We start from the raw sequence: 57,406 nt of genomic DNA on the forward strand, positions 1-57,406 counted from the left end.
CGACTGATCAACCGCATTTTCTCGGTGAACTTCATCGAACAGATGGCAGCAGAGGGAGCGATTTACAGTCAGGTGTCCTAGGGTTGTCCTCGCCCTTTTCAGAGGCAGGAGAAAGGAAGCCGTATCTGAAAATGGAGGGGCGCGCGATTTTTGAATTTGCGGTTCGGGATGTGACTAAGACCTTGCAAGACTTGCTTGCTAATCAGGGTTTGTCAGACGAGGATGTCGATTATTATTTGCTTCATCAGGCCAATCGGCGGATTTTGGAAAAAATGGCCAAGAAATTGGGGAGCGACCTAGCTAAATTTCCAGCCAATATGGCAGAATATGGCAACACCAGTGCAGCTAGCATTCCGATTTTACTTTCGGAATGTGTGGAGCAGGGAAAGATTTTTCTTGATGGTAGCCAAACACTTGTTATAAGTGGCTTTGGTGGTGGTCTGACATGGGGAGCAATCCTCTTAAAACTTTAGTTAATCAACTGTTTTACAGTTATTAAAAATTTTTATTATTATTTTCTTAAAGGAGAACAAACATGGCAGTATTTGAAAAAGTACAAGCAATTATCGTAGAAGAACTTGGTAAGGAAGCAGAAGAAGTAACCCTTACAACAACATTTGACGATTTAGATGCAGATTCATTGGATCTTTTCCAAGTGATTTCAGAAATCGAAGATGAATTTGATATTCAAATTGAATCTGAAGAAGGCTTGAATACAGTAGGTGACTTGGTAGCTTACGTGGAAGGGCAAACAAAATAAAAAGGATAAACAATCAAAAATGCTAGTCTCTAGCATTTTTACTAGGAACGATACTTTGATTATCAAAACATTGAACTATCAAAGTATTTTTTAGATATGGGTAGTGGGATGAAAGGAAATGCCCACTTCCTTGTTTAGTTAATTGTTTGATGTTCAAATGATTAGCTAAGCAACTGATGAATTGAAAAGGGGACATGATGCAAACAAAGATTACAGAACTACTGGGTATTGAGTATCCGATTTTCCAAGGTGGTATGGCTTGGGTGGCAGACGGTGACTTAGCAGGAGCAGTCTCAAATGCGGGCGGCCTAGGGATTATCGGTGGCGGAAATGCCCCGAAAGAAGTTGTAAAAGCAAATATCGACAAGGTCAAGGCTCTGACAGATAAACCTTTCGGAGTCAATATCATGCTCTTGTCTCCCTTTGTCGATGATATTGTCGACTTGGTCATTGAAGAGGGTGTGAAAGTGGTGACAACTGGGGCTGGCAATCCTGGGAAATACATGGAACGTTTCCATGCAGCAGGGATTACAGTGATTCCGGTTGTTCCAAGTGTTGCCCTTGCAAAACGAATGGAAAAATTGGGTGTTGATGCGGTCATTGCAGAAGGAATGGAAGCAGGTGGTCACATTGGAAAATTGACAACCATGACCTTGGTTCGGCAGGTCGTAGAAGCTGTTTCGATTCCAGTGATTGCAGCAGGTGGTATCGCAGACGGTAACGGTGCAGCTGCGGCCTTCATGCTAGGAGCAGAGGCTGTTCAGATTGGGACTCGTTTTGTGGTGGCAAAAGAGTCCAATGCGCATCCCAACTTCAAGGCTAAGATTTTAAAAGCGAAAGATATTGATACAACGGTTTCTGCTCAAGTGGTTGGGCATCCTGTGCGGGCGCTTAAAAATAAGCTTTCAACTGCTTATGCTAGTGCGGAAAAAGATTTCCTACGCGGTTTGAAAGACAGCAAAGACATTGAAGAGTTGGGAGCAGGCGCTCTGAAACATGCCGTAGTTGACGGTGATGTGGAGTACGGTTCGGTCATGGCAGGTCAGATTGCTGGCTTGATTACCAAAGAAGAGTCTTGTGCAGAGATTTTACATGATATTTATAACGGAGCAGCTCGTGTTATCAAGGAGCAGGCTGCACGCTGGGTGACAGGTGGAGAATAAGATGACAAAAACAGCCTATTTATTTGCAGGTCAAGGAGCCCAATACCTAGGGATGGGACGGGATTTGTATGACCGGTATGAGATTGTCAGGAAAACCTTTGATGAGGCGACCAGTGTTCTTGGCTATGATGTGCGTGCCTTGATTGATTCAGATGAGGAACGGCTCAATCAAACTCGCTACACGCAGCCTGCTATCTTGACCGTATCGGTTGCCATTTGGCGCTTGTTGCAAGAAAAAGGAGCAAGAGCTGATATGGTGGCGGGACTCTCTCTTGGGGAATACAGCGCCTTGGTGGCGTCAGGCGCCTTGGACTTTAAAGAGGCGGTTGCCTTGGTGGCAAAGCGCGGTGAATACATGGAAACCGCAGCGCCAGCAGGGAGTGGCAAAATGGTCGCTGTCTTGAATGCGGACCTAGAGACAATTGAGAGTGCCTGTCAAGCTGCGTCTAGTTATGGTATTGTAGCGCCTGCCAACTACAATACTCCCAACCAAATCGTGATTGGTGGTGAGGTTAGAGCGGTTGACAAAGCTGTAGAGTTGCTCAAGGAAGCCGGTGTCAAGCGGCTGATTCCGCTCAATGTATCAGGTCCTTTTCATACCGCCTTGTTGCAATCTGCCTCGAAACAATTAGCCCAAGCTCTAGCGGAAGTTTCCTTCCGAGACTTTGAGTTGCCTTTGGTAGGCAATACTCTAGCGCAAGTGATGACCAAGGAGGAAATCGTGCCTCTCTTGACCCGTCAGGTGATGGAGCCAGTCCGCTTTTATGATTCGATTGCTTGCTTACAAGAGGCAGGGATAACAGGCTTTGTAGAGATTGGTCCAGGGACGGTCTTATCAAGCTTTTTGAAAAAAATTGACCGCTCAGCAAGAATCCAGCAGGTAGAAAATCTCGCTACGCTTGAAGCATTCGTAACGAAGGAGTAACAAATGGAAGTAAGTGGAAAAAATGTATTGATTACAGGATCCAGTCGTGGAATTGGACTTGGTATTGCCCGTGAGTTTGCAAGGCAAGGTGCCAATGTCATTTTAAATGGACGAAGCAGTATTTCAGAAGAAATCCTAGAGAGCTTCTCTGGCTATGGTATCAAGGTTTATGTGGTGCTTGGCGATGTTGCCAGGCAAGAAGATGCCAAGCGCATGGTGGCAGAAGCAACAGAACTTGCAGGTTCTGTCGATATTCTAGTTAATAATGCCGGCATTACCAAAGATGGTCTTGCGCTCAAAATGTCAGAAGATGACTTTGAAGCGGTGCTTAAGGTCAATCTGACTGGCACCTTTAACATGACTCAGGCTGTCTTGAAACCCATGACCAAGGCGAAAGCGGGGGCAATCATCAATTTATCCAGCGTTGTAGGCCTGACAGGAAATGCCGGTCAAGCCAACTATGCGGCTTCTAAGGCGGGTGTGATTGGCTTTACCAAATCGATTGCCCGCGAAGTGGCAGGACGAAATGTCCGTGTCAATGCCATCGCCCCAGGCTTTATCGAATCAGACATGACGGCTGTACTGTCTGATAAAATCAAAGATGCCATGCTCGGACAGATTCCGATGAAACGTTTTGGGCTGGCACAGGAAGTGGCTGAAGTCGCGGTTTTCCTAGCTCGCCAAGAGTACCTCACTGGCCAAGTCGTCGCTATCGACGGTGGCTTAACCATGCAATAAAGGAGTAAGACATGACAACAAATCGTGTAGTAGTAACAGGATACGGCTTAACCTCACCGATTGGCAATACGCCTGAAGAATTTTGGAATAGTTTAAAAACTGGAAAAGTTGGGATTGGTCCCATTACCAAGTTTGATACCAGTGACTACAATGTCCACAACGCAGCAGAAGTGACGGATTTCCCCTTTGACAAGTATTTCGTCAAGAAAGATATGAACCGCTACGACCTCTATTCTCTTTATGCCCTGTATGCGGCCCAGGAAGCCGTTACAAATGCGGGTTTGGAAACGGACCGTCTTGACCGTGATCGTTTTGGCGTGGTCTTGTCAACGGGTATCGGTGGTATCAAGGAAATCGAAGAGCAAGTGGAGAAGATGAATACCAAGGGAGCGAAGCGCATTCGCCCAATGGCGCTGCCAAAAGCTCTTCCCAATATGGCTGCTGGCAATATCGCGATGCAAGTAGGAGCAAATGGAATCTGTAAGTGTGTGATTACAGCTTGTGCTTCCTCAAACGATGCTATTGGCGAAGCCTTCCGTGAAATCAAGTTTGGCTTTCAAGATGTCATTTTAGCAGGTGGATCGGAAGCTGCGATTACACCGTTTGCAATCGGTGGTTTCCAAGCCTTAACCGCTCTTTCCACTACCGAAGACCCGCTGAGAGCTTCGATTCCCTTTGATAAGGATCGTAACGGCTTTGTCATGGGAGAAGGTGCGGCCGTTCTGGTCTTAGAGAGCTTGGAGCATGCTGAAAAACGCGGTGCGACCATTCTAGCAGAAATCGTTGGTTACGGAAATACTTGTGATGCCCACCACATGACTTCTCCTCATCCAGAAGGCCTTGGTGCTATTAAGGCGATGAAGCTAGCGATTGGTGAGGCAGGTTTAGAGCCTCAAGATATCGACTATATCAATGCCCACGGAACGTCTACTCCTGCCAATGAAAAGGGGGAAAGCCAAGCGATTGTATCAGTATTTGGAACAAAGACCCCTGTGTCTTCGACCAAGTCTTATACAGGGCACCTTCTCGGTGCGGCTGGTGCGGTTGAGGCGGTTGCAGTGATTGAGGCTATGCGCCATTCTCACGCTCCAAAAACAGCTGGAACTCAGGAATTGTCTGACTATATTGAAGCAGATGTCATTTATGGTCGAGGGCGTGACATGGAGATTCGCCATGCGATTTCAAATACCTTTGGTTTTGGTGGTCACAATGCAGTCATTGCCTTTAAACGTTGGGAGGATTAAGTGAACAATACAGAGATTAAGGACTTGATGAGCCAGTTTGATCAGTCAAGTCTGCGTGAATTTTCGTATACAAGTGATGGTGTTCAGCTAGTCTTTAGTAAAAATGAACACAAGGCTGATACCGCCACTCCAGTTGTAGCACCAGCCACTGTAGCAGAAGCAGTAGCTGCTCCTCAAGTGGAAGCGACACCAGCACTAGTTACAGGGGCTACACCTAATGCTGCTAGTGAAGGGACAGTAGTAGAAAGTCCCCTTGTAGGCGTAGCCTATCTGTCCCCTTCACCAGATAAGCCAGCCTTTGTGGCGGTTGGGGATACGGTTAAACAGGGACAGACCGTGATGATTATCGAGGCTATGAAGGTCATGAATGAAATTCCAGCCCCATGTGACGGTATTGTGGCTGAAGTCTTGGTCGCAAATGAAGATGTGATTGAATTTGGACAAGGATTGGTACGGATTGTATGATTGATATTCAACAAATTAAGGAAGCTCTTCCTCACCGCTACCCCATGCTCTTGGTCGATCGGGTGCTTGAGGTGACAGAAGATGAGATTGTTGCCTTAAAAAATGTGACCATCAACGAGCCTTTCTTTAATGGGCATTTTCCAGACTATCCAGTCATGCCAGGGGTCCTTATCATGGAAGCTCTAGCGCAGACGGCAGGTGTCTTGGAATTGTCCAAGGAAGAAAATAAGGGGAAGCTCGTCTTTTATGCGGGCATGGACAAGGTCAAATTTAAAAAGCAAGTCGTGCCAGGGGACCAGCTCATCATGACCGCACGTTTTGTCAAACGTCGTGGCACGATTGCGGTTGTAGAAGCTAGGGCAGAGGTAGACGGGAAACTTGCTGCTAGTGGTGTTTTGACCTTTGCAATTGGAAGGTAAGAGAAAGGAGGAGAGCATGTTTCGGAAAATACTGATAGCCAATCGTGGCGAGATTGCTGTACGAATTATTCGTGCGGCGCGTGAATTGGGGATTGCAACGGTGGCCGTCTATTCAACGGCTGACAAGGAAGCTCTCCATACCATGCTAGCGGACGAGGCCATTTGTATCGGTCCAGCCCGTTCGCGGGATTCTTATTTGAACATGAATGCGATTATTTCTGCGGCAGTTGTGACAGGGGCAGAGGCCATTCACCCAGGCTTTGGCTTTTTAAGTGAGAACTCCACCTTTGCGACCCTCTGTGCAGAAGTAGGGATTGCTTTTATTGGGCCGTCTGGTAAGGTGATGGACCTGATGGGGGATAAAATCAATGCCCGCACCCAGATGATTCAGGCAGAAGTACCTGTTATTCCAGGCTCTGATGGAGAGGTTTTGACAGCAGAAGAAGCTCTCGTGATTGCGGAGAAAATCGGCTATCCTGTCATGCTCAAGGCTTCAGCTGGTGGTGGCGGAAAAGGGATTCGCAAGGTCGAAAAGGCTGAGGACCTCGTATCTGCCTTTGAATCGGCTTCAAGTGAAGCTAGGGCCGCTTTTGGAAATGGTGCCATGTACCTAGAGCGGGTCATCTATCCGGCTAGGCACATTGAAGTTCAGATTTTAGCCGACCGATATGGTCATGTCGTGCATTTGGGGGAGCGGGATTGCTCGCTTCAGCGTAATAATCAAAAGGTGCTGGAAGAAGCCCCTTCGATTGCTATCGGGCAAACGCTTCGTGAGGAGATTGGTCAGGCGGCAGTGCGTGCAGCCACAGCGGTTGGCTATGAAAATGCAGGCACAATTGAGTTTCTCTTAGACGAAGCAAGTGGTCAATTCTACTTTATGGAAATGAATACCCGTGTACAAGTAGAACACCCCGTGACGGAATTTGTGACAGGTGTGGATATTATCAAGGAACAAATCCGCATCGCAGCAGGTCAAGAACTGAGCGTAGCACAAGAAGAAATCGTGATTCAAGGGCATGCCATTGAATGCCGCATCAATGCTGAAAATCCAGCCTTTAACTTTGCCCCAAGTCCCGGAAAGATTTCAAATCTTTATCTGCCAAGTGGTGGGTGTGGTGTGCGGGTGGATTCAGCAGTTTATCCTGGCTATACCATTCCCCCTTACTATGACAGCATGATTGCCAAGGTCATTGTCCATGGTGCCAACCGTTTTGAAGCCCTGATGAAAATGCAGCGAGCTCTTTATGAGTTGGAAATTGAGGGTCTTGTGACCAATACAGACTTTCAGCTGGACTTGATTGCAGATAAGCGGGTGGTCGCAGGAGATTACGATACGGCCTATCTTATGGAAGAGTTTTTACCACGCTATCAAGGAAGCTTGGAATAGACTTTACCAGTCATCACTAAAAAGGAGGAGTTATGGCTCTATTTGGAAAAAAGGATAAATACATTCGCATCAATCCCAATCGGTCCCTCCTCAACGAGACCGCTCAGAAAAAGCCAGAAGTGCCTGATGCCCTGTTTTCAAAATGTCCAGCCTGTAAGCGTCTAATTTATCAGAAGGAACTGGGGCAGGAGAAGATGTGTCAGCATTGTTCCTATGCCTTTCGGATTGGCGCTTACGAGCGCTTGACATTAACGGTCGATGAGGATTCCTTTGAGGAGTTATTTACAGGCATTGAGACGACCAATCCCCTGGATTTTCCAGATTATCTGGAAAAATTGGATGCTGTCCGTAAAAAGACAGGGTTAGATGAAGCTGTTTTGACAGGAAGGGCGAGCATTTTAGGGCAGGAGGTCGCCCTTGGTATCATGGATGCGTCCTTTATCATGGCTAGCATGGGGACGGTTGTCGGTGAAAAAATTACCCGTCTTTTTGAATACGCCTTGGAGCAAAAGCTTCCTGTCGTCCTTTTTACGGCTTCAGGCGGTGCTAGAATGCAAGAAGGGATTATGAGCCTCATGCAGATGGCGAAAATCTCTGCCGCAGTCAAACGCCATTCCAATGCCGGTCTCTTTTACCTAACGATTTTGACCGATCCGACAACAGGTGGCGTGACCGCTTCCTTTGCCATGGAGGGGGATGTGATTTTGGCTGAACCGCAGGCTTTGATTGGCTTTGCAGGTCGTCGTGTGATTGAAACGACGGTTCGGGAGCAATTGCCTGATGATTTTCAAAAGGCGGAATTTCTGCAAGAACATGGTTTTGTAGATGCCATTGTCAAGCGTCAGGAATTGCGGAATACGATTGGTTTTCTAGTTAGACTGCACGGAGGAAAGAGATGACGGAGATTGCAAAAATCATTCGACAGGCGCGTGATCAGGCGCGGTTGACCAGTCTGGACTATGCGCGTTTGCTCCTAGACGACTTTATGGAATTGCACGGAGACCGCCAGTTTCGCGATGACGGCGCGGTCATCGGTGGAGTTGGTTTTTTGGGTGGAGAGCCTGTCACAGTAGTGGGCATCCAAAAAGGGAAAAGCTTGCAGGATAATCTCAAGCGCAATTTTGGTCAACCACATCCAGAAGGTTATCGAAAGGCACTGCGCTTGATGAAACAGGCCGAAAAGTTTGGGCGCCCCATTCTCACCCTGATTAACACAGCGGGAGCCTACCCAGGAATCGGAGCAGAAGAGCGCGGCCAGGGTGAGGCTATTGCTCGTAATCTTATGGAGATGAGCGATTTAACAGTTCCGATTATTGCCGTTATTATCGGCGAAGGAGGCTCTGGTGGCGCGTTAGCGCTTGCCGTAGCAGACAGGGTCTTTATGCTGGAAAATGCGATTTATGCAGTGCTTAGTCCAGAAGGGTTTGCATCTATTTTATGGAAAGATGCGAGCCGCTCTATGGAAGCAGCCCGTCTCATGAAGATTACCTCTTACGAACTTCTAAACATGGGAGTGGTGGAGAAGGTTATTTCAGAGCAAGGAAGTCAGAAAGAAGTAATCAAACGCTTGAGACAAGACATCCTGACAACCTTTAAGCACCTAGAGTCCCTACCGACGGAGCAGCTACTGGCAGAACGCTACGAACGCTTTCGGAAATATTAAAAGGAGTAAAGACAAACGATTCTTTCGAAATCATGCTTGTCTTTGCTCCTCTTATTTACTTTTTATAGAGTATTATTCCACATTCCACGCAACGCCCTCGTACTTCCATCCGCGGGTTGAGAGGACGGTTTTTTCATTGGCATCTCGTGTATAGAGGTGCTTTTTAATACCTGCGTGGTACAAACGATAAACTGGTGTCTTCCCACTTGATTTGTAGGCTTCACCCTCTTGGTTCCAACCCCGAGTCGCAAGGACCTGGTACTCGTTGGTATCCATGGTATAGAGGTGAACCTTTAGACCTGGGTGATAGAGACGGTAGACAGGAGTTCCAGAGGCATTGTTACTAGTCCATGCTTGCCCCTCTTGGTACCACCCCCGTGTTCCAAGAACACGATACTCATTTTCGTCTATGGTATAGAGATGAACTTTTAAATCTGGTTGATACAGGCGGTAGACAGGGCTACTTGCTGGAATGACTTCAATATCGAACGATTTTGCATGATATATTGCTGGTCTTGTATCAGTCGTAAACCTAACATCATATTTTTTCATATCATCTAGAAATTGAGGATACGAACTACCGACCGAAATCTCTAATCTTGTTTTGCCAACCGTCACTGCTTTCCAATGACCAGTATCATCTATTTCTAAGACATCTCTAGAAGAATTTGGACCAAAAGAATAAAGGTAGGGCTTCTGAAAATCTTTTAGTGGGCCATCTTGTAAGGGGCGAACTTGTCCAGATTGCCCAAGGACGATTTTCCCTTGCGGTACTGTTGCTTCATCTAAATAAAATTCATTATAGTCAATGTAGGTTGTTGCTTCTGCACTTTGAATAACCGCAAAACACATACAGAAAACGGCAAGTAGCGCAGTTAGATAAATAGTCAGTTTTTTCATCATCAAAAAGCTCCTTTATTTTTAGTATAGCAAAATAAAAAGAGGATGTCTATTGTTTATGCAAGCGCTACCAAGGTGTATTCGTATATCCTATGAAAGTCTTGTATTGCAAGGCTTTTCTGGTTGATGAATGAAAATAATCCCTTGCTTGTTGTCGTTTGAGTGGTTATACGGTTGATTTCTTATCTTGAACAAATCAAAATGAGGTTAGACAGAGCCAGCCTCATTTTAAACGATTTAAATAATCTTAGTTAGGTGCAATGACTTCTGCCCCACCCATGTATGGACGAAGGACTTCTGGGATAGTAACAGAGCCGTCTGCGTTTTGGTAGTTTTCAAGGATGGCAGCAACGGTCCGTCCGACAGCAAGTCCTGAGCCGTTCAAGGTGTGAAGGAGTTTGACCTTGCCGTCTGCCTCATCGCGGTAGCGGATTTGGGCACGGCGTGCTTGGAAATCCTCTGTATTAGAGCAGCTAGAGATTTCACGATAGGTGTTTTGTGCTGGAATCCAGACTTCCAAGTCGTAGGTTTTGGCTGCTGAAAAGCCCATGTCTCCTGTGCAAAGAGCAAGAACACGGTAAGGAAGTCCTAGTTTTTGCAGGATGTTTTCGGCATTGGCAGTCATTTTCTCCAATTCTTCGTAAGATTCTTCTGGTTTGGCAAATTTGACCATTTCAACCTTGTGGAATTGGTGGAGACGAATCAAGCCACGGGTATCACGGCCGGCAGAGCCAGCTTCTGAACGGAAAGACGGGCTCATAGCAGTGAAGTAAATTGGCAAGTCTTTACCGTCTACAATCTCATCGCGGTAGTAGTTGGTAAGCGGCACTTCCGCTGTCGGAATGAGGACAAAGTTTGTCCCATCTAACTCAAAGGTATCTTCCTTGAATTTTGGATATTGTCCTGTACCAAACATTGAATCATGGTTGACCATGTAAGGAGTGATAACCTCTTGGTAGCCTTCTGCGATATGCTCATCGAGCATGAAGTTATAGAGGGCACGTTCCAAACGAGCACCGAGGTTTTTATAGAAGAGAAAGCGTGCGCCTGTTACTTTTGCCCCACGTTCCCAGTCAAGAATCCCTAAGTTTTCACCAAGATCCCAGTGAGCTTTTGGCTCAAAGTCAAATTCGCGTGGTGTGCCCCAACGGCGAACTTCCACATTTTCTTCCTCGTCTGCCCCAACAGGTACGCTATCGTGTGGCGTATTTGGCAAGATGACAAGGATTGCCTGTAATTTCTCGTCAATAGCAAGGAGTTCTGCATCAAGTCCTTTAATGGTAGCAGAGAGTTCTTGCATGGCTGCGATCTTGTCGTCTGCGCTTTCCTTGTTGCGCTTGGCTTGAGCGATTTCAGCAGAAACGGTATTACGTTCTGCCTTTAATTCCTCGACCTTGACTAAGACCTCACGGCGTTTGACGTCGAGTTCCTTGATTTGTGCCAAGGTTTCAGTTGCCACACCACGGGTTGCAAGCTTGGCAGCTACACCGTCAAAATCTGCTCGAATACGTTTCATATCTAACATGGTTTTCCTCCTATAAAAAACGCACCCATGGAAGCGTTGGAGTGACGAGAGCCACGGTTCCATCCAACTTCACATGAGTGCACTTATTTCAGTATCAAAATGGTTACACGGTAGAATTTCATACCATTTGCCTATCTGCTCGCAGCGACCGCAGACTTTCTGAAAAACGCCTGATACTACTTATCCGTTGCGACTATTATACTTGATTTTTTACTTTTTGGCAAATAGATTTTTGAAAAAATGCCCGATTGTCTGTAAGAGAGTCGGTAATTTGACGACTTTTTCATTGCCGATATGCTCTCTTGCATGCTTGAGAATGCTGCCAGTATCTTTTGAAGCAAAGAGGAATTTTCCGCTGTCGGTAAAGACTTGGAAGTGTCGGCTGATTGATTTACTAGAAACGTTTGCGCCGATTTGCTGGATATTTTCCCACGGGATTTGGATGTAGTCTTCGACATTAGCGTCAGCGTAAAACTCGAGAGCCTTGTCCCCAACGAGGAACTTTCCGACCTTGCCTCCAATGCCTAGATAAGAAACTCCAGTTGTTTGAAATTCAACGGTTTTATTTTGTGATTGTGCCATAGTGTATCCTTTACTGTTGTTCTCCTTATTATATCATATTCTATCGTCTTTAATACTGGGGAATACGTTTCGTTTTATCTATCTACTTTTTCTGAGAATAGAGCGAACGAAGTGAGCCAAAAGCGAGACTTTCGCAGTAGTTGTATCCTAAGCGACGGTGAAGTCGTTGCTTAGAACGGGATTTTCGGAGATCTAGAATCGAAAATGAGCATTGCTCCAACAGTCCAGTGGACTGTTGGAGGTTGGAAATACAAGCTTGCATCCGCACTATTTCAGAAAGTATCTTACCCACTAATTTTAATGGAATGTAAATTTGAGTTCAGTGACGATGGAATAAAAAGAAGGCCGAAACCTTCTTTTTGTAGAGTATTACATGATACCTGCTACACGAGCAAGAATACCAACGATAAAGAGTCCAATGATGATGGTGATTGGAGAAACTTTTTTCTTAAGCAACCACATACATAGGAAGGTAAGGAGCAAGTTCATAAATCCTGGAATCAAACCATTCAAGTTATCTTGGAAAGTTGTGACCTTAGTAGGAGTTTGCGAAAGGCCTTGACCAACGAATTCAAAGGCTTGGCGAATCCCTTCACTACCAGCTGGCAGTTGATCCCAATGGATGTATGCTTCTTTAGCAAGTGGCACTTCAGATACCTTGAAGGCAAAGTTGATAGATACCCAACGTTGTGCCAAGACAGCGAGGATAAACATACCAAGAATAGAAGCTCCTTTTGTGATGTCTTGGAGGATACCACCAGACATGTCTTTGGTAATTTCAGAACCAGCCTTGTAGCCGATTTCTTGTGTGTACCATAAGAAGGACATACGAATCAAGTTCCATGCGATGAAGAAGAGAAGTGGGCCGATGATGTTTCCTGTAAGAGCAAGAGAGGCACCAAGAGAACCAAGGATTGGACGAACAGTAAACCAAAAGACTGGATCACCAATACCAGCAAGAGGGCCCATCATACCGATTTTCACCCCTTGGATTGCTGCATCGTCAATATCTGCGCCATTTGCACGTTCTTCTTCAAGAGCAAGTGTTACACCAATGATAGGAGCAGCCACGTATGGGTGTGTATTGAAGAATTCCATGTGGCGTTTAAGAGCTGCAGCTTGGTCTTCTTTATTTGTGTATAATTTTTTAAGAGCAGGGACTAAAGAGTAAGCCCAACCCAAGTTTTGCATACGCTCGAAGTTCCAAGAAGCTTGGAGAAATTGTGAACGCCACCATACTTTTTTACGGTCGTTTACGGAAAGTTGTAGTTTTTCTGACATTGTAAATCTCCCTTCTTAGTAGTCTTCTAGGATATCGCCGATTGGGTCGTTAGAGGTAGCACCTCCGCCGCCATTTCCACCTGTTTTTGAAAGGTGGAGGTAGATAAGGGCGATGGCAACACCAAGGGCACCAAAACCGATAAGGGTGATTTGAGTGACAGCAGCAAGTACGAAACCAATGGCAAAGAATGGCCATACTTCGCGGGTTGCCATCATGTTAATAACCATAGCAAAACCAACAGCTACTACCATACCACCACCGACTTGCATACCGCCTTTGAGCCACTCAGGCATGAGGTTAAGCATAGCTTGGACAGACTCAGCAGGAATCGCAAGAAGCAGAGCGGCAGGAATCGCGATACGAAGTCCTTGAAGTGAAAGAGCGATTAAGTGGTAGCGTTCAATTGCAGCGAAGTTTCCTTTTTCAGCAGCAGCATCAGCTCCGTGCACAAGAGCGACAGAAGCGGTACGAACGAGCATTGTAAGGAAAAGACCTGCAATCGCAAGAGGGATAGCAATCCCTTGAGCAACGCTGATAGCTCCTTGTGAGAAGTCGCCACCTTTTACAAGGATGATAGCAGCAGCAATAGAAGCAAGAGCAGCATCAGGAGCGATAGCAGCTCCGATGTTAGACCAGCCGAGGGCGACAAGTTGAAGTGCACCACCAAGTGCAACACCAGCTGCAAGGTTACCTGTTACAAGACCGACAAGGGTACAAGCAACGATTGGTTGGTGAAATTGGAATTGGTCGAGGACACCTTCCATACCAGCAAGGAATGCAACTACGACGACCAAAATCATTGAAAGTAATGACATGATAAATCCTTTCTTTTCATAACGATATAAGATGAGGTTGAAAACGATTGTTTCTCCCTCTATCGTGCCAAATATGATTGAATTGGTTCAGTTCATCTGAATAGGCGTGCTCAATTGTGATAGGCGAACAATTCAAGTTTGCCGATGAATGAAACCGTCAATCAGACCACAATTTCTAATTAGAAATTAGTGGGGCACATTTGCTTTGTTGATTAAGTCAAACAAGTCTTTCTTCGAGTCGTTTGGCACCTTACGAACGTCAAATTCAACGCCTAAATCACGCAATTTTTCAAAGGTTGCGACATCTTCTTTGTCCATAGAAAGTACATTGTTGACCATGGTTTTACCAGTTGAATGCGCCATTGAGCCGACATTCAAGGTCTTGATTGGTACACCGCCTTCGATTGCACGAAGTGCATCTTGAGGTGTTTCAAATAAGATAAGGGCATGGGTATTTCCAAAGCGAGGATCTTTTGCAACATCAATCAATTTCTGGATTGGTACGACATTTGCTTTGACATTTCCTGGTGCAGCTTGTTTGATCAATTCTTTACGAAGTGAATCAGCAGCTACTGAGTCAGAAGCAACGATGATTCGATCTGCTTTTGAATCGGGTGTCCAAGCAGTCGCAACTTGACCATGCAATAGGCGCGTGTCAATACGAGCAAGGTTGATTTTTAATTTCCCATCTCCGATAACTGTTCCTTCAGGGATAGCAGCTTGGGCGACTGCAACTGTTGGTGCAGCAGCTATTTCTTCTACAGGGTTCAATTCTTCTGGAAGGGCTTTGATTCCGTCTTTAGATTCTTTGATGATGTTTGCAGCAACAGCAGCAACGCCTGCATTTGCATCCATCATACGTTCTGTGTAGGCTTGAATTAACATTGGCAAATTCAAACCAGTAATGATAGCGAAGGTACGGTCTGGGTTTTCTCCCATAACACGACTTGCTTGGTTAAATGGGGACCCACTCCATAGGTCAGCAAGAACCAAGATTTCGTCATTCACATCAAAAGTAGCCACAGCATCGTTGAATTTAGCGTATAAATCGTCTGGTCCTTCATTTGGCATAAAGGTTACAACTTGAACTTTTTCTTGTTCGCCAAAAATCATAGAACCAGATTGATGAATACCTGCAGCAAATTCACCATGGCTTGCAATAATGATTCCGATACTCATTATGTTTCCTCCTAAATAATTTTCCAATCATTGAACAGGCTACCTTCAGTATATGTGCCTATCTACAGTTTCTGAATGTTGTAGTCTAAATCAATGACTAAAGTTCTCCATGTTGCTAATTTGAGCCGACATTTCCGAACTGTCTTATTATAAAACGTTTTCAAATCCTCTGTCAAGTAGATATGTGCTGTTTGGAAGTAAATTTTTTCAAGGATTTCTGAAAAATGGTCTATACATTTACAAACAAGTTTGCATGAAAGCTGATAAATAAAGGATTAAAGAGTTCTGAAATAAGAAAAAAGGATGACAGAGAAGTGTGACATCCGATTGACTGTTGACATAAAAAACAACCTCCCTGTCGGAAGTTGTCTTGCTTTTACTCTATAAAAATAGTCTTTGCAGTTCTTTGGCGACACCATCTTCATCATTGGTGTAGTCTGTTAGGCAGTCAGCATAAGGCAGCAGGGTATCGCTGGCATTTTTCATGGCGTAGCCTGTTCCAGCTAGAGACAACATTTGAACATCGTTGTGCTCATCGCCAAAGGCAATTAGGTCCTTGGAGTCCATGCGGTAGTGATCGAGTAGGTAGCTAAGGGCAGAAGCCTTGGTCACGCCCTTGGCACAGGTCTCAAGGATATTAAGCGGACCACCCCAGGTGTTGATTTCTAGTTCATCATTGAAATAACGATTGATATCATCAGCTAGGGCATATTTATCGGCTGCGCGTGTCTGCATCAAAATGGAATGGGGGTCTGATGTAATCCGCTCAGGCTTGATGAGGGTGTCTGGCGTGATTTGCTCGACCCCTAGGAGGGCAGGGCTAAAATTGTCCAGATAATTTTGTGTGATAAAGAACTTATTTTTGTATTCTCCTGCAATAAAGTCTGCTTCAAACTGCTCTTCTTCTTTTAAAAAGTTGATTAAATACTGCTTGTCAATGAGGATATTTTGCTCCCATTCCCAATTTTGGTCTGGAATATGGATGAGGGAGCCATTGAAGTTAATCATGGGAGTGGTGAGCTCCAGCTGTTTATAATAATCGTAGGCCATGCGGTAGGGCCGGCCGGTTGCGATAATCACGGTGTGACCAGCTTCTTGAACCTTGCGGATGGTGTCAATGGTATCGGTGCTTAGTTGGCTCTGCTTGTTTAATAAGGTCCCATCTAAATCGAGGGCAATCATCTTTTTCGTCATACGAGTCCACTCCTTTTCTGTAAACTATTTATACTATTCGTCAAAATGTTCATCATTCTTCATTTTGAAAGAGAATTGGATGGCATTTTCTATAGAATATAAGTATAGCAGAATACGGTAGCTTTCGCAAAGATGGGGCGTTTGTTGCGGTCATCCGACATTTATTATTCGATGGTTAAAACTGTATAGAGGAGATAAAATCAGTAAAATCCGAACATTCATTTTCTAAATTAGGTGCTTATTCAAAAAAGAAAACATTTTCACGAACATTAGGGTTGAAAAGTGAATGTTTTTTGTTTATAATATATTTATCGTTCGTAAATAAAGGAGATTTTTGAAAAATGGACAAGTTTTTTGGTCTAAAAGAACATGGAACGACAGTTTCAACGGAAATCATGGCAGGTTTGACGACTTTCTTCGCCATGTCATACATTTTATTTGTTAATCCAAGTGTATTGAGTGTGGCTGGTATGCCTTCACAGGCGGTATTCTTAGCAACGATTATTGCAAGTACCGTATCAACTCTCATTATGGGGCTCTTTGCTAACGTTCCGTATGCCTTGGCACCAGGAATGGGCTTGAATGCTTTCTTTACCTATACAGTCGTTATCGGACTTGGATTTACGTGGCAGGAAGCCTTGGCAATGGTCTTCCTTTGCGGTCTGTTTAATATTTTTATTACCGTTACAAAGGTGCGTAAGAGTATTATCAAGGCGATTCCAGTTAGCTTGCAACATGCTATCGGTGGTGGTATCGGGGTGTTCGTTGCTTATCTTGGTTTCAAAAATGCTAACCTTATTACTTTCTTGACATCAGGGTCTGATATCATGACAGTCAATGGCGTGGCTCCTGCTGATGCGACAGCGGAGACCTTCTCAAATGGAGTCTTTTCAGTCCTAGCTGGTGGAGGAGTTGTTCCAGCTATTTCAACCTTTACAGATCCAAGTGTTCTCTTAACAATCTTTGGTCTAATTTTGACAGCTATCTTAGTTATTAAAAATGTCCGTGGTGGTATCTTGATTGGGATTGTAGCGACAACGCTTGCGGGTATTCCAGCGGGTGTGGTCGATCTTTCTTCTATCAACTTTGCAGAAAACCATATCGGAAGTGCTTTTGCAGAGTTAGGGACAACCTTCCTTGCATCCTTTGGTGGCATGTCATCACTCTTTAGTAATACAGAGCGTTTGCCGTTGGTCTTGATGACAATCTTTGCTTTCAGCTTGTCTGATACGTTTGATACGCTTGGTACCTTTATCGGTACAGGTCGTAAGACAGGAATCTTTTCTGCAGAAGATGAAGCTGCCCTTGAGAACGGAAAAGGGTTCAACTCAAAAATGGACAAGGCTCTCTTTGCCGATGCTATTGGTACGTCAATCGGTGCGATTTTCGGAACTTCTAATACAACGACTTACGTTGAGTCTGCAGCGGGTATTTCAGCAGGTGGACGGACTGGTTTGACTGCGGTAACGACAGCTATCTTGTTCCTATTGTCTATCCTTATCTTGCCATTTGTCGGCATTGTTCCGGCAGCTGCAACTGCTCCAGCTCTTATCATCGTAGGGGTCATGATGGTATCTTCTTTCCTTGATGTGGATTGGAGCAACTTTGAAGATGCGCTCCCAGCCTTCTTTGCAGCCTTCTTCATGGCACTATGTTTCTCTATCTCGTACGGAATTGCAGCGGCCTTTATCTTCTATTGCTTGGTCAAAGTCTCAACAGGCAAGGCAAAAGATATTCACCCAATTCTTTGGGGGGCAACAGCCTTGTTCATTCTGAACTTTATCATCTTAGCGATTCTCTAACATAGGTACTTTCTAAAAATAGACGGGGTTGAGTCAAAGAAGACTAGCTTCGTCTTTTTATATAATCAGCAAGGTAAGTGACAAATCTAAGAACCTGTATTCATAAGCTCCTGAATAGAGTTGCTGAGCTGTGAATACAGATTCTTAGATTTCAGTTTTTTAGAGTATAGAGTGACAAAGCCTTGCCACTATGGTATAATATAGGGCATGTATAGTCAGAATGAAGAAGAATTGATTGCGCTAGGACAGGCGATTGGCTGTAAGCTACGAGCAGGTGATGTGTTAGTTTTAACGGGTGATTTGGGTGCGGGGAAAACCACCCTGACCAAGGGGATTGCTCAAGGTCTTGAGATTAAGCAGATGATTAAAAGTCCGACCTACACCATTGTTCGTGAGTATGAGGGGCGCTTGCCACTCTACCATTTAGATGTTTATCGGATTGGGGATGACCCTGATTCGATTGACTTGGATGACTTTCTCTATGGAAATGGCGTGACGGTGATTGAATGGGGGGAGCTTCTGGATGCCTCACTTTTAGATGATTTTCTACGGATTGTCATTGAAAAAGTGGAGGATGGTCGTAAGCTAGCCCTTGAGCCGCAAGGCAAACGCAGTCAGGCCCTGGCAGAGGAGATTGGTCATGGCGCAGGTTGAAAAAGAGATTTTCTTTGCAGAAGCAGAAGGCTCACATGCAGCAGCTTTCATTGACTTTATGAACCAGGTGGCAAAAGAGACCGACTTTCTTGTCATGGATGAAACAGGTTTTCAGTTTACAACGGAGCAAATGGCGTCTATTTTTGAACAGAGTTTTGGCAGTTCAAACCAACTTCACCTTCTTGCCTTATATGGGGAAGAGGTGATTGGAGCAGTCACTGTTCGCGCTTCAAAGCAGTACCGAATCAGTCACATTGGCAATGTCTTTATCGCTTTACGAAAAGACTATTGGGGGCACGGTATCGGACGTATTTTACTAGAAGAAGTGATTGAATGGGCAAAAAGCTACGATATCATCAAGCGGCTGGAGTTGACGGTTCAAGTACGCAATGACCGTGCGGTTGCCCTGTATCAAAAAATGGGATTTGATATTGAAGGCACTCAAAAATGGGGTGCAAGAACAGACGAAGGAGAATGGCTTGACCTGTATTACATGGGCAAGTTGATAGACGATAATGAGTATTGGTAAGAAAATTTTTCTCATGATTCTGGCCATTGTGGGCTTAACAGTTGGAGCTGGAGTGCTCTATGCAACAACGGTATTGAATTATTCGACAGATAGTTTTTCGAAGACCTTCAAATCGATTGGGGGACAGGAAGAGGATCATGTGATTGAAGCGACGGAACCTCTTACGGTTCTCTTGATGGGGGTCGATATGGACCAGGCTAGCCGTGGTGGTACTTGGGAAGACGGGCGGAGCGACTCGATGATTTTGGTCACGGTTAATCCCAAAACCCAAAAGACAACCATGGTCAGCTTAACGCGCGATATTATGGTAGAAATTGCAAACGCCGATGGAAGCTCAAGCGGAACTGTTGAAAAGCTCAACCATTCCTACAGTTACGGTCAGGCTCCGATGGCGATTGCAACGGTTGAGAAGATGTTAGACATCAATATCAATCGCTATGTCGAAATCAACATGGACGGGTTAATTGAATTGGTTGATGCGATTGGTGGGATTACTGTGAATAATACCCTCGGTTTTCCGATTTCCATCAGCGAGCGTGAACCGGCCTATACAGCTGTAGTAGAACCTGGAGAGCAACATATTAATGGAAATCAGGCATTAGTTTATTCTCGGATGCGCTACGATGATCCAGAAGGAGATATCGGTCGTCAAAAACGCCAACGTGAAGTGATTCAGGCGATTGTGAAAAAACTGTTGAATCTGAACGGAATTACCCAGTATAAGCCAATTTTAGATGCCATTTCAAACAATATGCGTACGAATGTATCGATTACGCCAAGTACTTTACCAGCCCTTTTAGGTTATAAAGATTCCTTGAAGACAATTGAGAGCCACCAATTGGTCGGTGAGGGTCGGATGATTGATGAGCTCTACTATCAAATTCCAACCAGTGAAGAACTACTGGAAGTTCAAAATATTATTAAAGATTCTCTAGGCTTGCCGATTTCTACGGAATTGAAAACAAATGTCAGAGTTTCAACGACCGCTACCCCTATTTCGGTGATTAATGCCTATACGGATTTACCAGGTATTACTACAGTTGGTGAGGGTGGAGACCAGACAGCAACTACTGGATTTGACACTCCTCAATAACAAAAAGTAAAAACCAAGCCATGAAGCTTGGTTTTTACTTTTCTTGGTATTTTGCCTGTATCTTTTGAATCTCACTCAGATTTCCTGCAATGCTTTGCTGGTAGACCCGCAGTTTGTATTGGAGGTCTTCGGCCATATCCTGAAGTGGCTCCTGATAGGCTTGGAGAAAGGCAAGTTGTTCTTGGATATTCTGGTAACTGTCTTTGATACGGTGGATGATGTCCATCGTTTCAGTCGTTTCATGCGCGATTTTGTCGCGGTTTTTGACTGCTAGATAGGCGATAGTCGCGGTTGTGCCCGCTGCAATAAGGTGTGTTAGTTTCATTTTGCCTCCATGCGTAGTTCATCTGCTAATTGTGCTAGGGCTGGGAAATCAGGTTCGTTGGCATCAAAGGAAATGTGTAGTCCGTCATTTTCATCAAAGCGGGGTAAGAGGTGGACATGGGTGTGAAAAACAGTCTGTCCAGCACTTACTTCCATGTTGCTAATCAGATTGACTCCGCTTGCTCCAAGCTTTTCTTTTAAATGCTGCGCGATTTGTGGTATTTTAGCAAAAAGCGCTGTGCTTGCCTTTTCATCCATTTCTAGGAGATTGCGGAAGTGTTCTTTGGGAACGACAAGGGTATGCCCCTTTGTGACCTGAGTGATGTCTAAAAAAGCAAGAATCTGATCATCTTCGTAGACAATAGATGAGGGAATCTCTCCAGCAACGATACTACAAAAGATACAATCTGACATAAAGCAAACCCCTTTTCCAAAATTCTGTTATAATAAGTATATCAAATTATAGGAAAAAATGTATGTTAGAAGTAAAAAATGTGACGGGGGGCTATGTCAATATCCCTGTTTTAAAAGATATTTCCTTTCAAGTGGCAGATGGTGAGTTAGTCGGCTTGATTGGTTTAAATGGGGCGGGAAAGTCAACTACCGTTAAGGAAATTATTGGACTCTTGTCACCCTATCAAGGACAGATTTTAATTGATGGGGAGAGTCTGCAGGCCAATCCGCAAGCCTACCGCAAAAAAATCGGCTTTATCCCTGAAACACCTAGCCTATATGAAGAATTAACCTTGAAAGAGCATTTGGAAGTGGTGGCTATGGCCTATGACTTGGACTGGGACGAGGCTTTTACTCAGGCTGAAAAGTTGCTTAAAATCTTCCGTTTGGATGAAAAATTAGATTGGTTTCCAGTGCATTTTTCAAAGGGAATGAAGCAAAAAGTGATGATTATTTGTGCCTTTATGGTTAGTCCGAGCCTCCTGATTGTCGATGAGCCCTTTTTGGGACTCGATCCAGTAGCGATTGATGATTTGATTCACTTATTGGAAGAAGAAAAGGCAAAAGGGACGTCTATCTTGATGTCGACCCACGTGCTGGACTCGGCTGAGAAAATGTGCGACCGTTTTGTCATCTTACACCAAGGTGAGGTAAGAGCGGAAGGGGACTTGGCAGAGTTACAGGCAGCATTTGGACGCGAACAGGCGAGCTTGAATGAACTCTATCTTACTCTAACCAAAGAAGGAGAAGGGGCATGAACGGACTGTTTCAGGAGCGTAGACAGGATTTTACCCAGCGCTGTCTCAAATACCTTCGCTACGTCTTAAATGATCACTTTGTCCTCGTTCTAATGGTTTTGCTTGGCTTTCTAGCCCTGCAATACCGCTCACTCTTAGAAGATTTTCCAGAAAATCCTTGGCTTGTCTATCTATTACTAGCCGTTGCAAGTTTTCTCCTTTTTTTTACAGGACGAATTGCGACCTATTTGGAAGCTGCTGACCGCATTTTTCTCTTGCCAAAAGAGGCGCATGTTCTCAGCTTGATTCAGGGAGCACGCCTGCGTGCTATGTTGATTTGGGGAATGGTGCAGGTTTTGGGACAAGTCTTGCTCGTGCCACTTTATCTGAAACTAGGCTGGTCACTTCTTGTTTTTGGAATCTATCTCGTAGTCTTGTCTGTAGGAAAATATGCTTGGCTCGTCTTTCAGACCCGTTTTGTCGTCCAAAGAAAGTTGGATTGGGATAGGGCGGTGCAGTATGAGATCAAGCGCAAGCAGAGTATTTTACAGTTTTATTCCCTCTTTACTCATGTTAAGGGGATTAGTAGTGATGTCAAACGGCGCAAGTATTTAGATATGGTGCTTACCTTTGTCAAGAAAAGACAAGACAGGACGTGGGATTACTTGTTTGTTCGCAGTTTTTTGCGTTCGGGAGATTTTTTCTGGCTCAGCCTGCGGTTGTTAGCCCTAAGTGTGGCGAGTCTTGTTCTCATTCAGGAATCATGGCTCGCAACGGGATTAGCAGTCTTATTTGACTATCTCTTGCTCTTTCAATTGCTACCGCTCTACCATGTCTATGACTACCAGTACCTGACTTGTTTGTATCCTCTCAGTAAAGAAAATAAGGTGGCGAGTTTTAAGCGCATTGTTCAGTGCATTATGTATTTGGGTGTCATTTTACAGGTGCTAGTTGGAATAGTGGTGTTACAAGAGAAAATCTATCTTATCGTGCTAGCGGGAGTGGGAATCATTTTAGCCCGCCTTTATCTCGGATTGAAATCAAAGAAATTGATTGACTAATAGACTGAAAACTAGTAAAATAGTAAAGAATTTTTTAAAGGAGAACTGGCATGCAATTTGATACAAGCGGACTTCGTCTGCAATCGATCGCAGGAAATAGTGGTAAAGCATTTAAGGGCATGCGAACAGATGGAACGCCCGTTTTTGTCAAATATGAAATGCCTCCGATTGTTTCGGCTTTGGCGCATGAACAGATTACTCCGCCTGTCCTTTCTGCCAATCGAGAGTTGGGAGTTGGCCAGCGTGTGGAGCAGGAATGGCTAAATGGTCATACGTTGACCCGCTCTGAGATGGGAGGCAAGCAGGTTCAGCAGATTTTGGTGCGGATGCACTATTCCAAGATGTTGCTCAACCAAGCCTTACAGTTAAATTATACCTATCAGGAGCCCCAAGATTTGGTTCGCAAGTGGCAGCAAGAAGCGCCAGCTCGCCTTGCTAAAAACAGCTATCTTCAGTCGGTTTGTAGTGACTTGTTGAATCATTTGCCAACTTTCCGTAAGGATGTGGCGACCTTTGTCCATGGGGATTTACACCACACGAATTGGGTAGAGACGACCAGTGGCTTGATTTATCTGACAGACTGGGAGACAGCTTGTGTAACAGACCGAATGCTTGATGTGGCCTATTTATTGACCCACTATATTCCAAGACAATCCTGGGAAGAATGGCTCAGAAGCTACGGCTACAAGTACAATCAAACGGTTTTAAACAAGATTTACTGGTATGGTCAGCTAGGTTATCTCAACCAAATTGCTAAACATGTCGAAAGCTATGACATGGAAGCTGCCAATAAAGAAATTTACGCCTTACGGTATTTCCGTAAGAGCTATTACAAGGAAGTATGAGAGTAAGAAATCGTAAAGGAGCTAGCGATATGCTAGCAGCATACCCTCAGTATGTTATCTTGACTCCTGAGGAGTGTAAAGGAAAATGGGCGAACATTTTTGGAAATAGTAATCCCATTCATATCGAAGTGGGTTCTGGAAAAGGACGCTTCATTACAGGGATGGCAGCTCAGAACCCTGATATTAACTATATCGGGATTGACATCCAGATGACAGTGCTAAGTTATGCTTTGGATCGTGTGGTCGAGACAGGTTTGCCCAATATTAAATTGTTGCAGGTGGATGGCTCTAGCTTGACCAACTACTTTGCACCAGCAGAAATTGATCGGCTCTACCTCAATTTTTCAGATCCTTGGCCGAAGAAACGCCATGAAAAACGCCGCTTGACCTACAAGAGCTTTTTGGATACCTATAAGGAAATTCTACCAGAAAAGGGAGAAATTCATTTCAAGACCGACAATCGTGGCCTGTTTGAATACAGTCTTGTTAGCTTTTCTCAGTATGGCATGACGCTAAACGGTGTCTGGCTTGATTTGCACGCCAGCGCCATGGAAGGTAATGTCATGACCGAGTACGAAGAAAAGTTCTCCAAGAAGGGACAAGTTATTTATCGTGTGGAGGCTGAGTTTTAAAAAGGGTATGAATCAAAAACAGCATATCCCTTTACAAAGCCTTAGAAATATGCTATACTATTAGAAAATAGAGAAAAAGGAGGGTTGGTTTTGTACCAGCCCTTTCGATATGTCTATGGAAGGAGGTTGTAAAATGGCAACAATTGTAGACATTGTCACGCAGGCGATTGCTCCTCACATCGAGGCTCCCTATGAGCTGGTGGATGTGGAATATGGCAAGATGGGTGGCGATTATGTCCTATCTATTTTTGTAGATAAGGTAGGAGGGATTTCCCTCAATGATACAGCCGAATTATCGGAAGTGATCAGCCCGCTTTTGGATCAGATTCATCCGGATCCCTTTCCAGAACAGTACATGCTGGAAGTGACCAGTCCTGGTCTTGAGCGACCGTTAAAAAATGCTGAGGCAGTTGCGAAAGCTGTTGGTCAGTATATCCATGTTAAACTTTATCAAGCAATTGATAAAAATAAGATTTTCGAGGGAACGCTCCTCTCCTTTGAAAATCAAGAGCTAGTCATCGAATACATGGATAAAACCAGAAAAAAACACGTTACCATTCCCTATCAGGCAGTCGCTAAAGCACGTTTGGCTGTCAAAATTTAACAGAAAGGACCTTTTGAGAAAAAGGAAAACAAGATGAGTAAAGAAATGCTAGAAGCCTTCCGTATTTTAGAGGAAGACAAGGGGATTAAAAAAGAAGACATCATTGAGGCAGTTATGGAGTCGCTCCGTTCAGCCTACAAACGTCGCTACGGTCAGTCCGAATCCGCTGCGATTGAGTTTGATGAGAAAAAAGGAGATTTTCGTGTCTACACTGTCCGTGAGGTAGTAGATGAAGTCTTTGATAGTCGTCTTGAAATTAGCTTGAAAGATGCCTTGGCGATTTCTTCAGCCTACGAATTAGGGGATAAGATTAAGTTTGAAGAATCACCGGCAGAATTTGGTCGTGTAGCAGCTCAATCTGCGAAACAGACTATTATGGAAAAAATGCGCAAGCAGACCCGTGCCATTACCTACAATACCTATAAGGCGCATGAAAAAGAAATCATGTCGGGAACAGTTGAACGCTTTGATAATCGCTTCATCTATGTCAACTTGGGCAATATCGAAGCACAATTATCCAAACAAGACCAGATTCCTGGCGAAGTTTTCCAATCGCATGACCGTATCGAAGTCTATGTTTATAAGGTTGAAGATAATGCGCGTGGTGTCAATGTTTTTGTAAGTCGTAGCCACCCTGAGATGATCAAGCGTTTAATGGAGCAAGAAATCCCAGAAGTCTATGATGGTACAGTAGAAATCATGAGTGTTGCTCGTGAGGCAGGTGATCGGACCAAGGTTGCGGTGCGCAGCCACAATCCAAACGTGGACGCTATCGGAACAATCGTTGGTCGGGGTGGTTCAAACATCAAGAAGATTACAGGCAAATTCCACCCAGCACGCTATGATGCTAAATTGGACCGTATGATTCCAATCGAAGAAAATATCGATGTCATCGAGTGGGTTCCAGATGAAGCAGAGTTCATCTACAATGCCATCGCCCCAGCAGAAGTTGACCAAGTTATCTTTGATACAGAAGATGGTAAGCATGCGACAGTTGTCGTACCAGATGATAAGCTCTCTCTTGCCATTGGTCGTCGCGGACAAAATGTGCGCTTGGCAGCGCATTTGACAGGCTTCCGCATCGATATCAAATCTGCTTCAGAATATGAAGCCATGGAAGCTGCACTTTATGGTGAAGCAGAGGTTGCAGAAACTGTCGAAACAGAAGAAGTAGGCGAATAAGTTCGTCTGGAGGTACTGATGGCAAAAGCTAGAAAAATCCCCTTACGAAAATCAGTTGTTTCTGGAGAGATTATTGACAAGCGTGATTTATTACGTATTGTGAAAAATAAGGAAGGCCAAGTCTTTATTGACCCGACAGGTAAAGCAAATGGTCGTGGGGCCTATATCAAGCTGGATAATGATGAAGCAGCTCAGGCCAAGAAAAAACGCGTCTTTGACCGTGCGTTTAGCATGGAAGTAGCCGCAGCATTTTATGACGAATTGATTGCCTATGTTGATCACAAGGTCAAAAGGAGAGAACTGGGTCTTGAATAACCAGCAAAGAATATTAAATTTACTCGGATTGGCGCAACGGGCTGGTCGCCTGATTTCAGGTGAAGAGTTGGTCGTTGAAAGCATTCAAAAGCAAAAGGCAAAGCTAGTCTTTCTAGCACAGGATGCAGGTCCCAACCTAAGTAAGAAAATCACAGATAAGAGTCATACCTATCAGGTAGAAGTTGTTACCGCGTTTTCAACGCTGGAATTAAGCTCAGCAGTCGGTAAGCCACGTAAGGTACTGGCTGTGACAGATGCTGGATTTACTAAGAAAATGAGGTCTATTATGGAATAGAACAGGAGGACAAGATATTGTCTAAGAAGAGATTGTACGAGATTGCCAAGGAATTGGGTAAGGAAAGCAAGGAAGTTGTCGCTAAAGCAAAGGAATTGGGCATTGAGGTAAAAAGCCATTCATCAAGTGTCGAAGCAGAGATTGCAAGTAAAATTATTGAAGGATTCTCTGGAGCGAAAAAGACAGTTGAGAAGATAGTGGAAAAGGTTGAAACAGTAGCGAAGGTGGAAAAAGCACCGAGTAAACCCGAGCAACCGGAGCCAAAAACTGTAGAAGAAAAAACGGCAACTCCTGTTCCTCAAGCTGCGGTGAATCGTCCAAAAAGTCGTAATTTTAAGGCGGAGCGTGAAGCGCGTGCCAAGGAGCAAGCGGCGAAGCGTAATCAAGGAAAAGGTCAAGGACGTCCGCAGGACAACCGTTCAAATGGCCAGCAAAAACCGCGTCGTAACCACAGTGATCAAGACCGTAGAGGAAATCACAATCAAGGATTTGATAAGCGCTCCGCTCAAGGAAGTCAGCGTCCAAATCGTGGTCATGACCAACGCTCAAGAGTGGAAGAACCACGCACTAAGATTGATTTCAAGGCTCGTGCAGCTGCCCTAAAAGCAGAGCAAATGCAAGAGTATGCACGTACAAGTGAAGAACGCTTCCGTCAAGCCCAAGAGGCTAAGAAGCAGCCACAAAAGCCAAAAGAAATCAAGTTTGAAGAGCCTGTAGTAGAAACAAAGCCGAAGGTTGTACCAGCGGCTGTTGAAGCAACACCTGCTGCAGATAAACGTCGGAAAAAACAAGCTCGACCAGACAAACGTCGTGATGATTTTGATCACGAAGAAGATGGTCCAAGAAAACAACAAAAGAATCGAAATAGTCAAAATCAAGTGAGAAATCAAAGAAATAGTAACTGGAATCCAAACAAGAAAAAGAAAAACGGCAAGCAACCACAAGTAGCCAAGCCTGTCACAGAACGTAAATTCCACGAATTGCCGACAGAGTTTGAATATACAGCAGGTATGACGGTCGCTGAAATCGCAAAACGTATCAAGCGCGAACCAGCTGAAATCGTGAAGAAGCTCTTTATGATGGGTGTTATGGCGACTCAAAACCAATCCCTAGATGGGGATACTATTGAATTGCTTATGGTGGATTATGGCATTGAAGCCAAAGAAAAAGTGGAAGTGGATAATGCCGACATCGAGCGTTTCTTTGTTGAAGAAGGCTATCTCAATCCAGAAGAAATGGCAGAACGTCCACCGGTTGTGACTATTATGGGACACGTTGACCACGGGAAAACCACCCTTCTTGATACCCTTCGCAATTCACGTGTTGCAACAGGTGAAGCTGGAGGAATCACGCAGCACATCGGTGCCTACCAAATCGAAGAAAATGGTAAGAAAATCACCTTCCTTGATACGCCAGGACACGCGGCTTTCACGAGCATGCGTGCGCGTGGAGCTTCTGTCACGGACTTGACTATTTTGGTCGTTGCCGCAGATGACGGTGTAATGCCACAGACCATTGAAGCGATTAACCACTCAAAAGCTGCTAATGTTCCAATCATCGTAGCCATTAACAAGATTGATAAACCAGGTGCAAATCCAGAGCGTGTGATTGGCGAATTGGCAGAGCATGGAGTCATCTCAACAGCCTGGGGTGGAGACTGCGAATTTGTAGAAATCTCAGCCAAATTCAATCAAAACATCGATGAATTGTTGGAAACAGTTCTCCTTGTTGCAGAAATCCAAGAGTTGAAAGCTGATCCAACCGTTCGTGCGATTGGTACAGTTATTGAGGCACATTTGGATAAAGGAAAAGGTGCAGTAGCGACTCTTCTTGTTCAACAAGGAACCTTGAATGTGCAAGACCCAATCGTTGCTGGGAATACCTTTGGACGTGTTCGTGCCATGACCAATGACCTTGGTCGTCGTGTGAAAGTGGCAGGACCGTCAACCCCAGTTTCGATTACTGGTTTAAATGAGGCACCAATGGCTGGTGACCATTTTGCCGTCTATGAAGATGAAAAATCAGCGCGTGCAGCAGGTGAAGAACGTGCCAAACGTGCCCTCTTGAAACAACGTCAAGTCACCCAGCGTGTCAGCCTTGAGAACCTCTTTGATACCCTTAAAGCTGGTGAAGTTAAGTCTGTTAACGTCATCATAAAGGCCGATGTACAAGGTTCGGTTGAGGCACTTGCTTCCTCTCTTCAAAAGATTGAAGTAGAAGGTGTTCGTGTCAATATCGTCCACTCAGCGGTTGGTGCAATCAACGAATCTGACGTTACCCTGGCAGAAGCCTCAAATGCCTTCATCATCGGATTTAGCGTTCGTCCGACACCGCAAGCTCGCCAACAAGCAGAAGCTGATGATGTTGAAATTCGTCTCCACAGTATCATCTACAAGGTGATTGAAGAAATGGAAGACGCAATGAAGGGAATGCTGGATCCTGAATACCAAGAAAAAATCATTGGGGAAGCCCTTATCCGTGAAACCTTTAAAGTTTCGAAAGTTGGAACAATCGGTGGCTTTATGGTTATTAACGGTAAAGTTACCCGCGACTCAAGCGTCCGTGTCATTCGTGACGGTGTTGTCGTCTTTGACGGAAAACTCGCTAGCTTGAAACACTTTAAAGACGATGTCAAAGAAATCACCAACGGCCGCGAGGGCGGACTCATGATTGAAAATTACAACGACCTCAAAGTCGATGACGTCATCGAAGCCTACATCATGGAAGAGATTAAAAAATAAGATACAAAGCCCGTAAAGTGCCAAGCAAAATTAGGAGTTCTAACGCCGGAGCGTCTGCTCCTAGGAAGAGCTCTCTATTTTGCCCAGCGCTTAGGGCGTGTTCAGTTAGTTAAGATACAAAGCCCGTAAAACACCAAGTGAAAATAGCAAATCTGACGTAGAGCCTGTAGGCTCTAGGAAGATTTGTCTTTTTCACACAGTGTTTAGGGCATGTTCAGTTAGCTAAGTAGTGAGAGCGTTAAAAAAGTCCTAGATACCCCAAGGGCATCCGTATCCGTAAAACGAGATCGGCTCGTGACGGCTACGGCAAATAGGAGATTTGTGAAGCGTTCGCTGAACGCAAGTACATCAGCTTTCATCTGTCGCTCGCTAATTTTACTAGACTTTTTAGGCCATACTAGCGCTAAATAAAAATACCCCGTTACCTCAATCCATTAGATGACCAAATTGCAGCGTTTTGTATTGATTTTCAATCAGGAAAATCCTTTCAATAAGAGGAGAAGGAATATGGCAAATCATTTTCGTACAGACCGTGTGGGCATGGAAATCAAGCGTGAAGTCAATGAGATTTTGCAAAAGAAAGTCCGTGATCCACGTGTTCAAGGCGTAACCATTACGGATGTTCAAATGCTGGGTGATTTATCAGTTGCCAAAGTTTATTACTCAATCATGAGTGACTTAGCTTCTGACAATCAAAAAGCTCAGACAGGGCTTGAAAAGGCAAAAGGAACCATTAAACGGGAACTCGGCCGCAAGCTCACCTTGTATAAAATCCCAGATTTGGTCTTTGAAAAAGACCAATCCATTGAATATGGGAACAAGATTGACCAGATGTTACGCGCATTAGAAAATAAAGAGTAAAAAAAACGTCCAGTGGACGTTTTTTTCACGAGCTTGACACTAGGAAAGCGAGTCAGTCCAGTGGACGTTTTTTTCACGAGCTTGACACTAGGAAAGCGAGTCAGTCCATTGTACGTTTTTTTCACGAGCTTGACACTAGGAAAGCGAGTCAGTCTAGTGGGCTGTTTTTTCACGAGCTTGACACTAGGAAAGCGAGCCAGTCCATTGTACGTTTTTTTCACGAGCTTGACACTAGGAAAGCGAGTCAGTCCATTGTACGTTTTTTTCACGAGCTTGACACTAGGAAAGCGAGTCAGTCCATTGTACGTTTTTTTCACGAGCTTGACACTAGGAAAGCGAGTCAGTCCATTGTACGTTTTTTTCACGAGCTTGACACTAAGAAAGCGAGTCAGTCCATTGTACGTTTTTTTCACGAGCTTGACACTAAGAAAGCGAGTCAGTCCATTGTACGTTTTTTTCACGAGCTTGACACTAGGAAAGCGAGTCAGTCCATTGTACGTTTTTTTCACGAGCTTGACACTAGGAAAGCGAGTCAGTCCATTGTACGTTTTTTTCATGAGCTTGACACTAGGAAAGCGAGTCAGTCCATTGTACGTTTTTTTCACGAGCTTGACACTAGGAAAGCGAGTCAGTCTAGTGGGCTGTTTTTTTCACGAGCTTAAGCAATCCGATAGCGAGTTACAGCCCGGTGAGCTGTTTTTGTGAAAATTTTTGAACCTTCTTGAAAAATATTAGGAAATGTGAGAAAATAGGAAAAATATTGTTGCGGGGTGGAATATGAGAGAAGATATTAACATTAATGATCGTGCTTTGGCGCTTGAAGACCAGCTGATTCAAACCTTAGAGAGCATCTATGATCCAGAAATCGAACTTGATATTTACAATCTAGGTTTGATTTATGAAATCAATCTGGATGAACACGGCTTTTGCAAGGTGGTCATGACCTTCACTGACGCAGGCTGTAGCTGTTCTGAGACCTTACCCGAAGAGCTGATTGATGCCCTAAAGAAAATTGACGGCATTGAAAATGCAGGGATTGAAGTCGTCTGGTCTCCAGCCTGGAAGATGACCCGCATCAGCCGCATTGGCCGTATTACCCTAGGTATCAGTCCAAAATAAGCAAAAATCAGTGAGTACCACTCACTGGTTGTATATTAGAAAAACCAGTCAATTGACTGGTTTTTGCTTATTTGCTAGTTTTTCCTGTTTCTTCTGGTTTCCAGAAGTCAGTGACAGCTCCTTTGGAAGCAGATGATACGATATGGGCGTATTTTCCAAGTACTCCGCGTGAATAGAGTGGTGGGAGTGTGGTTTCCGCCTTGCGGCGCTCGATTTCTTCGTCAGATACCGCCATCGTAATTTCTTTAGTGTCTTGGTCAACGGTTACCATGTCACCTGTGCGGAGATAGGCAATAGGACCTCCGACTTGCGCCTCAGGGGCGACGTGTCCGACAACGAGACCGTAGGTACCGCCTGAGAAACGACCGTCCGTGATGAGGGCAACCTTGTCTCCTTGACCTTTACCGACAATCATAGAGGAGAGTGACAGCATTTCAGGCATACCAGGACCACCCTTTGGCCCAACGAAGCGAACAACAACGACGTCGCCGTCTACGATTTCATCAGACAATACGGCTTCAATTGCCTCTTCCTCAGAGTCAAATACCTTAGCAGGTCCCACGTGGCGGCGCACTTTAACTCCTGAAACTTTGGCAACGGCTCCGTCAGGTGCCAAGTTTCCTTTCAAGATGATGAGCGGTCCGTCTGCACGTTTTGGATTGTCAAGTGGCATGATGACTTTCTGGCCTGGTGTCAGATCGTCAAAGGCTTCAAGGTTTTCAGCAACAGTCTTACCTGTACATGTCATGCGATCGCCGTGTAGGAAACCATGCTTGAGCAAGTATTTCATGACAGCAGGGACGCCACCGACCTCGTAGAGGTCTTGGAAGACGTATTTTCCAGACGGTTTTAAATCAGCTAAGTGAGGTACGCGTTCTTGGAAATCATTGAAGTCTTCCAAAGTCAACTCAACATTTGCTGCATGAGCAATAGCTAGAAGGTGAAGGGTCGCATTGGTAGAGCCCCCAAGCGCCATTGTAACAGTAATGGCATCTTCAAAGGCTTCGCGAGTCATGATGTCAGACGGTTTCAAGCCCATTTTCAACATATTGACTACCGCACGACCAGCTTCTTCGATATCTGCTTTCTTTTCTTTCGATTCAGCAGGGTGAGAAGAAGAGCCTGGTAAGCTCATACCCATGACTTCGATAGCCGTTGCCATGGTATTGGCTGTATACATACCACCGCATCCACCAGGGCCAGGGCAGGCATTGCATTCCAAGGCCTTGACTTCCTCAGCCGTCATATCACCGTGGTTCCATTTTCCGATTCCTTCAAAGACAGATACGAGGTCGATATCTTTTCCGTCGAGGTTTCCGGGAGCAATGGTTCCACCGTAGGCAAAAATTGCTGGAATATCCATGTTGGCAATTGCAATCATAGAGCCAGGCATATTTTTGTCGCAGCCTCCGATAGCAACAAAGGCATCGACATTGTGACCGCCCATGGCTGCTTCGATAGAGTCTGCAATAATATCGCGAGAGGTCAACGAGAAGCGCATTCCAGGTGTTCCCATGGCAATGCCGTCTGCAACGGTAATCGTTCCGAACTGAACAGGCCACGCACCTGCGTCCTGAACACCGACCTTGGCTAGTTTCCCAAAATCATGCAAGTGCATATTACAAGGTGTATTTTCAGCCCATGTAGAAATCACTCCGACAATCGGATTTTCAAAACTATCATCTGTCATTCCAGTAGCGCGTAGCATAGCGCGGTTAGGAGATTTGACCATGGAATCATAGACAGAGCTACGATGTTTGAGGGGATTAAGAGTATCTTTTTCTGTCATAGGAAGTCTCTCTTTCGTCTATTCTTTCTTAATATTATAGCACAAATATTGGTGAGAAAAAGATGTTTAATTAAAAAATTAGTAATTTCTGAAAATTCTGTCAACGTTATCAAAATATCCCAACTCTTTAGTAGAACGGTCTTACTTTGCTAGAATATGGTGTGAGAATTTCTGGAATCTAGGAAAGAAGAGACTGAGGAGTGCAAGAAAGAGAAGGCAGCCACCAATGTACCAGTACGCCTGGTCGAGACTGGTAGAGTGATGGGAGAGATTGATGATTCCTCTGAGGAGAAAGCCTATTGTGAGAGTGGACGCCCAGAGTTCCAAAGATTAAGGCTAATACGTGACAGTTGTGGGGATACCATAAGGGATAGTACAAGCAAGATTCCACCGACAAGGGGAGTAGCAAAAAGATTGTGCATGAAGAAGGAACCTTCTCCAAAGCTCAGATGTTCATAAATCTGACTAAAGATAAAGAGAAAGCAGGTCACCCCAAGATAGGTTAGGCTTGTTCTTGATGCGTTTTGTAGATGAATTAGCCACCGATGTAGACGATGTCTCTTACCGTTCTTTCTGAAATCGTTCCACGAGTTGTGGGTTTGTTCATGATTTGACCGTTGAAATAGAAGATAGAAGCTCCTCCACTGTCTAAATGATAGGCTGTTTTAGCACCGTAGGATTGGAGGAATTGGGTTAACTGATAGAGAGTTAATCCCTGACTTTCGGAGGTTCGTCCGTCTGAAACCACGATGAGATAGTGATGATCGCTAATGATGCCGATAGCCTCCTTGATTTCTTTGATTAAGGTCAGGAGCTTGTCGTCGGGTTGATAAGCCGGTATGAGGATCGTATACATAGAATGTCTCTTTCATTTTGTGTGCAGTCACTTGTCTTGTGCCAAACAAAAACTGCGAGACTTATACTATCGAGGAAATCTAAAATAAAACGAAAGCAGATAGAATTTGTACATTCTTTTAAGGAATGTTAAGGAGGTAGACAAAGTTGGGAATTTTCTGAAAATTCTATTGACTTTATCAAGCATTGTGATATGATAGTACATAAGCAATATTTATCTAGTATTTTGAGGAAGAACATGATATTATAGTAGGTAATATTTGACGACAGATGAGAGGAGGAAGAGAGTTGAATCAAATTCAATTAGAGGAAGCACGTTCGGGGTCCTATCTAATACTCGACACCCTGAAAAAGTTGGGTGTTGATATCATTTTTGGTTATCCTGGTGGAGCTGTCTTGCCTCTCTATGATGAGATTTACCGCTTCAAGGGCATTCAGCATGTGCTAGCCCGTCACGAACAAGGAGCGACCCACGAAGCAGAAGGCTATGCCAAGTCGACAGGGAAAATTGGTGTTGCCTTGGTAACGAGTGGTCCTGGTGCGACCAATGCCATTACAGGGATTGCAGACGCTATGGGCGATAGCGTGCCGATGCTCGTCTTTACAGGGCAGGTGGCAACGCGTGGTATCGGAAAAGATGCTTTTCAGGAGGCAGATATCATTGGAATTACGATGCCGATTACCAAATATAATTACCAAGTGCGGGATGCGGCAGATATTCCTCGTGTGATTACAGAAGCCATTCATATTGCAACAACAGGTCGTCCGGGTCCGGTTGTCATTGATATTCCTAAGGATATTCAAGAAACAGTAGTTGATTTTTACTACGATGATGCGGTGCATTTACCGAGCTATCAGCCGACGGTTCAGCCAAATGGATTGCAAGTGAAGAAGATTTTGCAGCAGCTCTCCCTTTCTAAAAAGCCTGTCATTCTAGCAGGGGGTGGGATCAATTATGCAGATGCCAATAAGGAATTGATTGCCTTTGCGGAGCATTATCGCATTCCGGTTGTCTCAACCCTTCTCGGTCTAGGGACCATGCCAGTCCAGCATGAATTATCCCTTGGCATGGGAGGCATGCACGGTTCTTACGCTTCTAATATGGCCTTGACAGATGCGGATTATATTATCAATATCGGCGCTCGGTTTGACGACCGCTTGACGGGAAATCCAAGCACTTTTGCAGTGAGTGCAACCGTTGCGCATATTGATATCGACCCGGCTGAGATTGGGAAAGTCGTAAAAACTCAAATTCCAGTCGTAGGAGATGCCAAAGCAACGCTTGAAGCTTTACTGGCTTTGGAGACTGTTGAGACCAATTTTGCTGGCTGGACAGCTCAGGTGCTGGATAACAAGCGCCGTGCGCCATTTGGCTATGACGAAGATGAACACTATATCAAACCGCAGAAGGTCATTGAATTGATTGGCGAGATGACTAAGGGGAATGCGATTGTGGTGACAGACGTAGGGCAGCACCAAATGTGGGCAGCCCAGTTCTACCCTTACCAACATGCTCGTCAGCTCATCACATCTGGTGGTATGGGAACTATGGGATTTGGGATTCCAGCAGCTATCGGTGCTAAATTAGCCAATCCAGAAAGGGAAGTGGTCCTTTTCGTAGGAGACGGTGGCTTCCAAATGACCAATCAAGAACTCGCTATTTTAAATGGTTATGGTGTGCCAATCAAGGTGGTGCTGCTAAACAATCATTCACTCGGTATGGTGCGTCAATGGCAGGAATCTTTCTATGATGAGCGCCGCAGTCAGTCGGTCTTTGATGTTGAACCGAATTTCCGCCTTTTAGCAGAAGCGTATGGAATCAGCTATGCTAGCTGTACCAATCCTGCTACCTTGGCAGAGGATTTAGAGGTCATCAAGGAAAAAAGACCGATGCTGATTGAAGTTCATATTTCCAATAAAGAGCATGTGCAGCCAATGGTACCAGCAGGCAAGAGTAATGCAGAAATGTTGGGGGTGAAGTTCAATGCGTAGAATGTTAACAGCCAAATTGAGAAATTCCTCCGGCGTCTTGAACCGCTTTACAGGTGTCTTGTCCCGCAGACAGATTAACATTGAATCGATTTCGGTCGGTCCGACCGAAATTGCTGAAATCTCAAGGGTTACCGTCATCATCGATGTCAAAACAATGGACGAGGTGGAGCAGATTATTAAGCAACTCAACCGCTTGATTGATGTTGTTCGTGTGCGAGATATTACAGACATTCCGCATTTAGAGCGTGAGGTGCTCCTGGTTAAAATCGTAGCACCACCAGCTAAGCGGGCGGAAATTCTGGCGATTATTCAGCCGTTTCGTGCCAGTGTAGTGGATGTTGCGCCGCACTCAATCACCATTCAAATGACAGGTGACGGAGATAAGATTGAAGCTCTCCTTCGCGTCATTCAACCTTACGGCATCAAAAACATTGCTCGGACAGGAGCAACAGGATTTAGCAGAGATTAAATAAAAAAATAGAAAAGAGAAAAAACGATGGCAGTAGAAATGCAATACGAAAAAGATGTAATAGTAGCAGCACTTGACGGGAAAAAAATTGCCGTGATCGGATATGGTTCGCAAGGTCATGCCCATGCGCAAAACTTGCGTGATACAGGGCACAATGTCATTATCGGTGTGCGTGCTGGTAAGTCATTTGATAAAGCAAAAGAAGACGGCTTTGAGACCTTTGAAGTAGCAGAAGCTGCAAAACAAGCAGATGTCATCATGATTCTTGCACCAGACGAAATCCAAGCAGACCTTTATGCGGCAGAAATTGCGCCAAACTTGGAAGCAGGAAATGCGCTTGGTTTTGCTCATGGATTCAACATTCATTTCGGCTTTATCAAAGTACCAGAGAATGTCGATGTCTTCATGTGTGCGCCAAAAGGTCCAGGTCACTTGGTGCGTCGTACCTTTGAAGAAGGATTTGGTGTGCCAGCTCTTTATGCGGTGTATCAAGACGCAACTGGTAATGCCAAGCACATCGCCATGGACTGGGCAAAAGGTGTTGGCTCAGCCCGTGTTGGACTTCTTGAAACAACCTTTAAAGAAGAAACAGAAGAAGATTTATTCGGTGAGCAAGCCGTTCTCTGCGGAGGTCTTACAGCCCTTATGGAAGCAGGATTTGAAGTCTTGACAGAAGCAGGATATGCGCCAGAACTCGCTTACTTTGAAGTGCTTCATGAAATGAAACTCATCGTAGACTTGATTTACGAAGGTGGCTTCAAGAAAATGCGCCAATCTATCTCAAATACTGCTGAATTTGGAGACTACGTATCAGGTCCTCGTGTGATTACCGAACAAGTCAAAGAAAACATGAAAGCTGTTCTTGCAGACATTCAATCTGGAAAATTTGCCAACGATTTTGTGGAAGACTACAAGGCAGGGCGTCCACGTATGGAAGAATACCGCAAGGCAGCTGCTGATCTTGAAATCGAAAAAGTGGGAGCAGAGCTTCGTAAAGCCATGCCATTTGTTGGTAAAAATGATGACGATGCCTTCAAAATCTATAACTAAGAATAAGATAAAAATAGTCAGATAGTGGCAGAACAAGCTCAACATCTGGCAAATGATAAAAAGGAAGTGAGGAAAATTGGTGTCGCAAACTCGATTTTTCTCACTTTATTTTCATATAAAAAAGGAGAGTTTATGTTAACAGCCAAGGACATTGTCCGTGCTCATAAGGTGTTAAAGGACGTGGTAGTCTATACACCGCTTGATTATGATCGCTATTTATCGGAAAAATATGGGGCAAAAATTTATCTCAAACGGGAAGATGCTCAGCGCGTGCGCTCTTTCAAGATTCGTGGGGCTTACTATGCCATTTCACAACTAAATGAGGAAGAACGCAAACGTGGGGTGGTCTGTGCGAGCGCGGGTAATCATGCGCAAGGAGTGGCCTTTACCTGTAATGAATTGAAAATTCCTGCAACGATTTTTATGCCGATTACCACCCCGCAGCAGAAAATTGGTCAAGTTCGCTTCTTTGGTGGTGACATGGTAGATATCAAGTTAGTCGGAGATACCTTTGATGCCTCTGCTAAAGCGGCACAGGATTTTACCGAGCGTGAAAACCGCACCTTTATTGCCCCTTTTGATGATGTCCATGTGCAGGCAGGTCAGGGGACAGTTGCTTATGAAATCATGGAAGAAGCAGAGCGGGAGTCGATCGATTTTGATACCGTCTTGGTTCCAGTTGGTGGTGGTGGCTTGATTGCAGGCGTTGCAACCTACATCAAGGAAAAAAATCCCGCCATTGAAGTAATCGGTGTGGAAGCAGAAGGTGCGCGCAGCATGAAAGCAGCCTTTGAAGCTGGTGGACCTGTTAAGCTGAAAGAGATTGATAAGTTTGCGGATGGAATCGCCGTGCAAAAAGTTGGTCAACTGACCTATGAAGTGACGAAAAAATACGTGGAAAATCTCATCGGTGTCGATGAGGGCTTGATTTCTGAAACCCTCATTGATCTTTATTCTAAGCAAGGGATTGTGGCAGAGCCAGCAGGTGCCGCTAGTATTGCATCCCTTGACGTTTTGAGTGAGTATATCAAAGGAAAAACTGTCTGCTGTATCATCTCAGGAGGCAATAACGACATCAACCGTATGCCTGAAATGGAAGAGCGAGCCCTCATTTATGACGGGATTAAACATTACTTTGTCGTGAATTTTCCACAACGTCCAGGGGCCTTACGCGAGTTTGTAACAGACATCTTGGGTCCAAATGATGATATTACTCGTTTTGAATATATCAAGCGGGCTAGCAAGGGGACAGGTCCTGTTCTTATCGGGATTGCGCTCGGTGACAAGCATGGCTATGCAGGCCTAATTGAGCGGATGGAACAATTTGACCCTTCCTTTATCAACCTGCGGGGGAATGAGACGCTTTACAGTTTACTCGTATAATGATTTTGTAAAATATGTAGCAAAATGCCTATTTTTACTTGTCAAATCTTAAATAAAAGAGTATAATACTTGCCAAAGAAAAGGAGGGATACAATATGGTAATTGGTATTTTCGGTATCGTATTTGTCTTAGTAGTCTTATTAGTCGGGGTGCTTGCTCTTAGCTCACTCTATGTCGTCCGCCAACAATCTGTTGTCATCATCGAGCGTTTTGGGAAATACCAGAAGCTCAGTACGAGTGGGATTCATTTGAGACTGCCGTTTGGAATTGACCACATTGCAGCTCGGATTCAATTGCGCCTACTCCAAAGTGAGATTGTAGTTGAGACCAAGACTCAGGATAACGTATTTGTGACCATGAATGTCGCTACTCAGTATCGTGTTAATGAGAACAACGTGACAGATGCCTACTACAAACTCATGCGTCCAGAAGCACAAATCAAGTCTTATATAGAAGACGCTCTTCGCTCATCTGTTCCTAAGTTGACACTCGATGAATTGTTCGAGAAAAAAGATGAAATCGCCCTTGAAGTGCAAAAACAAGTGGCAGAAGAAATGTCAACCTATGGATATATCATCGTGAAAACCTTGATTACTAAGGTAGAGCCTGATGCAGAAGTCAAGCAGTCCATGAATGAAATCAATGCTGCCCAACGCAAACGCGCAGCAGCTCAAGAGCTAGCAGAAGCAGATAAGATTAAAATTGTGACTGCCGCTGAAGCAGAGGCTGAAAAAGATCGCCTGCATGGTGTGGGGATTGCCCAGCAACGTAAAGCGATTGTGGATGGATTGGCTGATTCTATTAAAGAATTAAAAGAATCAAATATCGGCTTGACAGAAGAGCAAATCATGTCCATTCTCTTAACAAACCAATATCTTGATACTTTAAATAATTTTTCACATACAGGAAATAGTACAATCTTCCTTCCAGCAAGTCCAGAGGGAATGGAAGACATCCGTACACAGATATTATCTGCGTTAAAAGCTAAATAATGCCTACTTATTGCGCATTTTACTTGACAAGTTATCAAGGATATAATAAACTGAATTGAACGAATAAAAAGAAAGGGGTTTCTCATGACTAGTTATGAAAAAGTGGCCGCAGTTGTCGGTTGGGTACGCGATAAGAAGATTACTGGATACCGTATCAGTAAAGAGACAAACGCACGTGAGATGTCAGTTATTGCCCTTGCACAAGGTCGTGCAAAAATTGACAACATTTCATTTGCTACCGCTTTGGGACTTATTGATTTTTATGACAAAAATCATAAAAAATTTGAGAACTAATTCTAAGCGTAAAAAAGAGGAGCTGGTCTCCTCTTTTACTTTTGAAAAAACACCGGCTCGTTTAGCTGGTGTTTTTATCTGCTTATTTTCTAGCCTTAAAGCGTCTGACCAAGGAAGCGTTGTAAAAATTCCTTGGTTCGTGCTTCTTGTGGATTTTCAAAGATTTGCTGCGGGCTACCTTCTTCTGCAATCAATCCCTTATCCATGAAGATGACACGGTCTGAAACATCACGGGCAAACTCCATTTCATGGGTCACGATAATCATAGTGAGACCTGATTTGGCAAGGTCCTGCATGGTTTTTAAGACTTCGCTGACCATTTCAGGATCAAGGGCAGAAGTTGGCTCATCAAAGAGAATTACTTCTGGATTGACAGAAAGGGCGCGGGCGATTGCCACCCGTTGTTTTTGCCCACCTGAGAGTTGGCTTGGTTTAGCAGTCCAGTATTGCTCGGTCATGCCAACCTTGTTGAGGTTTTCTTTGGCAATTTCTTCTGCCTCTGTGCGGCTGCGTTTTAAAACGGTCGTTTGGGCGACAATAGCATTTTCCAAGACATTCAAATTATTGAACAGGTTGAAGGACTGAAAGACCATGCCTAATTTCTCACGGTAGGTCGTCAAATCATAGCCTTTTGTCAATACATTTTCGCCATGATAGAGGATTTCTCCTTCGCTCGGTGTTTCTAAAAGATTGATGGAGCGCAAGAAGGTTGATTTTCCAGAACCAGAAGAGCCGATAATAGAGATGACTTCACCCTTTTTCACGGTCATGGAAATGTCTTTGAGAACCAGATTTTGTCCAAAGGCTTTTTTCAGATGATTGATTTCTAAAATCGTATTAGTCATGAAGCACCTCCGTTTGCATTTGGTTTGCACCAGTTGTGTAGGTATCTGTATCAAAACGTTTTTCAATCAAGCGTAGGATACGAGTGACCGTAAAGGTCAAGATAAAGTAGATAATGGCAATCACGGTGAAGGTTTGGAAATATTGGTAGGTTTGAGTTGCGACAGTATTTCCTGAGAAGTAAAGTTCTACCACCGAAATCACGTTCAAGACAGAGGTGTCTTTGATATTGATGACAAATTCATTTCCTGTAGCAGGCAAGATGTTGCGGACAACTTGTGGTAAGACAATCTTGCGCATGGTCTGATTATGGGTAAAACCAAGAGCAGTTGCCGCTTCAAATTGCCCCTTATCAACAGCGAAAATACCTCCGCGGACGATTTCACTCATGTAGGCACCGGTATTGATGGATACGATGAAAATCGCAGCTAAGGTGCGGTCTAAATTCAGCCCGAATGCTTGAGCGGTTCCGTAGTAGATTACCATGGATTGTACAATCATCGGTGTACCACGGAAGATTTCAATATAAATATTGATGAGAATAGCAAGTGCTTTTTGGAGGAAAGAAAGCCCCTTGTTGTTAGCCTTTGGAGCAGTACGGAAAACACCGATTAAGAGTCCGATGGCCGTTCCGATAATGGTTCCGAGGATGGAGATAAGTAAGGTCATGCCTGTTCCACGGAGGAGTTGTTGCCAGTTATTGACTAGGATATTCCAGACTTGAACAGGGAAAGACGGTTTGTCTTCTGCGCTAGTCGCTTCAACGGGCTGATTTTCAATCATCGTATCCATAAGGGCTAGCTGGTCTTTTTCGGTAAAGGTTTCAAGTATCTGATTGACTCGAGCAATACGTGCATCGTCCTTGCGCATACCGACTGCAATGGTCACATCTTCGGCGTTGGTTTTAAAGCCGTTTGCCAACTCAACCATGTGAAAGGCGGGGTTGGCTTCTTGCGCAGTACGTGCTTCAGGTCGCTCTGATACATAGGCATCGATGATTCCCGCTTCAAGGGCCTGACGAATCTGAGAAAAGTCTCCCATAGCCGTCTGTTTATCTACCCCGTCAATCTGGTCAATCAAATCATAGAGATAGACTCCTTGTTGGGCAGTGATTTTTGCGCCTACGAAGTCTTGGATATTGCTCGCATCCGCCCACTTGCTATCTGCGCGCACGACAAGGGTTGGGATAGAGGTATAGTAGCTTGTTGAAAAGGCGATTTCTTTCTTACGTTCTTCTGTTGGGCTCATCCCTGCGACAATCATGTCAATTTTGCCAGAGGTAAGGGCGGGTACAAGTCCTTCCCACTTGGTCTTTACAACAAGGACTTTTTTATCCATTTTCTCTGCAATCTTTTTTGCAACTTGAACGTCATAACCATTGGCGAATTGCTTGGTTCCTTCAATCGGAGCAGCGCCGTTGTCATCCGTTTCTTGTGTCCAGTTGAACGGCGCGTAAGCGGCTTCCATTCCGACTCGTAGGTATTCATCTGCTTGGACACCAGTATGGATACTAAAAACAGTCAGAAGTGCCACAAACAATAGTAATAATCGTTTTTTCATAATCTCTCCTTTTTCAAAAGTAGTTATATTGTATAAAAAATTCAGACAGATTGCAAACTAATTGAAAAAAGATACGCTTTCATTTGGGTTTGTGGTATAATGAAGGGAAATGAAGAAGGAGTAAGCTATGTTTGTTGAGATTCTAAAATCGATTTTCTTTGGTATTATAGAGGGAGTCACCGAATGGTTGCCGATATCAAGTACAGGCCACCTGATTTTGGTGCAAGAATTTGTCTCCTTTAAAAATGTCCGTGCTGATTTTACGTCTATGTTCAATGTCGTGATTCAGTTGGGCGCAATCTTAGCTGTCATGGTCATTTACTTCGACAGGCTCAACCCTTTTCAGTCGGGAAAATCAGGTCGCGAGATTCGCTTGACCTGGCAATTATGGGCAAAAGTGGTGATTGCAGCTTTACCAGCAGCTATTTTGGGGCTGTTATTTGACGATTGGTTGGATACTCATCTCTATAACTTTGTTGTCGTTTCCTTGATGTTGATTCTCTATGGTGTCGCTTTTATCTATGTTGAAAAATGGCAAAAGAATCGGGATCCACAAGTCGTCTCGTTGAGTAAGATGTCTTACCAAACGGCCCTCTACATTGGTCTCTTTCAAGTCCTTGCCTTGATTCCAGGGACTAGTCGTTCAGGGGCAACGATTCTAGGAGGGATTCTTCTTGGGACTAGCCGGGAGGTGGCGACAGAATTCACCTTCTTCTTGGGAATTCCAATTATGTTTGGAGCAAGTTTGCTCAAAGTCGTGAAGCTTCTTGTGAAAGGCTTGAGTGTGACAGCAGGTCAGTGGATGTTGCTCTTATTTGCCATGGTAACTGCCTTTGGTGTTTCGCTGGTTGTGATTCGTTTCTTGACCGATTACGTGAAAAATCACGATTTCACCTTTTTTGGAAAATACCGCATTGCCCTAGGAACACTCTTGGTTCTCTACTATTTAGGAACTCTTATCTTTTAAGAAATGAACGCAGCAGTGGCTACGTTCAGATTGAAGAAAAAGTCTTTTTGAGATACTTTTCTTAGGTGGTGCGGACGGTAGCGATTTCCTGCGGAGTAAAATAATCCAGTGGATTATTTTAGCCTGAGCCTAGAAACAAAAGAGCGAGGATAATCGATTTAGACAAAATCACGATTGAGCCCACTCCCTACTTTTACCACAGCGAAAAGTATCTGATGAGGCTCGCTCCGCTCGCGCAAATCGGAAAATCAAATGTTCAGTTAGCAGAGCTTTTGAATTTGTTTAAATAAATCTTGGGTTTGTCTACGTTCTGAACGCAGCAGTGGCTGCGTTTTTGTGTTGCAACAAAAACCTTCTATCTTTGGGAGGAAGAAATCTCTTTTCTTTTGTAAAAGAGCCTGTTTTTTTGTATAATGGATGAAATACGGGTTCTCAAATAGTGCTTTGAGAAGGAATGAAGAGTATGAGGTATTGAAATGAAGATGAAACAAATTAGTGATTCGACCTTGAAAATCACGATTAAAATGGAGGACTTAGAAGAACGCGGAATGGAGATTGCGGACTTTCTCGTCCCGCAAGAAAAGACAGAGGAATTTTTCTATACAGTATTGGATGAATTGGATCTGCCAGTAACCTTTCGTGAAAGTGGCATGCTTAGTTTTCGAGTGACGCCAAAGCCAGACAAGGTGGATATTTTTGTCACCAAGTCAGACATCGATCAAAACTTAAATTTTGATGATTTTGCGGATATGGCGGATTTAGATGAGATTTCGCAGATGACGCCAGATGAGTTTTTAAAGACACTTGAAAAGACCATTCGAGAAAAGAGTGCAGGGGATGATAAGGCGGTTCAGTACTTGGAGCAAGTCGAAGCAGATGAATTGGACGTTGACGAAGTGGATACAGAAAATCGTCAGTACATTTACTATATTCTGGATTTTGCTAATCTACAGGAAGCTGTTCAATTTGTCTCTCTAGTTGATTTTACCATTGAAGAATCAGAGCTCTATAAGATGAATGGTCGTTACTATATGACTGTCTTGATTAATATTGAAAATCGTTCAACTCGCTACCCGGACTATATCTTGTCACGAATGTTAGAGCATGCAGACGATACATCCATTTCACGTGCGGTGCTTCAAGAGCACGGAGTTTTGTTGCTTCCTGTGGGTGCGATTGAAGAGCTTGGGAAGGTGAGCTTGGTATGATTCCCTTTGCTTTACAGTACATCATTGTCGTTGTACTTACAATGATGGTTTCCGTTATTGCAACCCCCTTGATCCGTTTTTTAGCGCTCCGGATTGGAGCGGTCGACAACCCCAATGCGCGACGTATCAATAAGGTTCCCATGCCTACGGCGGGTGGTTTAGCGATTTTTGTTGCTTTCTTTTTAGCGACTATGTGTTTTTTGCCCTTTGTGGTAATCCACATATCGCCTCGAGGAACTTATTTTGAGTATATTTTGCCCTTAGTTCTTGCTAGCGGTATCATTATTCTTACAGGTTTGGTTGATGATATCAAGGAATTACGTCCTTTACCAAAGATGGTGGGGATGCTTGTTGCAGCGGCTATTATTTGGTTTTTTACCGAGTTTCGCTTTGATAATTTCAAGATTCCTTTTGGTGGGCCAATGCTCCATTTTCCAGCTTGGTTATCCTTCTTTTTAACCATTTTGTGGATTGTGGCAATCACCAATGCGGTCAATCTGATTGACGGTCTGGACGGTCTGGTGTCGGGGGTATCTATTATTTCTCTGACGACTATGGGGGTTGTTTCTTATTTTTTCCTCCACGATAGCAATATCTACTTGACCTTAACAGTCTTTGTGTTGGTTGCTGCGATTGTTGGATTTCTGCCTTATAACTATAATCCAGCCATTATCTACTTGGGGGATACAGGAGCCCTATTTATCGGCTTTATGATTGGGGTGCTATCCCTTCAAGGGCTGAAAAATTCGACAGCGGTTGCCGTGGTAACTCCGATGATTATTTTGGGAGTGCCAATTACCGATACCTTGGTGGCGATTATTCGTAGAACCTTATCAGGCCAGAAAATCTATGAAGCAGACCGCATGCACTTGCATCACCGTCTTTTGTCGCTTGGCTTGACGCATCGTGGAACGGTGCTTGTTATCTATGCGATTTCGTTTATCTTTTCTCTTGCTTCGCTACTCTTAAATGTATCGAGCCGCTGGGGAGGTGTCCTCTTGATGGTCGCAATGCTATTTGGAGTAGAAATTCTCAGTGAGCTAATTGGGATTTTTGGAGAAAATAGAACGCCTATTCTTAATGTCTTGCGCTTTATTGGCAATAGTGATGCCAGACAGGAATACTTAGCTAAAAGACGAGCGAAAAAAGAAGAAAAACAGAAAAAATGAAGATAAGAACGTTTCTAAACAAAGAAGGAGCCTAAATGGCTCTTTTTTGGTATAATACATCAGATAGTACTCTTTGAGTATAAAAACTGAGTGGAGGTCGGTATGTCAGTACTAGAAATCAAAGATTTGCATGTTGCAATCGAAGGAAAAGAAATTTTAAAAGGGGTTAATTTGACTCTTAAAACAGGTGAAATTGCTGCAATCATGGGGCCAAACGGGACAGGGAAGTCCACCCTTTCAGCAGCTATCATGGGAAATCCAAACTATGAAGTAACCCAAGGTGAAGTCTTGTTTGACGGTGTCAATGTCTTAGAGCTTGAAGTGGATGAGCGGGCTCGTATGGGACTCTTTCTTGCCATGCAATACCCAAGTGAAATTCCAGGTATTACCAACGCCGAATTTTTACGCGCAGCCATGAATGCTGGAAAAGAAGACGATGAGAAAATTTCTGTTCGTGATTTCATCACAAAACTCGATGAAAAAATGGAATTGCTCAATATGAAAGAGGAAATGGCAGAGCGTTACCTCAACGAAGGTTTCTCAGGTGGGGAGAAAAAAAGAAATGAAATCTTGCAACTCTTGATGTTGGAGCCAACCTTTGCTCTTCTTGATGAGATTGACTCTGGTCTTGACATCGATGCCCTTAAAGTAGTATCAAAAGGGGTCAATGCCATGCGTGGAGAAGGCTTTGGTGCCATGATTATCACTCACTACCAACGCCTTTTGAACTACATCACGCCAGACGTAGTCCACATTATGATGGAAGGTCGTGTGGTTCTCTCCGGGGGTCCAGAACTTGCTATCCGTCTTGAAAAAGAAGGATATGCGAAAATTGCAGAAGAATTAGGCTTGACTTACGAAGAGGAAGTTTAAGGCGAAACGTGTTCAGAAAGGAGAAAACGATGACCAAAGAAGCCATTAAACTGTTTTCACAAGCACACGCAGAACCCGCTTGGTTGAGCAACCTTCGTCAAGCAGCTTTTGAAAAGATTGAAATACTAGCGCTCCCAACTATTGAACGGGTGAAATTCCACCGTTGGAATCTAGGAGACGGAACGATTGCGTCGTCAGAAGTAAGTAGCAATGTTCCTGATTTTATAGCCTTGGGGGACAACCCTAAGCTAGTACAAGTGGGCACGCAGACGGTGTTTGAACAATTGTCTCCAGAATTAGTAGAAGCGGGTGTTGTTTTTACAGACTTTTATACAGCTTTGGAAGAAATTCCAGAAGTTGTAGAGCAGTATTTTACCAAGGCGGTTGCAGCGGAGACGGACAAGTTAGCAGCCTATCATACAGCGTATTTTAACAGTGGAGCAGTCTTGTATGTTCCTGACAATGTTGAAATCAATGTTCCTGTTGAGGGAATTTTCTACCAAGATAGTGAAAGTAACGTTCCGTTTAATAAACACGTTCTTATCATTACAGGGAAGAATACCAAGTTAAACTATCTAGAGCGTTTTGAAAGTATTGGGGAAGGTAGCGAAAAGGCAACCGCCAATATCACTGTAGAAGTGATTGCAGGAACAGGTAGTCAGGTTAAATTCGCAGCGATTGACCGTCTCGGTCAGCATGTGACGACTTACATGAGCCGCCGTGGAAATCTTGCCAATAATGCTAGTATTGACTGGGCAATTGGTGTCATGAACGAGGGGAACGTCGTAGCAGACTTTGACAGTGATTTGTATGGCGATGGTAGTCATGCGGATATGAAAGTAGTTGCTTTATCAAGTGGTAAGCAAGTACAAGGGATTGATACCCGTGTCACTAACTACGGTCGTCATTCGATTGGTAATATCCTCCAACACGGGGTTATCCTTGAAAAAGGAACACTAACCTTTAACGGAATTGGTCATATTATCAAGGGGGCAAAAGGAGCAGACGCCCAGCAAGAAAGTCGTGTTTTGATGTTGTCTGATAAGGCACGAAGCGATGCCAACCCAATCCTTTTAATCGATGAAAATGATGTTACAGCAGGACACGCTGCCTCAATCGGTCAGGTAGATCCTGAAGATATGTACTATCTTATGAGTCGTGGCTTAGACAAGGCGACAGCAGAGCGTTTAGTTGTGCGCGGATTTCTAGGAGCAGTCCTTACGGAAATCCCTGTCAAAGAAGCCCGTGATGAGATGATTGACGGAATTGAAGAAAAGTTAAGTAAGAGGTAAAAAATGTCAGTAGATAGCCATGCCATCAAACAAGAGTTTCCAATTTTAGACCAGCTGGTCCATGATGAGCCCTTGGTCTATCTTGACAATGCTGCAACGACACAGAAACCCCAAGCTGTTTTAGATGAAATTCTAGACTATTACCAAACGGATAATGCCAATGTCCACCGCGGTGTCCATACCCTGGCAGAGCGAGCGACTAGTCGCTATGAAGCAGCGCGTGAGCGCGTCAGACAGTTTATCCATGCTAAGTCCACAAAAGAAGTACTGTTTACAAGAGGTACGACAACCAGTCTCAACTGGGTCGCGCACTTTGCTAGCCAAATCTTGCAACCGGGCGATGAGGTGCTGATTTCTATCATGGAACACCATGCCAACATCATTCCTTGGCAGCAAGCCTGTCAAAAAACGGGAGCTAAGCTTGTCTATGTCTATCTCAAGGAGGGTAGCCTAGACATGGAAGATTTGAAAGCTAAGCTATCCACGAAGACCAAGTTTGTTTCTCTTGCGCATGTGTCAAATGTCCTTGGCGTGGTGAATCCAATCAAGGAAATTACTCAATTGGCGCATGCAGTCGGAGCGATTATGGTGGTGGACGGGGCGCAATCGACACCTCACATGGCGATTGACGTAGAAGGCTTAGGTATTGATTTTTTTGCTTTTTCAGGTCATAAGATGCTCGCTCCGACTGGAATAGGTGTCCTATATGGCAAGGAAAAATGGCTGTCTCAAATGGAGCCTATTGAATTTGGTGGCGAGATGATTGATTTCGTCTATGAGCAGTCTGCAACTTGGAAAGAATTGCCGTGGAAGTTTGAGGCAGGAACGCCCAACATGGCAGGAGCGATTGGACTTGCCAAAGCTATTGATGTTTTAGAGAATATCGGTATGGAGGAAATTGCTCGCCATGAGGACGAATTGCTATCCTACCTGTTTCCAAAATTGCAAGCTATGGACGGCATTGAAATCTACGGTCCGCTTGATGTAGCCAAGCGCACAGGTGTGATTTCTTTTAATCTGAAAGGCTTACACCCCCACGATGTGGCGACGGCGCTTGATTATGAGGGAATAGCTGTGCGAGCAGGTCATCATTGTGCGCAACCACTCCTTTCCTATTTGGGAGTGCAGTCAACTGTTCGGGCGAGTTTCTATCTCTACAACACCAAGGAAGATTGTGATAAATTAATCGATGCACTGGAGAAAACAAAGGAGTTTTTCAATGGCACTTTCTAAACTAGAAAGCCTTTATATGGCAGTAGTAGCAGACCATTCTAAGCATCCTCATCACCAAGGCAGGATTGACGGGGCTCATCAGGTGGATTTGAACAATCCCACGTGTGGTGATGTGATTAACTTGTCCTTGCAGCTGGATGAAACTGGTGAAACGATTCAAGATATTGCTTTTGTTAATGCAGGCTGTACGATTTCGACAGCCTCAGCCAGTATGATGACAGACCTTGTGCTTGGAAAGACCAAAGCGGAAGTCCTTGAGCTCGCTCATGTTTTTTCTGAAATGGTCCAAGGAAAGATGGATGCGCGTCAAAAAGAATTAGGAGATGCAGCTTTTCTAGCAGGTGTTGCTAAATTTCCTCAGCGAGTAAAATGTGCGACCTTGGCTTGGAATGCGCTAAAAAAAGTTTTAGAAGAATAGAAAACAAATAGTAGATAAATCATAGAGGAGGAAAGAATGGCAGAAGAAAGAGTAGAGCCAAAGCCGATTGACCTCGGTGAGTATCAATTTGGCTTTCATGACGATGTAGAGCCGATTATCTCGACAGGAAAAGGTTTGAATGAAGAAGTTATCCGTGCCTTATCGGCGGCTAAAAATGAACCAGAATGGATGTTGGAGTTCCGTCTCAAATCCTATGAGGCCTTCAAAAAAATGCCCCTTGAAACATGGGGTGCTGACTTGTCAGAAATTGATTTTGATGATTTGATATACTACCAAAAAGCCTCTGACAAACCAGCTCGTTCTTGGGATGATGTCCCTGAAAAAATTAAGGAGACCTTTGAGCGCATCGGAATTCCAGAAGCCGAACGTGCTTATCTTGCAGGAGCTGCTGCCCAGTACGAATCAGAAGTGGTTTACCATAACATGAAAGAAGAGTTTGAAAAGTTGGGCATTATTTTTACCGACACAGACTCGGCTTTAAAAGAGTACCCAGACCTTTTCAAGCAGTATTTTGCAAAACTTGTTCCGCCGACAGACAATAAATTAGCGGCCTTGAACAGTGCTGTATGGTCTGGTGGTACCTTTATCTATGTACCAAAAGGAGTCAAGTGTGACATTCCTTTGCAGACCTATTTCCGAATCAACAACGAAAGCACAGGGCAGTTTGAGCGAACCTTGATTATCGTCGATGAGGGCGCAAGTGTGCACTACGTGGAAGGCTGTACAGCTCCGACCTACTCAAGTGATAGCCTGCATGCGGCCATTGTTGAGATCTTTGCCCTTGACGGTGCCTACATGCGCTACACCACAATCCAGAACTGGTCTGATAATGTCTACAATCTCGTGACCAAGCGTGCCCGTGCCATGAAAGATGCGACGGTTGAATGGATTGATGGAAACTTGGGAGCGAAAACCACCATGAAATACCCGTCTGTTTACCTAGACGGTGAGGGTGCGCGTGGAACAATGCTTTCTATCGCCTTTGCAAATACCGGTCAACACCAAGATACAGGTGCCAAGATGATTCACAATGCACCGCACACAAGTTCATCGATTGTATCAAAATCCATTGCCAAAGGTGGTGGAGCAGTAAACTATCGTGGTCAAGTAACCTTTGCCCGCAATTCCAAGAAATCTGTCAGTCATATCGAGTGTGATACCATTATCATGGATGACTTGTCGAAGTCTGATACCATTCCCTTCAATGAAATTCACAATTCTCAAGTAGCCTTGGAACACGAGGCTAAAGTGTCTAAGATTTCCGAAGAACAGCTCTACTACCTCATGAGTCGTGGCTTGTCAGAAAGCGAAGCGACAGAGATGATTGTTATGGGATTTGTCGAGCCCTTTACCAAAGAACTTCCGATGGAATACGCTGTGGAGCTCAACCGATTGATTTCTTATGAAATGGAAGGTTCGGTCGGCTAATATACCGAGGGAGTGAGACAACTACTGCATCAAACTGTTAAATCTATAAAAGAAGTGAGGCTGGGACACTTTTGGCTTAGCCTCGTCCTATTGCCGATAGCTGTTTGGGATGAAGAAAGGTGATGGTATCTCTACAGTCTATCTAGCTCGTAGTAAGTAATAAAAAAGGAAATCAATGACGATTTCCTTTTTTGTCTAGGAGTTGCTTAATGCCCTCGTATCTTATGAAATTGAACTCGGGCTAAGCACTGTGTGAAAAAGAGACGCAGATGTTCCAACTTCAGTTGGTTACAGCTGAGGCTCCCTTTAGGGATAAGTCTTCCTAGAGTCTGCGGGCTCTTCGTCAGACTTCCTATTTTCACTTTGTGCTTTATACGCCCTCGTATCTTATGAAGGAATAGGACAAGGCAAGGAGTTGCAGATAGGACTGGCGTTAATTGAGGATTACTCCATAATCCCTATTTCCAACCTTCAACAGTCCACTGGACTATTGAAGCAAAGCGACTGAACGATGTCCTAACCTTTATTCAATTCACTATAATTTCTCATTCACATATCTTATAAAGTGATTCCACCAGGAAAATGGCCAGGTTGCTGTCGGTGTATCTTCGCCTGCAACCAGATTAATACTTGGTTGCTTGTCAACGTAGCCGTGACCGATTAAATCCGTATCTTTTAGGGTTAAACTTCCAACGACAGTTCCCTTGCTGAGTGGTGCATCAAAGACAGTACCAAGTCCCTCTAATGTCGCAACTGTTTCTTTTTTGTACCGCTCTCTCTTAGCAAACATAAAATCTTGACTAGCGACGGCTGAAACAGTTGCATGTTTGCCATTAAAGACAGTAGCCTTGCTATTGTGATAGGGTTGACCAGCTTCTACGATAGGTGTCCATTTGAAATATGTGTAAGCATAATTCATCAGATTTGTCGTTTCAAGGAAGCGTTTCTCAGGATAGAGGTCGCCTTCTTTTGTATGCAAGATAACAGTGATAACACGCATGTCATTTTCTAAACTGGTTGCTACCATGGAGGTTCCGGAAGCGGTTTTGAGACCGTCTACCCCTTCTCGTTCATAAGCTCCTCCTTTTAACATAGGGTTTGTCCCATAGTAGGTCGTTCCATTTAATTTGAAGTGAGATTGGGAGGTGACATCAAGCACCTGCGGATAGTCTACGATTAATCGACGGGCGATGATAGCGACATCAAGAGCAGATAATCGATTTTCTTCCGTCTTTTTCTCATCTGTGTTCTGTTTATTTTCTAACAGGTCTATGCTCAAGCCAGTCGAATTGATAATCGTTGCATCTGAAATGCCCCAGGATACCAGTTTTTTGTTCATCAATTCCACGAAAGCAGCTTCGTTTCCTGCAACCTGCTCAGCTAGGGCGATGGTTGCGCTGTTGGCTGACGCAATGAGAGATGCATTGATCAATTCTTGGACAGAGTAAGAACGCTTGTCCAAAGGAATGTTGGTGACAGGTGAAGTGATGGTCAAGTTATAAGCGTAATCTGAGATGGGAACTTGGGTATCAAGTGTCAATTTTCCCTGTTCGATTGCTTCATAAACCAGATAGATGGTTAGCAAATTGGAAATAGAGGCGACATTGGTCGGAGTAGCTGCGTTTTGTTCATAGAGAATTTTTCCGGTCTGTGCTTCGATTGCAATCGAATGCTCGGCGTCTGTACTATATTTATCTGTAGCATGAACAGTAAAGGGTGATAGTATTGCACATAGACAAGCTATTAAGAATGTATACAATCGTTTCATATCGTATTTATACCTTTCGTTATCATTCATTCTATTATACCATAAAAGACAAATCGGGCATTTGCAATCTCATGAATGGACAGAATAGATTATTTTAAATGAATAACAACTGATGTCAGTTTTTGTGACGCCGATTTGTTAGAAGAATGCCGTTTCTATTATATTTTAAATAGATAAATGGCTTTTGCCATGTCTTAAAATACAATAATTATGCACTTTTTGTAGCGTTATCAAGAAATAATGAATAAAAATTATAATACTGTGTTTTTTTATAAAAAAATCACATTAAATCTTTACAATTATCTGAATATTTGCTATAATCAAAATATGTTATAAGATTTAACACAAAAGGAGAAATGCGATGAAAACAAAGAAATGGCTTGTAACAGCAGGTGTTCTCGTGAGCGCAGGAGTACTTCTTGCGGCTTGTGGTGGAGGATCAAGTAGCTCTAGTGAAAATACTTATTCCTATGTTTATACGACAGACCCAGACACCTTGGACTATACGATTAGTAATCGTGCCTCAACTTCTGAGGTGGTCAGCAACTTGGTTGATGGATTGCTCGAAAACGACCAGTATGGAAACTTAGTGCCATCCTTAGCTGAGGATTGGACTGTTTCAAAAGACGGCTTGACCTATACCTACAAACTCCGCAAAGATGCCAAATGGTTCACCTCTGAGGGAGAAGAGTATGCAGATGTCAAAGCCCAAGACTTTGTCACTGGATTGAAACACGCTATCGATTCGAAATCAGAAGCTCTTTACATCGTTGAAGATTCTATCAAAGGTTTGAAAGACTATGCTGAAGGAAAAACAAAAGATTTCGGCAGTGTTGGTGTTAAAGCTGTTGATGATTATACGGTCGAATACACTTTGAACGCCCCTGAGTCTTATTGGAATTCAAAAACAACCATGGGAATTCTCTTCCCAGTCAATGAAGAGTTCTTGAAATCAAAAGGGAGCGATTTTGGATCTGCTAAGGCAGACAGTATCCTATCAAACGGACCATTCCTCTTGAAGTCATGGGTTGCTAAATCTTCTATGGAATATGCAAAAAACCCAAATTACTACGACAAGGACAATGTTCATATTGATACTGTCAAACTGTCTTTCTTCGATGGCTCAGATTTAGAGTCGTTAGCTCGTAATTTCAAAGACGGGGCTTATTCAGGAGCTGCTCTATTCCCAACTACTACTAGTTATCCTGCAATTGAAAAAGAATTCAAAGATAATATCTATGTTTCTCAACAAAATGCAACTAGCTACTACTTGAACTACAACTTAGATAGGAAATCCTATAAGTATACTTCTAAGAAAGATGATGCTCAGAAGGCGGCAACAAACGAAGCAATTTTAAATAAAAACTTCCGTCAAGCGATTAAGTTTGCTCTTGATAAGACTTCTATGGGTGCGCAAATGAACGGTGAGAAGTTGGCTAATGCCACTCTTCGGAATACCCTTGTACCACCAAGTTTTGTCTCAATTGGAAATAAGACGTATGGAGAGGTTGTTAGTGAGAATCTAGTGTCTTACGGTACAGAGTGGGCAGATGTCAATTTGGCCGATGCGACCAATGCTTACTACAGTCCGACAAAAGCCAAAGAAAAAATTGCAAAGGCTAAAGCTGAGTTGGAAGCAAAAGGGGTGCAATTCCCAATCCATCTAGATATTTTAGTTGTTGAAACAGATAAGAGTGATGTGGCTAGAAAGAGCTCGATTAAACAGTCTATTGAAGCTTCTCTTGGAACAGAAAATGTCGTGATTGACCTCCAAAACGCCTCTGAAGATGATGTTCAAAATGCAACTTACTTTGCGACAACAGCTGCTCAAAAAGATTATGACTTGGTTATCTCCGGATGGGGGCCTGACTATCAAGATCCATCTACATATCTAGACATCTTAAATACAGAAAATGGTGGAATGCTCCAAAACATCGGTTTAGAACCAGGCGTGGAAAACGCTAAGATTCAAGCTGTTGGTTTGGATAAATACACTAATATGCTAAAAGAAGCGGATAAAGAGCAAGATGTTAAGGCGCGTTATGAAAAATATGCAGAAGCAGAGGCTTGGTTACAAGATAGCGCCTTGATTATCCCAACCGTTTCTCAAGGTGGACGCCCACAACTTTCCAAAGTTGTACCGTTTTCATCGCCGGTTTCTGATGTCGGAACAAAGGGTGATGTTACAGTATTCAAATACAAAAAAGTTCAAAAAGACGTTGTTACTGTAAAAGATTATGAAGCGGCACGTGAGAAATGGCTCAAAGAAAAAGCTGAATCTAACGCTAAATACCAAGAAGATTTATCAAAACACGTAAAGTAAAATAAGTAGTAAGGGCTAGGTCACGAGCTTGGCCCTTTTTATCAGCGGACTCCATTTTTTAAACGTATTTTGAAAACATATATATTAGAAAAGAAACATTGTAATCAAAAAAATATTCAGAAAATTTGTTGTACTTTAAGTTTTTTTTATGATATAATGTTAGAAACTAAGAATAAATAAATGGAGAATGACCATGAATAAAAGGAAATTACTAGTATTAGCGGGCGTGAGCTTGCTAAGCGTTGGGGTACTAGCAGCTTGCTCGGGGAGCTCGAATTCTTCGGGTGGAGATGAAAGCGTATACGGATATGTGTATGGTTCTGATCCAGAGAGTCTGGACTATTTGACAACCTCTAAGGCTTCTACGCTTGATGTAGTGACAAATGGCGTGGATGGCTTACTTGAAAATGATCAATTCGGTAACCTTGTCCCATCTTTGGCGGAAGATTGGAAAGTCTCTAAAGATGGCTTGACCTATACCTACAAACTTCGTAAAGGTGTTAATTGGTATACATCTGAGGGTGAAGAGTATGCTGAAGTAAAGGCACAAGATTTTGTCGCTGGATTGAAACATGCAGCAGATAAAAAATCAGAGTCACTCTATTTGATACAAGAATCTATCAAAGGTTTGGATGCATATGTTAAGGGTGAAAATACTGATTTTGCAAGTGTTGGTATTAAAGCTGTTGATGACTATACAGTTCAGTATACATTGAATAGCCCAGAACCATACTGGAATTCCAAAACAACAAATGGAATTTTGTTCCCAGTGAATGAAGAATTCTTGACATCAAAAGGCGATAAATTTGCTCAGCCAACAGATCCAAGTTCTATCCTTTACAACGGTCCCTTCCTTTTGAAATCTCTTGTTTCAAAATCATCTGTTGAATTTACTAAAAATGAAAATTACTGGGATAAAGATAATGTCCATGTGGATAGTGTTAAATTATCTTACTATGATGGACAAGATGTTGATTCGTTAGCTCGTAATTTCACGGATGGAGCATACTCTGTAGCTCGTCTCTTCCCTTCAAGTCCAAACTATTCTAAAGTAGCTGAAGACTTTAAAGAGAATATCTTCGTGACACAACCTGGTGTAGGAAGCAACGCGATTGGATTTAATATCGACCGTCAATCTTACGAACATACTTCTAAGACGACAGATGAGGAAAAAAATTCTACCAAGAAAGCTTTTCTTAATAAAGACTTCCGTCAAGCAATCAATTTTGCATTTGACCGCAAAGCATATTCTTCTCAAGTGAATGGTGAAGCTGGGGCAGAATTTGCAGTACGAAATCTCTTTGTCCCATCTGATTTTGTGTCTGTAGGTGAAAAGACGTTCAGTGATGTAGTAGAAGAAAAATTGATTTCTTACGGCGATGAGTGGAAAGATGTGAAATTAGCTGACTCTGTTAACGGTATTTACAACCCAGAAAAAGCTAAAGCAGAGTTTGAAAAAGCTAAAAAAGCTTTGGAGGCTGAAGGGGTTAAGTTCCCTATTCACATTGATACACCAGTTGTAGAAACTTCTAAAAACTATGTATCACGTATGCAGTCATTCAAACAATCTGTTGAAAGTGTGTTGGGGTCAGAAAATGTAGTAATTGATTTGCAAATGATGTCAGAGGATGAAGCTTTCAACATCACTTACTATGCTCCTAATGCCAAAGCAGAGGATTGGGATATTTCAGGTTTGGTAGGTTGGAATCCAGACTACAGTGATCCTTCAACTTACTTGGATATCTTAGAATCAACTAACCCTGAACAAACGAAGACATTCTTTGGTTTCGAAGGGGCTGACAACGCAAATGCCAAAGCAGTTGGCTTTGATGCATACAATACATTAGCAAATGATGCTGGTAAAGAAGTTAATGATGTTGCGGCTCGTTATGAAAAATACGCAGCAGCGCAAGCTTGGTTGACAGATAGCTCGCTCTTACTTCCGACAATGTCAAGTTCTGGAGCAGCTCCGTTCTTATCAAGAATTGAAC

The 57,406-nt window shown here is 43.8% G+C and carries 54 protein-coding genes and 4 pseudogenes (2 of these 58 only partly in view); 43 read left to right on the forward strand and 15 right to left on the reverse strand.

Annotated features, from left to right (window positions below; all coding sequences use genetic code 11):
• The 11 genes from CHF41_RS03485 to CHF41_RS03535 form a co-directional block, all read left to right on the forward strand.
• Nucleotides 1-473, forward strand: partial view of a beta-ketoacyl-ACP synthase III gene (locus CHF41_RS03485; RefSeq protein ID WP_119876007.1) — the 3' portion only. It extends 505 nt beyond the left edge of the window; the window shows 473 of its 978 coding nt (coding positions 506-978); the start codon falls outside the window, past its left edge; it ends in the stop codon at nt 471-473.
• A gap of 62 nt (nt 474-535) precedes the next feature.
• On the forward strand, nt 536-760 hold the full coding sequence (locus CHF41_RS03490; protein WP_119876008.1) for an acyl carrier protein: 225 nt from the start codon (nt 536-538) through the stop codon (nt 758-760).
• A gap of 197 nt (nt 761-957) precedes the next feature.
• Nucleotides 958-1,923, forward strand: a complete 966-nt coding sequence (gene fabK, locus CHF41_RS03495) for an enoyl-[acyl-carrier-protein] reductase FabK (RefSeq protein ID WP_119876009.1) — start codon at nt 958-960, stop codon at nt 1,921-1,923.
• Nucleotide 1,924: 1 nt separating this feature from the next.
• Nucleotides 1,925-2,848, forward strand: coding sequence for an ACP S-malonyltransferase (fabD, locus tag CHF41_RS03500; RefSeq protein ID WP_119876010.1), 924 nt, complete (start codon nt 1,925-1,927; stop codon nt 2,846-2,848).
• 3 nt (nt 2,849-2,851) lie between these two features.
• The gene (gene fabG / locus CHF41_RS03505) at nt 2,852-3,586 is read left to right on the forward strand and encodes a 3-oxoacyl-[acyl-carrier-protein] reductase (protein ID WP_119876011.1); all 735 of its coding nucleotides are present in this window, start codon (nt 2,852-2,854) and stop codon (nt 3,584-3,586) included.
• Nucleotides 3,587-3,597: 11 nt separating this feature from the next.
• Nucleotides 3,598-4,830 (forward strand): beta-ketoacyl-ACP synthase II, encoded by a 1,233-nt coding sequence (gene fabF / locus CHF41_RS03510; protein WP_119876012.1) that lies wholly within the window; start codon nt 3,598-3,600, stop codon nt 4,828-4,830.
• On the forward strand, nt 4,831-5,295 hold the full coding sequence (gene accB, locus CHF41_RS03515) for an acetyl-CoA carboxylase biotin carboxyl carrier protein (RefSeq protein WP_119876013.1): 465 nt from the start codon (nt 4,831-4,833) through the stop codon (nt 5,293-5,295).
• Nucleotides 5,292-5,714 (forward strand): 3-hydroxyacyl-ACP dehydratase FabZ, encoded by a 423-nt coding sequence (fabZ, locus tag CHF41_RS03520; protein ID WP_119876014.1) that lies wholly within the window; start codon nt 5,292-5,294, stop codon nt 5,712-5,714. The genes accB and fabZ overlap by 4 nt, the downstream gene beginning before the upstream one ends.
• Before the next feature lie 16 nt (nt 5,715-5,730).
• On the forward strand, nt 5,731-7,101 hold the full coding sequence (gene accC / locus CHF41_RS03525) for an acetyl-CoA carboxylase biotin carboxylase subunit (RefSeq protein WP_119876015.1): 1,371 nt from the start codon (nt 5,731-5,733) through the stop codon (nt 7,099-7,101).
• A gap of 32 nt (nt 7,102-7,133) precedes the next feature.
• Nucleotides 7,134-8,000 carry an acetyl-CoA carboxylase, carboxyltransferase subunit beta gene (gene accD, locus CHF41_RS03530; RefSeq protein WP_119876016.1) on the forward strand — a complete coding sequence of 289 codons (867 nt, stop codon included), beginning with the start codon at nt 7,134-7,136 and terminating at the stop codon, nt 7,998-8,000.
• Nucleotides 7,997-8,764, forward strand: a complete 768-nt coding sequence (locus tag CHF41_RS03535) for an acetyl-CoA carboxylase carboxyl transferase subunit alpha (RefSeq protein WP_119876017.1) — start codon at nt 7,997-7,999, stop codon at nt 8,762-8,764. The genes accD and CHF41_RS03535 overlap by 4 nt, the downstream gene beginning before the upstream one ends.
• A 72-nt stretch (nt 8,765-8,836) precedes the next feature.
• Here CHF41_RS03535 and CHF41_RS03540 read toward each other — a convergent pair whose 3' ends face one another.
• From CHF41_RS03540 to CHF41_RS03570, 7 genes are all read right to left on the reverse strand, one after another.
• Entirely contained in the window at nt 8,837-9,667 is an 831-nt protein-coding gene (locus tag CHF41_RS03540) for a hypothetical protein (RefSeq protein WP_119876018.1), read from the reverse strand.
• A 244-nt stretch (nt 9,668-9,911) separates the two neighbouring features.
• Entirely contained in the window at nt 9,912-11,189 is a 1,278-nt protein-coding gene (gene serS / locus CHF41_RS03545; protein WP_119876019.1) for a serine--tRNA ligase, read from the reverse strand.
• A gap of 210 nt (nt 11,190-11,399) precedes the next feature.
• A complete protein-coding gene (locus CHF41_RS03550) occupies nt 11,400-11,771 on the reverse strand; it encodes a DUF956 family protein (protein WP_119876020.1) in 372 nt (123 codons plus the stop codon).
• A gap of 369 nt (nt 11,772-12,140) precedes the next feature.
• A complete protein-coding gene (locus tag CHF41_RS03555; RefSeq protein ID WP_119876021.1) occupies nt 12,141-13,052 on the reverse strand; it encodes a PTS system mannose/fructose/sorbose family transporter subunit IID in 912 nt (303 codons plus the stop codon).
• Nucleotides 13,053-13,067: 15 nt separating this feature from the next.
• Nucleotides 13,068-13,868, reverse strand: a complete 801-nt coding sequence (locus CHF41_RS03560; protein WP_119876022.1) for a PTS mannose/fructose/sorbose transporter subunit IIC — start codon at nt 13,866-13,868, stop codon at nt 13,068-13,070.
• 186 nt (nt 13,869-14,054) lie between these two features.
• Nucleotides 14,055-15,047, reverse strand: a complete 993-nt coding sequence (locus CHF41_RS03565; RefSeq protein ID WP_119876023.1) for a PTS sugar transporter subunit IIB — start codon at nt 15,045-15,047, stop codon at nt 14,055-14,057.
• A 381-nt stretch (nt 15,048-15,428) separates the two neighbouring features.
• Nucleotides 15,429-16,241 (reverse strand): Cof-type HAD-IIB family hydrolase, encoded by an 813-nt coding sequence (locus tag CHF41_RS03570; RefSeq protein WP_119876024.1) that lies wholly within the window; start codon nt 16,239-16,241, stop codon nt 15,429-15,431.
• 341 nt (nt 16,242-16,582) lie between these two features.
• Between CHF41_RS03570 and CHF41_RS03575 the strand changes: the two genes are divergently transcribed.
• The 4 genes from CHF41_RS03575 (at nt 16,583) to lytR (ending at nt 20,319) form a co-directional block, all read left to right on the forward strand.
• The gene (locus CHF41_RS03575) at nt 16,583-18,043 is read left to right on the forward strand and encodes an NCS2 family permease (protein ID WP_119876025.1); all 1,461 of its coding nucleotides are present in this window, start codon (nt 16,583-16,585) and stop codon (nt 18,041-18,043) included.
• A 207-nt stretch (nt 18,044-18,250) separates the two neighbouring features.
• Nucleotides 18,251-18,697 (forward strand): tRNA (adenosine(37)-N6)-threonylcarbamoyltransferase complex ATPase subunit type 1 TsaE, encoded by a 447-nt coding sequence (tsaE, locus tag CHF41_RS03580; protein WP_119876026.1) that lies wholly within the window; start codon nt 18,251-18,253, stop codon nt 18,695-18,697.
• Nucleotides 18,684-19,226, forward strand: coding sequence for a GNAT family N-acetyltransferase (locus CHF41_RS03585; protein WP_119876027.1), 543 nt, complete (start codon nt 18,684-18,686; stop codon nt 19,224-19,226). The genes tsaE and CHF41_RS03585 overlap by 14 nt, the downstream gene beginning before the upstream one ends.
• Nucleotides 19,213-20,319: a glycopolymer--peptidoglycan transferase LytR gene (gene lytR, locus CHF41_RS03590; protein ID WP_119876028.1), complete on the forward strand. Its 1,107-nt coding sequence runs from the start codon at nt 19,213-19,215 to the stop codon at nt 20,317-20,319. The genes CHF41_RS03585 and lytR overlap by 14 nt, the downstream gene beginning before the upstream one ends.
• A 34-nt stretch (nt 20,320-20,353) precedes the next feature.
• Here the strand turns inward: lytR and CHF41_RS03595 are convergent, their stop codons facing one another.
• Both CHF41_RS03595 and CHF41_RS03600 read right to left on the reverse strand, forming a co-directional pair.
• Nucleotides 20,354-20,644: a chemotaxis protein gene (locus CHF41_RS03595; protein WP_119876029.1), complete on the reverse strand. Its 291-nt coding sequence runs from the start codon at nt 20,642-20,644 to the stop codon at nt 20,354-20,356.
• A complete protein-coding gene (locus CHF41_RS03600) occupies nt 20,641-21,057 on the reverse strand; it encodes an HIT family protein (protein WP_119876030.1) in 417 nt (138 codons plus the stop codon). The genes CHF41_RS03595 and CHF41_RS03600 overlap by 4 nt, the downstream gene beginning before the upstream one ends.
• Nucleotides 21,058-21,119: 62 nt before the next feature.
• Here CHF41_RS03600 and CHF41_RS03605 point away from each other — a divergent pair, with 62 nt between their 5' ends.
• The 12 genes and pseudogenes from CHF41_RS03605 to CHF41_RS03655 all read left to right on the forward strand — a co-directional run bounded on the left by CHF41_RS03605 (nt 21,120) and on the right by CHF41_RS03655 (nt 31,488).
• Nucleotides 21,120-21,854, forward strand: coding sequence for an ABC transporter ATP-binding protein (locus CHF41_RS03605; RefSeq protein ID WP_119876031.1), 735 nt, complete (start codon nt 21,120-21,122; stop codon nt 21,852-21,854).
• A complete protein-coding gene (locus tag CHF41_RS03610; protein WP_119876032.1) occupies nt 21,851-22,894 on the forward strand; it encodes an ABC transporter permease in 1,044 nt (347 codons plus the stop codon). Before CHF41_RS03605 ends, CHF41_RS03610 begins: the two co-directional genes overlap by 4 nt.
• Before the next feature lie 50 nt (nt 22,895-22,944).
• The gene (gene ccrZ / locus CHF41_RS03615; RefSeq protein WP_119876033.1) at nt 22,945-23,739 is read left to right on the forward strand and encodes a cell cycle regulator CcrZ; all 795 of its coding nucleotides are present in this window, start codon (nt 22,945-22,947) and stop codon (nt 23,737-23,739) included.
• On the forward strand, nt 23,736-24,371 hold the full coding sequence (gene trmB / locus CHF41_RS03620; RefSeq protein ID WP_119876034.1) for a tRNA (guanosine(46)-N7)-methyltransferase TrmB: 636 nt from the start codon (nt 23,736-23,738) through the stop codon (nt 24,369-24,371). The genes ccrZ and trmB overlap by 4 nt, the downstream gene beginning before the upstream one ends.
• 133 nt (nt 24,372-24,504) lie before the next feature.
• Nucleotides 24,505-24,975 carry a ribosome maturation factor RimP gene (gene rimP, locus CHF41_RS03625; RefSeq protein WP_119876035.1) on the forward strand — a complete coding sequence of 157 codons (471 nt, stop codon included), beginning with the start codon at nt 24,505-24,507 and terminating at the stop codon, nt 24,973-24,975.
• Nucleotides 24,976-25,008: 33 nt separating this feature from the next.
• Nucleotides 25,009-26,157: a transcription termination factor NusA gene (nusA, locus tag CHF41_RS03630; protein ID WP_119876036.1), complete on the forward strand. Its 1,149-nt coding sequence runs from the start codon at nt 25,009-25,011 to the stop codon at nt 26,155-26,157.
• 18 nt (nt 26,158-26,175) lie between these two features.
• Nucleotides 26,176-26,472: an RNase P modulator RnpM gene (gene rnpM / locus CHF41_RS03635; protein WP_119876037.1), complete on the forward strand. Its 297-nt coding sequence runs from the start codon at nt 26,176-26,178 to the stop codon at nt 26,470-26,472.
• Nucleotides 26,429-26,767, forward strand: a complete 339-nt coding sequence (locus CHF41_RS03640) for a YlxQ-related RNA-binding protein (protein WP_119876038.1) — start codon at nt 26,429-26,431, stop codon at nt 26,765-26,767. Before rnpM ends, CHF41_RS03640 begins: the two co-directional genes overlap by 44 nt.
• 17 nt (nt 26,768-26,784) lie before the next feature.
• Nucleotides 26,785-27,148: pseudogene (locus CHF41_RS10295) on the forward strand (translation initiation factor IF-2 N-terminal domain-containing protein); the annotation flags it as partial.
• Nucleotides 27,149-27,333: 185 nt separating this feature from the next.
• Nucleotides 27,334-29,508 (forward strand): annotated as a pseudogene (infB, locus tag CHF41_RS03645) (translation initiation factor IF-2); the annotation flags it as partial.
• A gap of 507 nt (nt 29,509-30,015) precedes the next feature.
• The gene (gene rbfA / locus CHF41_RS03650; protein ID WP_075105524.1) at nt 30,016-30,369 is read left to right on the forward strand and encodes a 30S ribosome-binding factor RbfA; all 354 of its coding nucleotides are present in this window, start codon (nt 30,016-30,018) and stop codon (nt 30,367-30,369) included.
• Nucleotides 30,370-31,146: 777 nt separating this feature from the next.
• A complete protein-coding gene (locus tag CHF41_RS03655; RefSeq protein WP_119876040.1) occupies nt 31,147-31,488 on the forward strand; it encodes a metal-sulfur cluster assembly factor in 342 nt (113 codons plus the stop codon).
• A gap of 67 nt (nt 31,489-31,555) precedes the next feature.
• On the opposite strand, the gene ilvD is transcribed toward CHF41_RS03655, so the two are convergent.
• The 3 genes and pseudogenes from ilvD to CHF41_RS03670 all read right to left on the reverse strand — a co-directional run.
• Entirely contained in the window at nt 31,556-33,277 is a 1,722-nt protein-coding gene (gene ilvD / locus CHF41_RS03660; RefSeq protein ID WP_119876041.1) for a dihydroxy-acid dehydratase, read from the reverse strand.
• A 141-nt stretch (nt 33,278-33,418) separates the two neighbouring features.
• Nucleotides 33,419-33,820, reverse strand: a pseudogene (locus CHF41_RS10170) (hypothetical protein).
• Nucleotides 33,813-34,067: pseudogene (locus CHF41_RS03670) on the reverse strand (phosphodiester glycosidase family protein); the annotation flags it as partial. The pseudogenes CHF41_RS10170 and CHF41_RS03670, both read right to left, overlap by 8 nt.
• A gap of 353 nt (nt 34,068-34,420) precedes the next feature.
• Between CHF41_RS03670 and CHF41_RS03675 the strand changes: the two are divergent.
• From CHF41_RS03675 to CHF41_RS03700, 6 genes are all read left to right on the forward strand, one after another.
• On the forward strand, nt 34,421-36,124 hold the full coding sequence (locus tag CHF41_RS03675; RefSeq protein ID WP_119876043.1) for an acetolactate synthase large subunit: 1,704 nt from the start codon (nt 34,421-34,423) through the stop codon (nt 36,122-36,124).
• A complete protein-coding gene (gene ilvN / locus CHF41_RS03680; protein ID WP_119876044.1) occupies nt 36,117-36,593 on the forward strand; it encodes an acetolactate synthase small subunit in 477 nt (158 codons plus the stop codon). Before CHF41_RS03675 ends, ilvN begins: the two co-directional genes overlap by 8 nt.
• A gap of 27 nt (nt 36,594-36,620) precedes the next feature.
• A complete protein-coding gene (gene ilvC / locus CHF41_RS03685) occupies nt 36,621-37,643 on the forward strand; it encodes a ketol-acid reductoisomerase (RefSeq protein ID WP_119876045.1) in 1,023 nt (340 codons plus the stop codon).
• Between the two features lie 132 nt (nt 37,644-37,775).
• On the forward strand, nt 37,776-39,026 hold the full coding sequence (gene ilvA, locus CHF41_RS03690; protein WP_119876046.1) for a threonine ammonia-lyase IlvA: 1,251 nt from the start codon (nt 37,776-37,778) through the stop codon (nt 39,024-39,026).
• A gap of 95 nt (nt 39,027-39,121) precedes the next feature.
• Nucleotides 39,122-40,018, forward strand: a complete 897-nt coding sequence (locus CHF41_RS03695) for an SPFH domain-containing protein (protein WP_119876047.1) — start codon at nt 39,122-39,124, stop codon at nt 40,016-40,018.
• An 84-nt stretch (nt 40,019-40,102) separates the two neighbouring features.
• Nucleotides 40,103-40,312, forward strand: coding sequence for a capsule biosynthesis transcriptional regulator (locus CHF41_RS03700; protein ID WP_075098784.1), 210 nt, complete (start codon nt 40,103-40,105; stop codon nt 40,310-40,312).
• Nucleotides 40,313-40,407: 95 nt separating this feature from the next.
• Here the strand turns inward: CHF41_RS03700 and CHF41_RS03705 are convergent, their stop codons facing one another.
• Both CHF41_RS03705 and CHF41_RS03710 read right to left on the reverse strand, forming a co-directional pair.
• On the reverse strand, nt 40,408-41,157 hold the full coding sequence (locus CHF41_RS03705) for an amino acid ABC transporter ATP-binding protein (RefSeq protein WP_119876048.1): 750 nt from the start codon (nt 41,155-41,157) through the stop codon (nt 40,408-40,410).
• On the reverse strand, nt 41,150-42,715 hold the full coding sequence (locus CHF41_RS03710; protein WP_119876049.1) for an ABC transporter substrate-binding protein/permease: 1,566 nt from the start codon (nt 42,713-42,715) through the stop codon (nt 41,150-41,152). Before CHF41_RS03710 ends, CHF41_RS03705 begins: the two co-directional genes overlap by 8 nt.
• 127 nt (nt 42,716-42,842) lie before the next feature.
• On the opposite strand from CHF41_RS03710, the gene CHF41_RS03715 reads away from it, so the two are divergent.
• The 8 genes from CHF41_RS03715 to sufB all read left to right on the forward strand — a co-directional run bounded on the left by CHF41_RS03715 (nt 42,843) and on the right by sufB (nt 51,324).
• Nucleotides 42,843-43,682, forward strand: coding sequence for an undecaprenyl-diphosphate phosphatase (locus tag CHF41_RS03715; RefSeq protein ID WP_119876050.1), 840 nt, complete (start codon nt 42,843-42,845; stop codon nt 43,680-43,682).
• A 476-nt stretch (nt 43,683-44,158) separates the two neighbouring features.
• The gene (gene mecA, locus CHF41_RS03720) at nt 44,159-44,890 is read left to right on the forward strand and encodes an adaptor protein MecA (protein WP_119876051.1); all 732 of its coding nucleotides are present in this window, start codon (nt 44,159-44,161) and stop codon (nt 44,888-44,890) included.
• Nucleotides 44,887-46,059: a glycosyltransferase family 4 protein gene (locus tag CHF41_RS03725; protein ID WP_119876052.1), complete on the forward strand. Its 1,173-nt coding sequence runs from the start codon at nt 44,887-44,889 to the stop codon at nt 46,057-46,059. The genes mecA and CHF41_RS03725 overlap by 4 nt, the downstream gene beginning before the upstream one ends.
• 102 nt (nt 46,060-46,161) lie before the next feature.
• A complete protein-coding gene (gene sufC / locus CHF41_RS03730; protein WP_119876053.1) occupies nt 46,162-46,932 on the forward strand; it encodes a Fe-S cluster assembly ATPase SufC in 771 nt (256 codons plus the stop codon).
• A gap of 29 nt (nt 46,933-46,961) precedes the next feature.
• Nucleotides 46,962-48,224 (forward strand): Fe-S cluster assembly protein SufD, encoded by a 1,263-nt coding sequence (gene sufD, locus CHF41_RS03735; protein ID WP_119876054.1) that lies wholly within the window; start codon nt 46,962-46,964, stop codon nt 48,222-48,224.
• Nucleotides 48,225-48,227: 3 nt separating this feature from the next.
• Nucleotides 48,228-49,457, forward strand: coding sequence for a cysteine desulfurase (locus CHF41_RS03740; protein WP_119876055.1), 1,230 nt, complete (start codon nt 48,228-48,230; stop codon nt 49,455-49,457).
• A complete protein-coding gene (sufU, locus tag CHF41_RS03745) occupies nt 49,444-49,875 on the forward strand; it encodes a Fe-S cluster assembly sulfur transfer protein SufU (protein WP_119876056.1) in 432 nt (143 codons plus the stop codon). Before CHF41_RS03740 ends, sufU begins: the two co-directional genes overlap by 14 nt.
• Nucleotides 49,876-49,911: 36 nt before the next feature.
• Nucleotides 49,912-51,324 carry a Fe-S cluster assembly protein SufB gene (sufB, locus tag CHF41_RS03750; protein ID WP_119876057.1) on the forward strand — a complete coding sequence of 471 codons (1,413 nt, stop codon included), beginning with the start codon at nt 49,912-49,914 and terminating at the stop codon, nt 51,322-51,324.
• A gap of 535 nt (nt 51,325-51,859) precedes the next feature.
• Here the strand turns inward: sufB and CHF41_RS03755 are convergent.
• Nucleotides 51,860-53,092: a serine hydrolase gene (locus CHF41_RS03755; protein WP_119876058.1), complete on the reverse strand. Its 1,233-nt coding sequence runs from the start codon at nt 53,090-53,092 to the stop codon at nt 51,860-51,862.
• Between the two features lie 361 nt (nt 53,093-53,453).
• Here CHF41_RS03755 and CHF41_RS03760 point away from each other — a divergent pair, with 361 nt between their 5' ends.
• Together CHF41_RS03760 and CHF41_RS03765 are read left to right on the forward strand one after the other, a co-directional pair.
• On the forward strand, nt 53,454-55,415 hold the full coding sequence (locus CHF41_RS03760) for a peptide ABC transporter substrate-binding protein (protein WP_119876059.1): 1,962 nt from the start codon (nt 53,454-53,456) through the stop codon (nt 55,413-55,415).
• 193 nt (nt 55,416-55,608) lie between these two features.
• Nucleotides 55,609-57,406, forward strand: the 5' portion of a protein-coding gene (locus tag CHF41_RS03765) for a peptide ABC transporter substrate-binding protein (RefSeq protein ID WP_119876060.1). The gene runs 182 nt beyond the window's last position; only the first 1,798 of its 1,980 coding nucleotides appear in the window; its start codon is at nt 55,609-55,611; the stop codon falls past the right edge of the window.

The organism is Streptococcus respiraculi (genome assembly GCF_003595525.1).
GTDB lineage: Bacteria > Bacillota > Bacilli > Lactobacillales > Streptococcaceae > Streptococcus > Streptococcus respiraculi.

Excerpts from the sequence above, each read along its gene's own strand:
- CHF41_RS03490 (WP_119876008.1), top strand. The coding sequence starts at position 536 with ATGGCAGTATTTGAAAAAGTACAAGCAATTATCGTAGAAGAACTTGGT.
- fabK (WP_119876009.1), top strand. The coding sequence starts at position 958 with ATGCAAACAAAGATTACAGAACTACTGGGTATTGAGTATCCGATTTTC.
- fabD (WP_119876010.1), top strand. The coding sequence starts at position 1,925 with ATGACAAAAACAGCCTATTTATTTGCAGGTCAAGGAGCCCAATACCTA.
- fabG (WP_119876011.1), top strand. The coding sequence starts at position 2,852 with ATGGAAGTAAGTGGAAAAAATGTATTGATTACAGGATCCAGTCGTGGA.
- fabF (WP_119876012.1), top strand. The coding sequence starts at position 3,598 with ATGACAACAAATCGTGTAGTAGTAACAGGATACGGCTTAACCTCACCG.
- fabZ (WP_119876014.1), top strand. The coding sequence starts at position 5,292 with ATGATTGATATTCAACAAATTAAGGAAGCTCTTCCTCACCGCTACCCC.
- accC (WP_119876015.1), top strand. The coding sequence starts at position 5,731 with ATGTTTCGGAAAATACTGATAGCCAATCGTGGCGAGATTGCTGTACGA.
- accD (WP_119876016.1), top strand. The coding sequence starts at position 7,134 with ATGGCTCTATTTGGAAAAAAGGATAAATACATTCGCATCAATCCCAAT.
- CHF41_RS03535 (WP_119876017.1), top strand. The coding sequence starts at position 7,997 with ATGACGGAGATTGCAAAAATCATTCGACAGGCGCGTGATCAGGCGCGG.
- CHF41_RS03540 (WP_119876018.1), bottom strand. The coding sequence starts at position 9,667 with ATGATGAAAAAACTGACTATTTATCTAACTGCGCTACTTGCCGTTTTC.
- serS (WP_119876019.1), bottom strand. The coding sequence starts at position 11,189 with ATGTTAGATATGAAACGTATTCGAGCAGATTTTGACGGTGTAGCTGCC.
- CHF41_RS03550 (WP_119876020.1), bottom strand. The coding sequence starts at position 11,771 with ATGGCACAATCACAAAATAAAACCGTTGAATTTCAAACAACTGGAGTT.
- CHF41_RS03555 (WP_119876021.1), bottom strand. The coding sequence starts at position 13,052 with ATGTCAGAAAAACTACAACTTTCCGTAAACGACCGTAAAAAAGTATGG.
- CHF41_RS03560 (WP_119876022.1), bottom strand. The coding sequence starts at position 13,868 with ATGTCATTACTTTCAATGATTTTGGTCGTCGTAGTTGCATTCCTTGCT.
- CHF41_RS03565 (WP_119876023.1), bottom strand. The coding sequence starts at position 15,047 with ATGAGTATCGGAATCATTATTGCAAGCCATGGTGAATTTGCTGCAGGT.
- CHF41_RS03570 (WP_119876024.1), bottom strand. The coding sequence starts at position 16,241 with ATGACGAAAAAGATGATTGCCCTCGATTTAGATGGGACCTTATTAAAC.
- CHF41_RS03575 (WP_119876025.1), top strand. The coding sequence starts at position 16,583 with ATGGACAAGTTTTTTGGTCTAAAAGAACATGGAACGACAGTTTCAACG.
- tsaE (WP_119876026.1), top strand. The coding sequence starts at position 18,251 with ATGTATAGTCAGAATGAAGAAGAATTGATTGCGCTAGGACAGGCGATT.
- CHF41_RS03585 (WP_119876027.1), top strand. The coding sequence starts at position 18,684 with ATGGCGCAGGTTGAAAAAGAGATTTTCTTTGCAGAAGCAGAAGGCTCA.
- lytR (WP_119876028.1), top strand. The coding sequence starts at position 19,213 with ATGAGTATTGGTAAGAAAATTTTTCTCATGATTCTGGCCATTGTGGGC.
- CHF41_RS03595 (WP_119876029.1), bottom strand. The coding sequence starts at position 20,644 with ATGAAACTAACACACCTTATTGCAGCGGGCACAACCGCGACTATCGCC.
- CHF41_RS03600 (WP_119876030.1), bottom strand. The coding sequence starts at position 21,057 with ATGTCAGATTGTATCTTTTGTAGTATCGTTGCTGGAGAGATTCCCTCA.
- CHF41_RS03605 (WP_119876031.1), top strand. The coding sequence starts at position 21,120 with ATGTTAGAAGTAAAAAATGTGACGGGGGGCTATGTCAATATCCCTGTT.
- CHF41_RS03610 (WP_119876032.1), top strand. The coding sequence starts at position 21,851 with ATGAACGGACTGTTTCAGGAGCGTAGACAGGATTTTACCCAGCGCTGT.
- ccrZ (WP_119876033.1), top strand. The coding sequence starts at position 22,945 with ATGCAATTTGATACAAGCGGACTTCGTCTGCAATCGATCGCAGGAAAT.
- trmB (WP_119876034.1), top strand. The coding sequence starts at position 23,736 with ATGAGAGTAAGAAATCGTAAAGGAGCTAGCGATATGCTAGCAGCATAC.
- rimP (WP_119876035.1), top strand. The coding sequence starts at position 24,505 with ATGGCAACAATTGTAGACATTGTCACGCAGGCGATTGCTCCTCACATC.
- nusA (WP_119876036.1), top strand. The coding sequence starts at position 25,009 with ATGAGTAAAGAAATGCTAGAAGCCTTCCGTATTTTAGAGGAAGACAAG.
- rnpM (WP_119876037.1), top strand. The coding sequence starts at position 26,176 with ATGGCAAAAGCTAGAAAAATCCCCTTACGAAAATCAGTTGTTTCTGGA.
- CHF41_RS03640 (WP_119876038.1), top strand. The coding sequence starts at position 26,429 with ATGTTGATCACAAGGTCAAAAGGAGAGAACTGGGTCTTGAATAACCAG.
- rbfA (WP_075105524.1), top strand. The coding sequence starts at position 30,016 with ATGGCAAATCATTTTCGTACAGACCGTGTGGGCATGGAAATCAAGCGT.
- CHF41_RS03655 (WP_119876040.1), top strand. The coding sequence starts at position 31,147 with ATGAGAGAAGATATTAACATTAATGATCGTGCTTTGGCGCTTGAAGAC.
- ilvD (WP_119876041.1), bottom strand. The coding sequence starts at position 33,277 with ATGACAGAAAAAGATACTCTTAATCCCCTCAAACATCGTAGCTCTGTC.
- ilvN (WP_119876044.1), top strand. The coding sequence starts at position 36,117 with ATGCGTAGAATGTTAACAGCCAAATTGAGAAATTCCTCCGGCGTCTTG.
- ilvC (WP_119876045.1), top strand. The coding sequence starts at position 36,621 with ATGGCAGTAGAAATGCAATACGAAAAAGATGTAATAGTAGCAGCACTT.
- ilvA (WP_119876046.1), top strand. The coding sequence starts at position 37,776 with ATGTTAACAGCCAAGGACATTGTCCGTGCTCATAAGGTGTTAAAGGAC.
- CHF41_RS03695 (WP_119876047.1), top strand. The coding sequence starts at position 39,122 with ATGGTAATTGGTATTTTCGGTATCGTATTTGTCTTAGTAGTCTTATTA.
- CHF41_RS03700 (WP_075098784.1), top strand. The coding sequence starts at position 40,103 with ATGACTAGTTATGAAAAAGTGGCCGCAGTTGTCGGTTGGGTACGCGAT.
- CHF41_RS03705 (WP_119876048.1), bottom strand. The coding sequence starts at position 41,157 with ATGACTAATACGATTTTAGAAATCAATCATCTGAAAAAAGCCTTTGGA.
- CHF41_RS03710 (WP_119876049.1), bottom strand. The coding sequence starts at position 42,715 with ATGAAAAAACGATTATTACTATTGTTTGTGGCACTTCTGACTGTTTTT.
- CHF41_RS03715 (WP_119876050.1), top strand. The coding sequence starts at position 42,843 with ATGTTTGTTGAGATTCTAAAATCGATTTTCTTTGGTATTATAGAGGGA.
- mecA (WP_119876051.1), top strand. The coding sequence starts at position 44,159 with ATGAAGATGAAACAAATTAGTGATTCGACCTTGAAAATCACGATTAAA.
- CHF41_RS03725 (WP_119876052.1), top strand. The coding sequence starts at position 44,887 with ATGATTCCCTTTGCTTTACAGTACATCATTGTCGTTGTACTTACAATG.
- sufC (WP_119876053.1), top strand. The coding sequence starts at position 46,162 with ATGTCAGTACTAGAAATCAAAGATTTGCATGTTGCAATCGAAGGAAAA.
- sufD (WP_119876054.1), top strand. The coding sequence starts at position 46,962 with ATGACCAAAGAAGCCATTAAACTGTTTTCACAAGCACACGCAGAACCC.
- CHF41_RS03740 (WP_119876055.1), top strand. The coding sequence starts at position 48,228 with ATGTCAGTAGATAGCCATGCCATCAAACAAGAGTTTCCAATTTTAGAC.
- sufU (WP_119876056.1), top strand. The coding sequence starts at position 49,444 with ATGGCACTTTCTAAACTAGAAAGCCTTTATATGGCAGTAGTAGCAGAC.
- sufB (WP_119876057.1), top strand. The coding sequence starts at position 49,912 with ATGGCAGAAGAAAGAGTAGAGCCAAAGCCGATTGACCTCGGTGAGTAT.
- CHF41_RS03755 (WP_119876058.1), bottom strand. The coding sequence starts at position 53,092 with ATGAAACGATTGTATACATTCTTAATAGCTTGTCTATGTGCAATACTA.
- CHF41_RS03760 (WP_119876059.1), top strand. The coding sequence starts at position 53,454 with ATGAAAACAAAGAAATGGCTTGTAACAGCAGGTGTTCTCGTGAGCGCA.